The organism is Microcoleus sp. B3-D2, assembly GCF_036705345.1.
Lineage (GTDB): Bacteria > Cyanobacteriota > Cyanobacteriia > Cyanobacteriales > Microcoleaceae > Microcoleus.
On sequence record NZ_JAUBUG010000023.1, the window covers coordinates 1 to 57671 of the forward strand.

53 protein-coding genes and 1 tRNA gene (1 of these 54 running past the window's edge) are annotated in these 57671 nt (G+C 46.8%); 26 read left to right on the forward strand and 28 right to left on the reverse strand.

Annotation, left to right across the window (positions count from 1 at the left end):
* The first annotated feature begins 591 nt into the window (after window positions 1-591).
* Together QUB14_RS11125 and QUB14_RS11130 are read left to right on the forward strand one after the other, a co-directional pair.
* On the forward strand, window positions 592-966 hold the full coding sequence (locus tag QUB14_RS11125) for a hypothetical protein (protein ID WP_190661720.1): 375 nt from the start codon (window positions 592-594) through the stop codon (window positions 964-966).
* Between the two features lie 47 nt (window positions 967-1013).
* The gene (locus QUB14_RS11130) at window positions 1014-1748 is read left to right on the forward strand and encodes a hypothetical protein (protein WP_333217417.1); all 735 of its coding nucleotides are present in this window, start codon (window positions 1014-1016) and stop codon (window positions 1746-1748) included.
* A gap of 105 nt (window positions 1749-1853) precedes the next feature.
* On the opposite strand, the gene cobA is transcribed toward QUB14_RS11130, so the two are convergent.
* The 4 genes from cobA to QUB14_RS11150 all read right to left on the reverse strand — a co-directional run bounded on the left by cobA (window position 1854) and on the right by QUB14_RS11150 (window position 6050).
* Window positions 1854-2663: a uroporphyrinogen-III C-methyltransferase gene (cobA, locus tag QUB14_RS11135; protein WP_333217416.1), complete on the reverse strand. Its 810-nt coding sequence runs from the start codon at window positions 2661-2663 to the stop codon at window positions 1854-1856.
* A complete protein-coding gene (locus tag QUB14_RS11140) occupies window positions 2660-3403 on the reverse strand; it encodes a sirohydrochlorin chelatase (RefSeq protein WP_333217415.1) in 744 nt (247 codons plus the stop codon). Before QUB14_RS11140 ends, cobA begins: the two co-directional genes overlap by 4 nt.
* 240 nt (window positions 3404-3643) lie before the next feature.
* The gene (locus tag QUB14_RS11145) at window positions 3644-4327 is read right to left on the reverse strand and encodes a manganese catalase family protein (RefSeq protein WP_006635510.1); all 684 of its coding nucleotides are present in this window, start codon (window positions 4325-4327) and stop codon (window positions 3644-3646) included.
* A 190-nt stretch (window positions 4328-4517) separates the two neighbouring features.
* Window positions 4518-6050 (reverse strand): serine/threonine-protein kinase, encoded by a 1533-nt coding sequence (locus tag QUB14_RS11150; RefSeq protein WP_333217414.1) that lies wholly within the window; start codon window positions 6048-6050, stop codon window positions 4518-4520.
* A gap of 628 nt (window positions 6051-6678) precedes the next feature.
* Here QUB14_RS11150 and QUB14_RS11155 point away from each other — a divergent pair.
* The 3 genes from QUB14_RS11155 to QUB14_RS11165 all read left to right on the forward strand — a co-directional run bounded on the left by QUB14_RS11155 (window position 6679) and on the right by QUB14_RS11165 (window position 12113).
* Window positions 6679-6751, forward strand: a tRNA-His gene (locus QUB14_RS11155).
* A gap of 189 nt (window positions 6752-6940) precedes the next feature.
* Window positions 6941-11245, forward strand: a complete 4305-nt coding sequence (locus QUB14_RS11160) for an AAA domain-containing protein (protein ID WP_333217413.1) — start codon at window positions 6941-6943, stop codon at window positions 11243-11245.
* A complete protein-coding gene (locus QUB14_RS11165) occupies window positions 11223-12113 on the forward strand; it encodes a hypothetical protein (protein WP_333217412.1) in 891 nt (296 codons plus the stop codon). Before QUB14_RS11160 ends, QUB14_RS11165 begins: the two co-directional genes overlap by 23 nt.
* A gap of 258 nt (window positions 12114-12371) precedes the next feature.
* Here QUB14_RS11165 and QUB14_RS11170 read toward each other — a convergent pair whose 3' ends face one another.
* The 3 genes from QUB14_RS11170 to QUB14_RS11180 form a co-directional block, all read right to left on the reverse strand.
* Window positions 12372-12716, reverse strand: coding sequence for an S-layer homology domain-containing protein (locus tag QUB14_RS11170; protein ID WP_333217411.1), 345 nt, complete (start codon window positions 12714-12716; stop codon window positions 12372-12374).
* A 270-nt stretch (window positions 12717-12986) separates the two neighbouring features.
* Window positions 12987-13715: a DUF3747 domain-containing protein gene (locus tag QUB14_RS11175; protein ID WP_333217410.1), complete on the reverse strand. Its 729-nt coding sequence runs from the start codon at window positions 13713-13715 to the stop codon at window positions 12987-12989.
* A gap of 432 nt (window positions 13716-14147) precedes the next feature.
* Entirely contained in the window at window positions 14148-15140 is a 993-nt protein-coding gene (locus tag QUB14_RS11180; protein ID WP_190734335.1) for a ribose-phosphate pyrophosphokinase, read from the reverse strand.
* 609 nt (window positions 15141-15749) lie between these two features.
* On the opposite strand from QUB14_RS11180, the gene QUB14_RS11185 reads away from it, so the two are divergent.
* The 4 genes from QUB14_RS11185 to QUB14_RS11200 all read left to right on the forward strand — a co-directional run bounded on the left by QUB14_RS11185 (window position 15750) and on the right by QUB14_RS11200 (window position 20626).
* On the forward strand, window positions 15750-16208 hold the full coding sequence (locus QUB14_RS11185) for a GatB/YqeY domain-containing protein (protein WP_333217409.1): 459 nt from the start codon (window positions 15750-15752) through the stop codon (window positions 16206-16208).
* A gap of 451 nt (window positions 16209-16659) precedes the next feature.
* The gene (locus tag QUB14_RS11190) at window positions 16660-18390 is read left to right on the forward strand and encodes a serine/threonine-protein kinase (protein ID WP_333217408.1); all 1731 of its coding nucleotides are present in this window, start codon (window positions 16660-16662) and stop codon (window positions 18388-18390) included.
* A gap of 60 nt (window positions 18391-18450) precedes the next feature.
* Window positions 18451-19158, forward strand: coding sequence for a dethiobiotin synthase (bioD, locus tag QUB14_RS11195; protein WP_333217407.1), 708 nt, complete (start codon window positions 18451-18453; stop codon window positions 19156-19158).
* Window positions 19159-19411: 253 nt separating this feature from the next.
* Window positions 19412-20626, forward strand: a complete 1215-nt coding sequence (locus QUB14_RS11200; protein WP_333217406.1) for a M20 family metallopeptidase — start codon at window positions 19412-19414, stop codon at window positions 20624-20626.
* Window positions 20627-20974: 348 nt separating this feature from the next.
* On the opposite strand, the gene QUB14_RS11205 is transcribed toward QUB14_RS11200, so the two are convergent.
* Window positions 20975-21955 carry an aldo/keto reductase gene (locus QUB14_RS11205; RefSeq protein ID WP_333217405.1) on the reverse strand — a complete coding sequence of 327 codons (981 nt, stop codon included), beginning with the start codon at window positions 21953-21955 and terminating at the stop codon, window positions 20975-20977.
* Between the two features lie 448 nt (window positions 21956-22403).
* Entirely contained in the window at window positions 22404-23795 is a 1392-nt protein-coding gene (locus QUB14_RS11210) for a glycoside hydrolase family 10 protein (RefSeq protein WP_333217404.1), read from the reverse strand.
* Between the two features lie 229 nt (window positions 23796-24024).
* On the opposite strand from QUB14_RS11210, the gene QUB14_RS11215 reads away from it, so the two are divergent.
* The 3 genes from QUB14_RS11215 to QUB14_RS11225 all read left to right on the forward strand — a co-directional run bounded on the left by QUB14_RS11215 (window position 24025) and on the right by QUB14_RS11225 (window position 27015).
* On the forward strand, window positions 24025-25290 hold the full coding sequence (locus QUB14_RS11215) for an FAD-dependent oxidoreductase (RefSeq protein ID WP_333297195.1): 1266 nt from the start codon (window positions 24025-24027) through the stop codon (window positions 25288-25290).
* 117 nt (window positions 25291-25407) lie between these two features.
* Window positions 25408-26070 carry a DUF2834 domain-containing protein gene (locus QUB14_RS11220; RefSeq protein WP_190734315.1) on the forward strand — a complete coding sequence of 221 codons (663 nt, stop codon included), beginning with the start codon at window positions 25408-25410 and terminating at the stop codon, window positions 26068-26070.
* Between the two features lie 195 nt (window positions 26071-26265).
* The gene (locus QUB14_RS11225; protein WP_333217402.1) at window positions 26266-27015 is read left to right on the forward strand and encodes a gamma-glutamyl-gamma-aminobutyrate hydrolase family protein; all 750 of its coding nucleotides are present in this window, start codon (window positions 26266-26268) and stop codon (window positions 27013-27015) included.
* Window positions 27016-27022: 7 nt separating this feature from the next.
* Here QUB14_RS11225 and QUB14_RS11230 read toward each other — a convergent pair whose 3' ends face one another.
* The 8 genes from QUB14_RS11230 to QUB14_RS11265 form a co-directional block, all read right to left on the reverse strand.
* Window positions 27023-27211 (reverse strand): CPXCG motif-containing cysteine-rich protein, encoded by a 189-nt coding sequence (locus tag QUB14_RS11230; RefSeq protein ID WP_006635525.1) that lies wholly within the window; start codon window positions 27209-27211, stop codon window positions 27023-27025.
* Window positions 27195-27656: an SRPBCC family protein gene (locus tag QUB14_RS11235; RefSeq protein WP_333217401.1), complete on the reverse strand. Its 462-nt coding sequence runs from the start codon at window positions 27654-27656 to the stop codon at window positions 27195-27197. Before QUB14_RS11235 ends, QUB14_RS11230 begins: the two co-directional genes overlap by 17 nt.
* 12 nt (window positions 27657-27668) lie before the next feature.
* The gene (locus tag QUB14_RS11240; protein ID WP_333217400.1) at window positions 27669-28022 is read right to left on the reverse strand and encodes a transcriptional regulator; all 354 of its coding nucleotides are present in this window, start codon (window positions 28020-28022) and stop codon (window positions 27669-27671) included.
* Window positions 28023-28026: 4 nt separating this feature from the next.
* Complete coding sequence (locus QUB14_RS11245) at window positions 28027-28356, reverse strand: type II toxin-antitoxin system RelE/ParE family toxin (protein WP_172189571.1); 330 nt, start codon at window positions 28354-28356, stop codon at window positions 28027-28029.
* Between the two features lie 41 nt (window positions 28357-28397).
* Window positions 28398-28826, reverse strand: a complete 429-nt coding sequence (locus QUB14_RS11250; RefSeq protein WP_333217399.1) for a transcriptional regulator — start codon at window positions 28824-28826, stop codon at window positions 28398-28400.
* Between the two features lie 2 nt (window positions 28827-28828).
* A complete protein-coding gene (locus tag QUB14_RS11255) occupies window positions 28829-30472 on the reverse strand; it encodes a radical SAM protein (protein ID WP_333217398.1) in 1644 nt (547 codons plus the stop codon).
* 205 nt (window positions 30473-30677) lie between these two features.
* Complete coding sequence (gene lspA / locus QUB14_RS11260) at window positions 30678-31199, reverse strand: signal peptidase II (RefSeq protein WP_333217397.1); 522 nt, start codon at window positions 31197-31199, stop codon at window positions 30678-30680.
* Between the two features lie 266 nt (window positions 31200-31465).
* Window positions 31466-32044, reverse strand: coding sequence for a biotin transporter BioY (locus QUB14_RS11265; protein WP_333217396.1), 579 nt, complete (start codon window positions 32042-32044; stop codon window positions 31466-31468).
* Window positions 32045-32524: 480 nt separating this feature from the next.
* On the opposite strand from QUB14_RS11265, the gene pstS reads away from it, so the two are divergent.
* The 4 genes from pstS to pstB all read left to right on the forward strand — a co-directional run bounded on the left by pstS (window position 32525) and on the right by pstB (window position 36836).
* Complete coding sequence (gene pstS, locus QUB14_RS11270) at window positions 32525-33709, forward strand: phosphate ABC transporter substrate-binding protein PstS (protein WP_333217395.1); 1185 nt, start codon at window positions 32525-32527, stop codon at window positions 33707-33709.
* A 350-nt stretch (window positions 33710-34059) separates the two neighbouring features.
* Window positions 34060-35016: a phosphate ABC transporter permease subunit PstC gene (pstC, locus tag QUB14_RS11275; RefSeq protein WP_333217394.1), complete on the forward strand. Its 957-nt coding sequence runs from the start codon at window positions 34060-34062 to the stop codon at window positions 35014-35016.
* Between the two features lie 34 nt (window positions 35017-35050).
* The gene (gene pstA / locus QUB14_RS11280; RefSeq protein WP_333217393.1) at window positions 35051-35944 is read left to right on the forward strand and encodes a phosphate ABC transporter permease PstA; all 894 of its coding nucleotides are present in this window, start codon (window positions 35051-35053) and stop codon (window positions 35942-35944) included.
* 91 nt (window positions 35945-36035) lie between these two features.
* On the forward strand, window positions 36036-36836 hold the full coding sequence (pstB, locus tag QUB14_RS11285) for a phosphate ABC transporter ATP-binding protein PstB (protein WP_190657593.1): 801 nt from the start codon (window positions 36036-36038) through the stop codon (window positions 36834-36836).
* A gap of 231 nt (window positions 36837-37067) precedes the next feature.
* Here pstB and QUB14_RS11290 read toward each other — a convergent pair whose 3' ends face one another.
* On the reverse strand, window positions 37068-37238 hold the full coding sequence (locus tag QUB14_RS11290) for an NblA/ycf18 family protein (RefSeq protein ID WP_190734295.1): 171 nt from the start codon (window positions 37236-37238) through the stop codon (window positions 37068-37070).
* 229 nt (window positions 37239-37467) lie between these two features.
* On the opposite strand from QUB14_RS11290, the gene QUB14_RS11295 reads away from it, so the two are divergent.
* From QUB14_RS11295 to QUB14_RS11305, 3 genes are all read left to right on the forward strand, one after another.
* Window positions 37468-38064, forward strand: coding sequence for a phycobiliprotein lyase (locus tag QUB14_RS11295; RefSeq protein WP_333217392.1), 597 nt, complete (start codon window positions 37468-37470; stop codon window positions 38062-38064).
* Window positions 38065-38576: 512 nt separating this feature from the next.
* Entirely contained in the window at window positions 38577-39335 is a 759-nt protein-coding gene (locus tag QUB14_RS11300; protein WP_333217391.1) for a phycobilisome rod-core linker polypeptide, read from the forward strand.
* Window positions 39336-39478: 143 nt separating this feature from the next.
* Entirely contained in the window at window positions 39479-40327 is an 849-nt protein-coding gene (locus QUB14_RS11305) for an NERD domain-containing protein (protein WP_333217390.1), read from the forward strand.
* A 236-nt stretch (window positions 40328-40563) separates the two neighbouring features.
* On the opposite strand, the gene QUB14_RS11310 is transcribed toward QUB14_RS11305, so the two are convergent.
* The 3 genes from QUB14_RS11310 to QUB14_RS11320 all read right to left on the reverse strand — a co-directional run bounded on the left by QUB14_RS11310 (window position 40564) and on the right by QUB14_RS11320 (window position 43834).
* On the reverse strand, window positions 40564-41529 hold the full coding sequence (locus tag QUB14_RS11310) for an RluA family pseudouridine synthase (RefSeq protein WP_333217389.1): 966 nt from the start codon (window positions 41527-41529) through the stop codon (window positions 40564-40566).
* 138 nt (window positions 41530-41667) lie between these two features.
* On the reverse strand, window positions 41668-43116 hold the full coding sequence (locus tag QUB14_RS11315; RefSeq protein WP_333217388.1) for a RecQ family ATP-dependent DNA helicase: 1449 nt from the start codon (window positions 43114-43116) through the stop codon (window positions 41668-41670).
* Window positions 43117-43453: 337 nt separating this feature from the next.
* Entirely contained in the window at window positions 43454-43834 is a 381-nt protein-coding gene (locus QUB14_RS11320; RefSeq protein WP_333217387.1) for a hypothetical protein, read from the reverse strand.
* 33 nt (window positions 43835-43867) lie between these two features.
* Between QUB14_RS11320 and QUB14_RS11325 the strand changes: the two genes are divergently transcribed.
* Window positions 43868-44053 carry a hypothetical protein gene (locus QUB14_RS11325; protein WP_333217386.1) on the forward strand — a complete coding sequence of 62 codons (186 nt, stop codon included), beginning with the start codon at window positions 43868-43870 and terminating at the stop codon, window positions 44051-44053.
* Window positions 44054-44252: 199 nt separating this feature from the next.
* On the forward strand, window positions 44253-44873 hold the full coding sequence (locus QUB14_RS11330) for a M23 family metallopeptidase (protein ID WP_445251839.1): 621 nt from the start codon (window positions 44253-44255) through the stop codon (window positions 44871-44873).
* A 211-nt stretch (window positions 44874-45084) separates the two neighbouring features.
* On the opposite strand, the gene ftsH is transcribed toward QUB14_RS11330, so the two are convergent.
* Window positions 45085-47019 carry an ATP-dependent zinc metalloprotease FtsH gene (gene ftsH, locus QUB14_RS11335; protein WP_333217385.1) on the reverse strand — a complete coding sequence of 645 codons (1935 nt, stop codon included), beginning with the start codon at window positions 47017-47019 and terminating at the stop codon, window positions 45085-45087.
* 322 nt (window positions 47020-47341) lie between these two features.
* Between ftsH and QUB14_RS11340 the strand changes: the two genes are divergently transcribed.
* Window positions 47342-47887, forward strand: a complete 546-nt coding sequence (locus tag QUB14_RS11340; protein ID WP_333217418.1) for an NADPH-dependent FMN reductase — start codon at window positions 47342-47344, stop codon at window positions 47885-47887.
* Window positions 47888-48059: 172 nt separating this feature from the next.
* On the opposite strand, the gene QUB14_RS11345 is transcribed toward QUB14_RS11340, so the two are convergent.
* Complete coding sequence (locus QUB14_RS11345) at window positions 48060-48290, reverse strand: hypothetical protein (protein ID WP_333032858.1); 231 nt, start codon at window positions 48288-48290, stop codon at window positions 48060-48062.
* A gap of 132 nt (window positions 48291-48422) precedes the next feature.
* Here QUB14_RS11345 and psb32 point away from each other — a divergent pair, with 132 nt between their 5' ends.
* On the forward strand, window positions 48423-49145 hold the full coding sequence (gene psb32 / locus QUB14_RS11350) for a photosystem II repair protein Psb32 (protein ID WP_006635546.1): 723 nt from the start codon (window positions 48423-48425) through the stop codon (window positions 49143-49145).
* 59 nt (window positions 49146-49204) lie between these two features.
* Here psb32 and QUB14_RS11355 read toward each other — a convergent pair whose 3' ends face one another.
* Window positions 49205-49588 carry a DUF4346 domain-containing protein gene (locus tag QUB14_RS11355; RefSeq protein ID WP_190657611.1) on the reverse strand — a complete coding sequence of 128 codons (384 nt, stop codon included), beginning with the start codon at window positions 49586-49588 and terminating at the stop codon, window positions 49205-49207.
* A gap of 339 nt (window positions 49589-49927) precedes the next feature.
* Here QUB14_RS11355 and dcm point away from each other — a divergent pair, with 339 nt between their 5' ends.
* Complete coding sequence (gene dcm, locus QUB14_RS11360) at window positions 49928-50890, forward strand: DNA (cytosine-5-)-methyltransferase (protein ID WP_333217384.1); 963 nt, start codon at window positions 49928-49930, stop codon at window positions 50888-50890.
* Between the two features lie 57 nt (window positions 50891-50947).
* Here the strand turns inward: dcm and QUB14_RS11365 are convergent, their stop codons facing one another.
* The 4 genes from QUB14_RS11365 to QUB14_RS11380 form a co-directional block, all read right to left on the reverse strand.
* Window positions 50948-51331 carry a hypothetical protein gene (locus QUB14_RS11365; RefSeq protein ID WP_333217383.1) on the reverse strand — a complete coding sequence of 128 codons (384 nt, stop codon included), beginning with the start codon at window positions 51329-51331 and terminating at the stop codon, window positions 50948-50950.
* Window positions 51332-51530: 199 nt separating this feature from the next.
* The gene (locus tag QUB14_RS11370) at window positions 51531-51941 is read right to left on the reverse strand and encodes a hypothetical protein (RefSeq protein WP_333217382.1); all 411 of its coding nucleotides are present in this window, start codon (window positions 51939-51941) and stop codon (window positions 51531-51533) included.
* 290 nt (window positions 51942-52231) lie between these two features.
* The gene (locus QUB14_RS11375; protein WP_333217381.1) at window positions 52232-54040 is read right to left on the reverse strand and encodes an aspartate kinase; all 1809 of its coding nucleotides are present in this window, start codon (window positions 54038-54040) and stop codon (window positions 52232-52234) included.
* Window positions 54041-54333: 293 nt separating this feature from the next.
* Window positions 54334-55098 carry a Uma2 family endonuclease gene (locus QUB14_RS11380; protein WP_333217380.1) on the reverse strand — a complete coding sequence of 255 codons (765 nt, stop codon included), beginning with the start codon at window positions 55096-55098 and terminating at the stop codon, window positions 54334-54336.
* Window positions 55099-55209: 111 nt separating this feature from the next.
* Between QUB14_RS11380 and QUB14_RS11385 the strand changes: the two genes are divergently transcribed.
* Together QUB14_RS11385 and QUB14_RS11390 are read left to right on the forward strand one after the other, a co-directional pair.
* Window positions 55210-55869 (forward strand): HAD family hydrolase, encoded by a 660-nt coding sequence (locus QUB14_RS11385; RefSeq protein WP_333217379.1) that lies wholly within the window; start codon window positions 55210-55212, stop codon window positions 55867-55869.
* Between the two features lie 408 nt (window positions 55870-56277).
* Window positions 56278-57671: the 5' end (the start) of a PAS domain S-box protein gene (locus QUB14_RS11390; RefSeq protein ID WP_333217378.1), read on the forward strand. The gene runs 1948 nt beyond the window's last position; only the first 1394 of its 3342 coding nucleotides appear in the window; it begins with the start codon at window positions 56278-56280; its stop codon lies off the right edge, out of view.

Consider the following 57671-nt stretch of genomic DNA (forward strand, 5'->3'; position numbering starts at 1 on the left):
TTAATTAATCCGAAACATCTCAAAAACTGGTTTACTAATTGCTGCTACTGTACCTCATAACATCCGGAAGTGCTGTAGAGTAGGTGCGTAAGTTTTGAGTTTTTTTACCAGTCGCGGCCATGTCTGTAAAATAAGTGACACTCAAACGAGCTACCCCAAACGAGTGTCACTAGAAAAAGTTACTGGTAAAGCGTTTCCGTTAGCAGTTACGCCTAAGAAATAAATGCAAACAAGGGGTCACGTAATGCTAGACGGAGAAACAATGCCACACGAATTCGCGATCGCGAATTCGAGGGTGAAAGAAATTACGAATACCAAGGCCTGAAACCCGCATTGTATCCTCGGCGCTCTAAAACTGTCCCGAGTATTGATTTAGGTGTATGTAGACTCACCTACTTTAGGAGTTTCCCATGAAATTTAGTTCCCTGTCGATGACGATCGGCTGTTCGAGTCTAGTTGCTCTGGGGCTATCGCAATCCCCCTCAATCGCTGCAACTGTAACCGTGCACTTTCCTCGGATGCCGAGGAGCGGCCAAAACTTCGAGCACACCCACACTGTCAGACGTTCTACCAGCAATCCTCTCTTCTGATGTGGGTGCTCTCCAGAACTTATTTCAGGGGCCAACCCGTACCGAAATTGCTAATGCACCGGGTCTAGAGAGGGCGCTACCGCTGCTCCCGAGCAATGCCTGCAACGGTCAACCTCTACCTCCTGGAGCCATCAATGCAGGTCGCTTTATTATCAAACGCCAAATCAGAGGCAGTAACATTGCCTACAAAATTCGCATCTGCAAACCTTTTATTAGCGGTGGAGTTGGAACTACTGCGATTCTGGAAACCGCTATTAGAAAGACTCTTTGGGCAAATCTCAACTACGTCTCCCGCGTGAAAAACATTACCCAAATCGATATCGCTCAACCTAATAATCAGTGCCTTGGTGGTAGTGGAGCTACCTGCTGGCCGTAACATCTGCGCTCAAACCAAATTCATTTATCTAAATTAAGGAACATACTATGAAACCCATAATTTCTATTTTAGGCGTGATCGCAGCGATCGCCCTTTTGCCCCACATTGCCCAAGCCAGCGCCTACAAAACCAGCAGTCGCACCACTTTTATTAATATTAAAGAAATTCCTGGTGACAGTGGCTCTGCTATTGGCGGCGGCTACTACAGGACTTACGTAGGTGGCAGGCAATGGGGAGGGAACTTCCAGGCGACTAGCGTCACCAGCAGTGGTGGTATCAGAACCTATACTGGAACCTTCACCGACGAGCGTTTCGGGCCCGGTGCAACGCAACAATGTAAGGGCAACCTGAAACTACAACGTCCGGTTTCTAACTCCGGCCCGGCGCGCCTGACAGCCACTTGGACGATTACTGGTGGGGTCAACTGTCCCTCTCGGGTGGGTTCAATCTTCAAGCTCAATCTGACCGAAGCCGTCCCCGTCGCCAATAGCAGCGGCAATTTCCTGGCCAGCAATGCCAATACCATTGAATCTGAAACGGCAGGCAGCGCCACTTGGCCTAAGTGGGTTGTCACCGACCCAACGGGACTCAATTGTCGCGCCACTGCCCCTAGTGGCACTGTCGTTACGACCTTCCCCAACGGCAGCACCGTTGATGTCGGTTATCTGGGCCTCAACAGCTTCATCACCGCTGGGGGCGCTTCCTGGCTGCGGGTGCCCAGCAAAAACTGCTTCATCCGCGCCAACAGCCAATACATAAAGCCCAAGCTGATGCCCTTCTAACGAGCATCTAGCCACTTATTTGAATCTCTAATTTTTGCTTGGCTAGAGAGGGTGTAGGGGCAAACAAGGGCGATCGATCGCCCTTATTTGCTCCTATGTTTTCGCTTATTCTACAGTTTGATGAACAGGGCGACAGCCAGACAATATTGAGTGCAAATTTACAACATTTCCGATTACGGCGATCGCAGGTGCTGCAAATCCGACCGCCTCAACTTGCTCTACAATGGTACCCAAAGTTCCGATCAATTCTTCTTGTTCCGGCCGCGTTCCCCAGCGCACTAACGCTATGGGCGTTTCTGCACTCAATTCGGCTGCGGTCAACTGACCGATAATGTAAGGCAAATTGTGGATTCCCATGTATACTACAATGGTTTCGGAGCCGCGGGCGATCGCCTGCCAATTTACCTCCGGTCGATATTTTCCCGCTGATTCGTGACCGGTGACAAAGGTGACAGATGAACTGTACGATCGATGTGTTAAAGGAATTCCCGCATAAGCAGGGGCCGCAATCCCAGAAGTTACGCCGGGGACGACTTCTACTGACACTCCAGCTTTTACCAACTCTTCCATTTCTTCGCCGCCGCGACCGAAGATAAACGGATCGCCGCCTTTGAGACGAACTACGATCGCATTATCTCCAGCTTTTTCTATCATTAACTGAGTTGTTTCATCTTGCATTAACGAGTGACGGCCTTTGCGTTTTCCGGCATCAATTCGTTCTGCTTGGGGGTTGATTGCTGCCAAAATTTGAGGACTGACTAAAGCGTCGTAAATCACCACATCCGCGCACTCTAACAAAGCTTTTCCCTTCAAGGTCATCAAACCCGGATCTCCGGGTCCCGCACCTACTAAATACACTTTTCCTAAAGACATTTTTCTTTCTTCCTTTACCTCTTCTGTGCCTCGGCGGTTCATTTTTGAATTAAATCCCTAATTAAGTCTGCTAATTCTACACTTGGGCCTAGAGGATTTGCGAGATGAAGTTCCGCCGCAGGAAATTGCTGCTTTAGCTGTGCGACATTTTTGGCGATCGCATCTGTAATTCCTCCATTAAATAAGAAGTATGGCACAATCCCTATTTGCTGCTGTCCACCACGAACCAAACTCTCAATTTGCTCTTCCAAACTCGGCTTTACTGACCAATAAGCTGTCTGTGCGCCTAGTTTGCTGGCGATTTCCTCAACAATCGAGTTACCTCCGGGGCGACGGCTGCCGTGAGATAATAAAATCCATGTTGGCAATAGCAGATTGGGGAGAAAAGTCACCTCTTGCATCTGACTTTTTACCAATTGTGTTAAGCCTGCTTTCTGGGAACCTAAATGCGGGCGCAATTCAATTTTTAGCTTGTCACCAAAAGTTTTTTGGGCAAGTTCCACCTCTGCCGGTATGTCTTCGGCGACGTGAACTCCCGGCAATAAAAATACAGGTAGGATTTGCAATTCTGTCACTCCCAGCGACAGGGTACGTTCGCCAAAACTGCAAATTTGTTCGTGTAGCGGTGCGGGCCCGAGTTCTAAGGTGGCGGTTGCTACTGCGGGGAAGGAGTCAGGCAATTTTTGAGACAGCAGTTGAGCTAGGTTTTCCAAAGCTAGTTGGGGTCTGGGGTCGCGGCTGCCGTGAGAAACTAATAAATAGGTCGATGATCGCAATTTCAATATGGATTGGATGTTAATGTTCGATCGGGATTTCAAATAATTGTAACATCATGGGGCGCGTGACTTAAAAATTACTCAACACAAAAGTTCCATATTCTAGGGTGCGCGGCTTAAAAATTACTCAACACGGGGCTTAAAGTTTTTAAGCCGCACACCTTACAAAAGAAGGTGCACGGCTTAAAAATTACTTAACACTGGGCTTAAATCTTCACTCGCCACCCAGGTTACACAAATCTCAAATTAAGCTTTGGGAGCGGGATCGGCAATGTATTGGAAAGTAGGTTCCGAGTTCCAAGGCCCGCGTTCATCCTTGCCATTTGTGGACAAGTTAAAGTAGAGATCCACAGTGGAATCGGGGGGAATATTGCCGAACATCGGATCGGTGAGTTTGCCCACCGATTCCAAAGCTTTCATGAACATTTGAGTGTGAGAAATTTCGCGAGTCAGCAGAAACTGCAGCGTCTTTTTCGTTCCCATATCCGGTGCTAGTTTAATCAACTCTTCGTAGGTTTGGCGAGCTCCTCCTTCCGCAGCGATATTAGCACGCAAATCGCGCACTACCTCCCCGCCTTCGTTGATATAAGCTGCCGTCCAAGCTTGACCTTGGCTGTCTAACAAGTGTGGACCTACGCCGCGCACCGCAAACAAAGTGCTTTTGTAAGCTTCTGTTTGGTCAACGTTTTTGGTGTGCATTTCGATGAGTTGACCCACCATTTCTAAGTGGCTGAATTCTTCGAGCGCAATATCTTGAAGCATATCCTTAATCCCTGCATCTTCACAGTGGAATGACTGCACCCAGTATTGCAGAGCTGCTGTCAGTTCTCCGGTTGCTCCGCCAAACTGTTCTAGCAGCAATTGGGCAAAACGGGGGTTGGCTTCGTCTACAGTCACCGCAGCCATTAATTGTTTTTTGTGAAAAAACATGGATTGATACCTCTCTTTAATTCTGTTGTGTCTCAGGATCGCAGACTTTATCTGTGTTCGCCTTCAGAATCCATTGTGCGACAAGCGATCGCACGGAACCTCGGTCAATGGATACATCTCTCGCGATAAATTTCTCTGCTTTCAGGTAGAGTTTAAAGTTAAAATTTTAGCTAGTTAGTCGGTATAAATACTACAATTTACAAGCTGCATTATTGTCGCACTCGGTTAATTTTGCAGACAGGGCATCGAGATGCCGCAGCCACTGAATGCCACCAACCCAACTGCGAGAGGGGAGGTGTCCGATTGGTGCTTGCTGATTAAATTTAATCTGCCCTAAAGTAGTAGAATTGTAGGCTTGCCAGTTGACCCGATCGCAAAATCTGATATAGTCTCCCTTAACGCTTTCGTAAATTTGTTTTTGGACGCTGAAGCCAAACCGACCTTGACTGTAGTGCAGCCAAAGGCGATCGACTGTGTGCAAATCTTCGCAGGGTAGCTGGTAAATTTGGCTAATTTCTAGCTGAGTTTCCGGTGGCTGGGAAAGAGACTGACACATCAAGCCCCAAGTTTCGCGATCGGCTTCTTTCCACTTTTTGTTAGACAAAAAATCTCGCAGTTTGGTATAATCAACTCCCCGTGCAGAAATTAGAGTTGGCTCGATATTTGAAGTATTTGAAGTAACAGATAAGGAAAAATCTTCTGCACAATGGGCGACGGCATTAGTCGGTAAAATTGGAGAATCAGAAGTTTGTAGCGCGCTGATATCGGTTAAGTTGTCGCTATTACCGAGAGCAGGAGCGATCGGCTTTTTGGGCGAAAGCAAATTTTGATGACGAATTTCTAAAGCTGCTTGGATATCGTCCAAAACTTCCGCAGCACAACTGTACCGCTGATTGAGATGAGTTTGCAACAATTTATCTAAAATTTCACCTAACTCGTCGCTAATACTCGTGGCTTTGGGGAGAAACTCACGCCACCACCAGCGCTCGTTGTTGCAGTCGTACATATCCAAGGGAGGAACTTGCGTCATTAGGCGAATGCAAGTAACACCTAAACTGTAAAGGTCGCTAGCAGGAAATACTTTGCCGCGCATTTGTTCGGGAGCTACATAATCTTGACTGCCAATGAGCGTTGCTGGGCGAAGCATAGCTGAATCAGTCAGCAGTTTGGCAATGCCGAAATCGATCAATACGAGTTTGTTGTCTGACTGTCGGCGGATAATATTTTCGGGTTTGATGTCGCGGTGAATGACGCGCTTGCCATGGATAAATTGCAGCACTGGCAATAAGTCTTGCAGCAGTTGCCAAATTTGCTCTTCATCGTATACACTCTTGGCTAATTCTTGTTTAAGAGTCGATCCCCCTATAAACTCTTGAACTAAATAAATATGACCTTCTTGTTCAAAGCAGGCTAATAATGTAGGGATTTGCGGGTGTTTTCCGAGTTCGTCTAAACGGACGCCTTCTTGCCGAAATAATTCAACGGCTTTGTTAAAAATTTTGGGGTCGCGGTCGTAAAAATAAAATTGCTTGACTGCACAGCGGGGTAGAGATGGGATGTCTTCATCAATTGCTAGGAAAGTTTTACCAAATCCGCCTCTACCTAAAAGTTCAATCGGGCGATATCGCTGTCTCAGCAACAGGTTAAAGCCGCAGTTTAAGCAAAATTGTGCGGCGTTGGAGTTGTGAGGATTTTGACATTCAGGGTTCACACAGTAGCTCATATTGATTTTAGATTTTAGATTTTGGATTGCGGAGAAGAGTTTTTTTTACGAACCGCGAAGACGCGAAGCGAGGCGAAGGAAGAGGGAAGAGAGAAGAGAGAGAAGAGGGATGGTTGATAACTCATGCGGTGTGGGATAAGCTGTCCCGCTTCTTGTGTTGTATTTTTCGGGCGGGCGGGAAACCCCACAAGCATTTCATCTGAGATGTTGCACCATTCTCAATAAGGCTTTTAGGGGCGGGCTAGAAGAGCCCACCCTACAAGAAATTCATTCTTTGTGGAACAGGCATCTTGCCTGTTCTTGAGAAGGGTGCAAGATGTGAGTTTTATCAAACTGGACTGTAAAATTTAGATGCGCCTGGGCTGATAAGGCTATTTTAATGCGCTGGGCCGAATCGGAACGCTGCCAAAGCTACCGAACCCAAGCCGCATGACTGCTGGGGGCGAGATAATTGCCGATCGCACAAGCCGATCGCGCAGAGCGAAAATAGTGCTATAGTCTTACTGTGCTTGGAACTTGAGGCACAATCTATCTGTCCGGTTGAGGGACGCTCAGAAATATTTCAAAATATTTTTGCCTTACCCCTAGACTTGTGCTGAGATCTGATGCTATAGTTAAAACTGATACGGCGAGCGTAGCCAAGTGGTTAAGGCAGTGGTTTGTGGTACCACCATTCGTGGGTTCAAGTCCCATCGTTCGCCCTTTTGATTCTAAAGTGTTTAATACGATCGCCTTTCGCCTGTACGGTAATTTGCGATGGTCGTAGGGTGTGCAATGCACACCTTAATTTTTTTTGGGATGTAGCGGTTCTGTCGGTACAAGTTCCGATGTGCTAATCTTAAATCCAAGATAAAATCTAAAATCTAAAATCTAAAATCTAAAATCAAAATATGCCATCTTTAGTAACAGAAGATTGGGGATATAAATTTAGTGGCGATCGCACAATTAATAAGTTTATTCGGGATATAGAAGGAGAAGCGGCTTTAGGGAAATATTGCGATTGGGAATGTAGAGAGCGTGCGGAAATTTTGATGTCGGAGATAGCTGGCCAATCCCACAATCTTTTCTACGTCCGTCGCCAAAAGGTAAATGAGAGATTTTCTGAAGAAGAAATCTGGGAATTGCTGCTTGCTACGGATGGAGATGATTTTGAATTACCTCAATTGTTGCAAAAAGCCGATCGCACTTTGCGGTTGTTAGCAACTGTACGGTGTGAAGACGGAATCGGCGGTTTAAAACTGCTGGATGCTGGTTTGGTGGCGGTTCCCAGAGGGAGGAAAGATGGGTATGCTTTGCCGGTTCAGTTGCGACTTTTGGCTAACAGTCGATCGCCAATTCCTGTAAAGTCGATCGCCCGCGTCCAACAAATGCCATTTTGGGACGACAGACACATACCGACTACCGAACAGCTAAAAGTTTGGCACACTTTTTTAAATGTTGAAAAACGCATCGCGGAAGCGCGTCAATTTTGCGTGCCTTTCCGAGGGCACAATTACGGTTCCGGCTTCAAAATCGTCACTTTTGAAATCGATCGTAATTCCGCAACTCTTGACGGTTACGAGGAAAATTTCTTAGAAGTGGGCGACTTTCGCGAAAGGCTAAAAAAGGCGCGAAATGAAGAAATTATTCTGTTTGATTCGCCGCCAGGAAGCAGAAGCAGCCGCGATGGAGAGACATTGGGTAGCATCGCTGAAATTGACTTTGAACATGGTAAATTACGGATTAAGTTAGATGTTGATTTAGGAGTTCGCATGGCGGGCGGCAGATATCAACTGCCCAAACAAGGATTCTTATATTTTGAGGCGGCGGGCGATATCAGTCAGATCGAACGCAAGAAGAAAGCTTTAAAAATGCTGACAGATGGCCGCGCTCAAAATCCCTATTTGAGTGAGTTTTTATTCGACTCTTCTCAGGCGAGAATGCCCGAAAAAATGATTAAATTAGATCGGGAAAAATTATTAAATCGCAATGCTAATGACGACCAACTTGCCGCCGTAGAAACGGTGCTTTCGGCACGGGATTTAATTTTGATTCAAGGCCCGCCGGGAACTGGCAAAACGACTGTGATTGCGGAGATTTGCTATCAAATTGCCAGTCAGGGCGGCAAAACGCTCATTGCTTCGCAAGCAAATTTGGCTGTAGACAATGCTTTGAGTCGGTTAGTACACAATCCGGCGATTCGGGCTTTGCGGAAGGGAAAAGCTCATAAGGTGCAGGAAGAAGGGCAGCCGTTTTTAGAGGAAAATGCGATCGGCACTTGGCTGCAAAATACGGCGACTGACTGCGAAGAAAAGCTCTCGCAGCGCCTGACTAATGTCAAATCTTTGCGGCAGTTGGTGGCAGAATCAGAGCGATTTACCGCCTACTGTGCCGCAGAGAGAGAGTTTTTTAATGAACTCAAACACCTGCACGACAATCAAGCAAATATTGAGGAAAAGTGCAACCAGCAAGCAGCAGCTTATGAAGAGATTTTAACCAAAAAAAGCGATATTGAATCTCTAGTTAGCGGGCTAGGAAATTTGCTGGATGCGCCGAATGTTAACTGGGAATCTCCAGAAGTTGCCGAGTTTATGCCCCGACTAAAACCTTATTCAGAAGGCAATGTTTTAGTAGAAAACTTTATGGCAAATGTTCGCATTGCCACCAGCTATGCTACCCAAATCGGCTTCGATCGCCCTGCTTGCGGCGCGTTTGGGATTGCGGTTTGGCTGCAGGAAACTGTAGCAGCGCAAATATCGGAATTTAAGACGGCATTCGATCGCGCTGATGATGTTTGTCACGCTATGTCGGCGGTTGCGGAGTCGTTGCGTGTGTCGCGACAGATGTCTGAGGCTGTGAATCAACTCGAATTGGGCGATCGGCAAAATCAGACACACCGCCACAATCTCGAACAGAAAATCAAGAATTTGGAATTGCGAAAAGCGGAAATAGCAGCCGTTGTCGTCGCGGTTGCACAGTGGATCGAGACGGCAGATACGGGACTCTATGAAGTCGTGAAATCTTGCTGGGAAACGGGCGCAATGCTCACGGATGATATGGTAGAATTGCCCGCAGGATTGCTGAAAATTGCCCGATCGCTCAAATTGCCGATCGTGCCGCCCAAATGCAAAATCAATTTGCCCGATTTGGATCGGTTGCAAAAGGCGATATCCCACGAAGAAAGCGCAGGTTTTAAGGATCTACAAGGGCAACAGTTCCGGTTTAGCGAGTTTCTGCACCTAAATTTGAGTCAAACGCCGATCGTGCTCTCTGCGGGCGATCGTACACAGTGGCAACAACTAGCCAAAGACTTCGCCAGCTACTCCCAAGTCAGCCAAAGTCAGCGCAAATTTATCATCGAAAAAGCTCGCACTTTCTTAGGTAGCATTCAACAATTTTATAGTGAATCCTTGCACCCAAATCATGTCCAGGCTACCTTCGATCGCCTAGTCAAAGAATTGCTGCACAGTATCCTTGCAAATGCGCGTCAGTGCGTTGTTCCCCTAAAAACCGAAACCGAACAGCAGCTTATCAAACAGCAACAGTTATTAGATAAAATCGGTCAAACCTTGAACCAGCAGCAAATATCCGCCGCTAAACTTCAGGTAGAAACAGCGCAGCAAGAGGCGAACTTAAAAATTAGCCAAGTTACTAATTTGTTGCAAGCAATTGTCCAACAGCCCAACGCCCCTGAAAAGTTGCGGATTTTAGCTGAACAATATCTCGCCCAAAAATCCAATATTTGGGAGCAACCGCAGCAGTTTATCAAGCAAGTTGAGGCTTGGAAAGCAAGCACGATTCAGCTTGAAAAATCCATTGCCGATCTAGACCCTTTTGGGGTTTTGGAGACCATCAAAAACACTCTTGACGAGCATTTATCTCCGCTACAAACTGCGGCTGCAACTTCGCAGCAGCAACTCGCCGAACTTCAAACCGAATTGAGCGAAATTACCGCTCAACTGCAACAGCAGCAACCGACAGCAGCATTACTTGTTGAGAGAAATTGGTGGGAGTCAGCATGGCAAACTATCCCGACTCAATATCAGCCAGAAGTTCCGAATACAGGATTATTCACCGTAGCTTTTTTAAACAAAATTAAGCGTTTATTCAAAACTTGGCAGCGGAAACTAGAACAAGAAGAAACAGCACTAAATCGTTCTCAAAACTTTGTGACAGATTGGATTCAAAAACTTCGCAATCCCTCAGAAAAAGACCGCAACGATTTAAAGCAAATTTATATTGACAATGCCAACGTGATCGGCATTACTTGCGTGCAGGCTGCTAGCTTCGATTTTACTAAAAACTTTCCCAGCTTTGATGCAGTCATCATTGACGAAGTTAGCAAATGCACTCCCCCAGAGTTATTAATTCCCGCTTTGAAAGGCAGAAAGTTAGTATTAGTGGGCGATCACAGGCAATTGCCGCCGATGTTTAATCAAAGTACGATCGACGATATTGCCGAAGACATCGGCTGTACCGGAGACGAACTTAGCTTTATCAAAGAATCTTTGTTCAAAGTTTTGTTTGAAAATGCCAACGACAGCATCAAAAAAATGCTGACAACTCAGTATCGAATGCACCCGCAAATCATGGGCGCAATCAATCAGTTTTACCAGCAAAAACTCAACTGTGGCATTCAGGAAGCAGACACCAAGCGCGCCCACAACCTCGCAGGTAGAATCATTCAAGAAAATAATCACATTCTGTGGGTGAAAACGCCCATCGGACAAGGATTTGAAGAAGAAAAACAGGGTACTTCCCGGTTGAATGTCAAGGAGATTGATGCGATCGAGCGTTTGTGCGAACAAATGCAGACAGCTTGGCAGCCCAAAGTTGCCGACGGTGAACCACCGAAAGAAATCGGAATTATCACTTTTTATGCTGCTCAATTAAATGCAATTAAAGACAGAATCGAAGGCGAAAGATTCCCTGCTTTGAGCATCCGCACTGGTACAGTTGACATATTTCAAGGCATGGAAAGACCTGTAATTATTGTCAGCACCGTGTGCAATAATGTTAGGGGCGATATTGGATTTGCTAAGGAACCGGAACGGGTGAATGTGGCATTTTCCCGCGCTCAAGAATTGTTAGTAGTTGTCGGCTGCCACGATTTATTTACCCAACAAACAGGTACAGTGGGAAAAATGTATCAGGAAGTTTCAAAAACAGTGCGTCACTGCGGAGGTTTTGTAGATGTTTCTAGCGTCCTCAACTAAACCCATAGACTCGAATTTAAGTTCGCTAGCCGAACAGATGGAGCAACAAAATCCGGGTTTGTCAGTGTTGGCGGCGCGTCAATTCCGCTTTGCAATCCGCCAAACTCCGCTGGAGGTGGCGGTTAGCGAACCGCGCGAGTTTAACGTGTTGGAAGAGTTCATTTTGCGGGCGGGTGTTGAGTTTGAACCTGCGCCAACTTTGAAGGAATTGGCGGATTTGCTGGGGTTGGACGAGATTTTTGTGAAGACTACGGCGGCGACTCTGGTTAGTTTGGAAAGCTTGGAGGTGGCGGAAAATGGGCAAATTGCGATCGCCCCGCAAGGTAGAGATTTTTTCGAGAAAGGTGCAGTTAGTCGATCGCAAATTCAATCAATTTATGCCATTTCCGATCCTTTAAATCAAACTCTTACCTTTAAATTCGATGCTTTAGCCGCAGAATCGGTCAACTTACCAGATTTAGCAGATTTAGTATCCCTCGAACATAAAATTAGCGACCTTGCGAATTTAAGTCTAGCAGAAATCCAGCCGTTAATTCAAGATTCCGGCTTAGGAATTCACGCCCCACAAAACGGCAAAATTGTCTCTGCTTGCGATGTCGTCGGCGACGATTTAGAGATTTGGCAAACAGTCTCGATTTTTGTGTTGCTAGATGCGATCGAAAATAAAACTACTATTCAAGTCAGACAGGGAAAACAAATATTAGAAACAGCATCAAACTTGCTAAACGAACTTGAATCGCAACAAAAACTTTCCTTAAATGACTTGTTTAAAGTAACCCCAGACATCGCACAGCAAGAATCCGAGACCATCCCCGTCCAGAAAACTCCTAAAAAGCCCTCTAAGAAGCAACGGAAGGAAACGATATGATAAGGACTAAAGCCCTGATTACGGACTGGTTTGTAGTAAGGACTAAAGTCCTGATTAACTGATATCTTGCACCATTCTCAATTACTTGTTTAGGAACGGGCAAGATGCCCGTTCCACAATACAATCAAGTTTTGTGGAACGGGCATCTTGCCCGTTCTTGACAAGAGTACAACATATAACTATTAACCAAAAAATGAGGTAATTGTGCAATATACTCAGATTCCCAACTTCTGGAAGAAGTCGGGGCTCTAATTCGCCCTACTGAGCCTTAACGCATTTCAGCATCCGCCAAGTAGCCGCCGCCGCGTAATTCCGCTTTGCAGAATCATGGAAAGCAAACCGATCGCCAATTTCGTTAAGAGCAGAAGCAACAGAACAATAAGAAGACATTTGAGCAAAAATAGCAGCAGCCCAATACTTCTGAGTGCCTGAAAAAGTTTTAGACGGTTCTTGAGCAACTAAATCCCGGTTCATTCCCCGGGCAGAGAAACCAAATTCCGCCGCTCGACGGAGCACCGCCATCAATTCAGCGCGAGTGACGGACTGCGTAGGTTTAAAAGTTCCATCTTGATAACCGCTAACTATCTTGTTTTCCCGCGCCAATAGAACTTTTCAGGCACTCCACCGGACAATATCAACATCGCTATAGGGACGGATAGAAACATTGCTAGGAAATGTGATATAGCATCTTGTATTCCTTTCCAGGATTCCAATACTAAAGATACCAATTGCTCTCTGGTAAAAGCAAGTTGCGGTCGAAAGGTATTATGTTGAGAAAACCGGGCTACAAACCCAAAGCCCACAGCTTCTTTAATTTCGGAAGCGTAGATATCATTGGTAGCTATCTCCGAATTGTAGAAAAGCCAGTATTGCCTACGGTATTGGTATTTCCTGCGGTATTGGCTGCGGTATTGGTATTTCCTGCGGTAATGGCTGCGGTGATGGCTGCGGTATTGGCTGCTGCGGTATTGGTATTGGTATTGGCTGCGGTATTGGCTGCGGTATTGGCTGCGGTATTGCTTCGGTATTGCCTCCGGTATTGCCAATTTCTCCCGGTGCGGATTGATTGGTAGTGAAATAAAAGTGGCCTAATGTGCGGCCTTGGTAAGCTCTTTTACTCAAGCGCCAAGCAGGATCGAGACTGATTTTCATGAAGTCGTTAACATCGCCGTTTGTGCGACCGATAACCACCGATTTACCTTGGTAATCTACGGGAGTTCCAATTAGTAGAACATTGCCATCAACAGTTTCCAAAGTTAGGGTGTATTTTAATGCTAAATCGGTGCCTGCCATGCGAATTGAAAAGCCGTTGCTGTCAGTTGCGCGGCCACAAATACCGGTGAAATCAAAACTAACTAATAATGGATCGACTTTCACGGGATTAGAGCCACTTTCGCTCCAGCATTTTCGCGCGTCAGAGACTTGTTCTAGAATTAGCAATTGGTAGCCGCCGGAAGGGCGGGGTTGGGCGATGACAATTACTCGGTCTTGGTTAATTTCGGTTTCGTCAAAAGTAAATGCTTTAGCCGAACCGATCGCCCCGAGTGTTAAAATTGCTGAACCTGCCAGTGCGGCCACTGTTCGTACAAGTGAATGTTTCATGATTTTTCCCTATGGGCTCCTGATTGTGACGAGACTTATCTAGAATATAAAAAATTCGCCCTCTTCCAACAACAAGATAGAATTTTACCATCTCTTGTTCCGGTGGTACCAAGTGCGATCGATCGCCGATCGTCACATTGGTTCGTAGTGAGAGCTAAAGTCTGAGCCAATTTTTATGAGGACTTTAGTCCTCACTACAAAGTTATAACCGTTATTTTACCGAGAAACTTGATAAGCTGTCGGGCATCTAAATTGTATTCTCCGGGCGGGCGGGACGCCCACTCCACAAGAATTTGATGGGACTTGACAGTAAAATTTAGATGCGCCTGGCCTTATTACTTGCGGGAAACGATCGCACTATTCACAAAAAAACGGTGCGTTACACTTGGTTAACGCACCCTAAAACAAACATTCAAAAAGCGCCTTTCCTGTCTAGCGGAACATACTGCTAACAGAACTATCTTCGTGAATCCGCCAAATAGTTTCTCCGAGCAAATTGGCTACCGAAAGCACCGTCAACTGCTTAAAACGGTTCTCTTCCGGCACAGGAATTGTATTCGTAACAATTACCTCTTCCAAAATCCCGCTAGACAAACGCTCGATCGCCGGAGGCGAAAACACCGCATGAGTAGCACAAGCATAAACCTGCCTCGCACCCTCGCGGCGCAACAATCTGGCGCCCTCAGAAATCGTGCCGGCAGTATCGATCATGTCGTCCACCAACACAGCAGTTTTGCCCCTGACATCACCGATAAGATTCATCACTTCTGCCACGTTGTGAGCTTGGCGGCGCTTGTCAATAATTGCCAGGGGAGCATCGCCAAGCTTTTTGGCAAAAGCTCTCGCCCTAGCGACTCCGCCAACATCCGGCGAAACCACAACAATATCCGTCAATTGCTTGCTCGCCAGATAATCCAATAGGACCGGCGAACCGTAAACGTGATCGAAAGGAATGTCAAAATAACCTTGAATCTGAGCTGAGTGCAAATCCATCGCCAAAATGCGACCGGCCCCAGCTTCCGTAATCAAATTAGCCACTAATTTTGCAGTAATCGACTCTCTTCCGGCCGTTTTGCGGTCAGCCCTAGCATATCCGTAATAGGGGATGACGGCAGTAATTTGTCTGGCCGAAGCGCGGCGACAAGCATCGATCATAATTAACAATTCCATGAGGCGATCGTTTACCGGACAGCAAGTTGGCTGAATCAAGTAAACATCGCAACCCCGAATTGATTCTTGAATTTGAACGTAGAGTTCCCCATCAGCAAACCGCTTGCGAACCATCGGCCCCAAATCGATCCCCAGATAGCGAGCCACCTCTTGGGCGAGAGGAACATTAGCAGAACCGGAGAACAGCCGCAGACGGTCATGAGCGGAAACCGGCGGCTCGGGAAGCGGAAGCGGTAAAGTAGCAGAACGGATCACAGCAGGCCTCTTGCAGGACGTTTATTCCATCGCTATCTTACCATCTGAAACTAGAAATATTCAGCCAATTTTTTAAGAGATTTAACATTCGGGGCGGCCACAAGTGTGAAGTTAGGCGAATTGAATAGGACTTGCAGAAATATGTCCAACAAATCCGGTTTCTACCCCACATTCGGCTCCCTTAACGGTCACAATCGGTTTTTACTTATTTTTATCCAGCAATAAAACTATGAATTATACTTGAGTACCGTACATTAACGGATTACAAACTTTTTAAAGGCATAATTTATTACTGTAAAGATAGAGTTTTCTGCGTAATTATGCTGTGTGACACCCCCACGGCGTGGAATGTGGGTTCTAGCGAACTCTGTACTGGCAGAAGTACGATCGCACTTGTGTCCCTGCGTCTAAAAGTTCTGGCGTGAGTCAATTTGGGGCGGAGGCTGGAAGTCTAGCCGCCCAAAATTCAGTCGAAGGCCGAAGGCATCCGGGTTCAATGCGATAAAAATGCCACCAACAGGCAATAAACTTGAAAAATACTGTAAAAAAAGTTAAGAATCGGAAGCATACTCCAGATTTTTGATATCGGGCAAAGCAAGGTAGAAATCGATGAGCTTAAGAGAACGCATTGACGAAGAAATCAAAGCAGCCATGAAGTCCAAGGACAAAGTTCGCTTGGAAACAGTTCGCGGCATCAAGAAATTTATTCTCGAAAAAGAAGTCAGCCTTCGTCCCTCCGGCCAAGAGACGCTGACAGAAGCTCAAGAAATGGAAATTTTGATGCAAATAGCCAAACAGCGCCGGGATTCGATCGAACAATACCGCAAAGGTGGCCGCGAAGATTTAGTGGCACAAGAGGAGGCGGAGTTGGCAATTGTTGAAGAGTATTTGCCGGCGCAGATGTCAGACGAAGAGGTGAGTCAAGTCGTTGACGAAGTGATTGCTTCGGTTGGCGCTACTTCTGCAAAAGATATGGGCAAGGTGATGGGCAAGGCAATGCAGCAGCTTAAGGGCAAAGCAGACGGTAACAGAATTCAAGACATGGTGAAAGCAAAGCTTAACAGTTGACAGTTGACAGTTGACAGTTGACAGTTGACAGTTCGCAGTTGGCAGTTGACAGTTGACAGTTGACAGTAGTCATTAGTCAGTAGTCAGTAGACATCTCTCATAAATAATCTCAAGCTTTATAGAGATGTATGGCCTAGACCGAGGGGCGACAACTTATTAGGGCTAAGGCCAAAAAACCCGGTTTCTACGAAAAATCGTGCATTTCTCCCTTGAGATATTGACGCAGAAACCGGGTTTTCGATCGGATATGCGGGTTGCAAGCTGTGTATTTTCGTGAAAAAACCCGGTTTCTGACCATCCTGGCGTCCAAGAATGTCAAAAAAATGTAAAATACTAACTTTGGTCGGGACTGGGGACTACAGATAGTGAAGTATGCTCAAGAGCATTAAAGACATAGCATTACTAAGTCTGTGAGCGATCGTCTATTTTTTAACAGTTTCTACTTAAACTTATGCAGCCACCTATTGCTATTGGAACTCTCCTACAAAACCGCTACCGCTTGGTGAATATTTTAGGTCAAGGAGGATTTGGCCGGACTTATTTAGTAGAAGATTTGGGACGGTTTCAAGAACGCTGCGCCCTGAAGGAATTGATCCCAGTGCAAAGCGGGCCTTACGTTTTGGAAAAATCGAAGGAATTGTTTCAAAGAGAGGCGGCAATACTTTACCAAATAGCGCACCCGCAAATTCCCCAGTTTCGGGCAATATTTGAAGAGAACCAGCGTTTGTTTTTAGTGCAGGATTACGTGGAAGGGATGACTTACCGCGAACTGCTGCTCGATCGAACTTCAAATGGTCGCAGCTTCACGGAAGCCGAAGTCTTGGTATTTATCCGGCAAATGCTGCCGGTACTGGCTCACATCCACGCCCGCGGCATCATCCACCGCGACATCTCCCCAGAAAATATAATTCGGCGGGAAAACGACCAAATGCCGGTGCTGATTGACTTTGGAGTGGTGAAGGAACTCGCCACCAAAGTCCAGTCTCCCGAAGGAACAGCCCACGCGACAACTGTCGGTAAAATCGGCTACGCGCCGATGGAACAGTTGCACAGCGGGCGAGTAACTGCCAGCAGCGACCTCTACGCTTTAGCCGTAACGGCGATCGTCCTGCTGACAGGCAAAGAACCGCAGGAATTGCTCGATCAAAAAACGCTGCAGTGGAATTGGCAGCAGCAAGTGCAGGTGAGCACAGGTTTGGCTTTGGTGCTGAATCGGATGTTGAATCGGTCTCCGGGCGATCGATATCAATCTGTCAGCGAAGTCGCCCAAGCACTCGACGCCCAAACTAATCCTAAGCCTAGCCAGCCAACTGTACCGCCCGCGCCGCCAGCAGTGGTGCCGACAAACCCTTCGCTAATAGCAACGGTGGCCGTGGGCAGGCCGCCGGAGCCAGCCGCCCCGAGTTCCCCCCCGCCAAACCAGCCAGCCGCCCGGAGTTCCCGCCCGCAAAACCAGCCAGACCCGTTAAGTGAGCCAGCAGGCGACACTTTTTGGGACAATCCCATCGCTGCGATCGGACTGCTGGCGGGCTTAGTAATCTTGACTGGCTTCGGTTCCTGGGCTTTAGTCGGCTCATTTCTCAACAATTCGCGCCCCAAACCCACTCCGACACCGCCAGCACTCACAAACCCGACGCCGACACTAACTCCGATACCAAACCCGCTACCTTTGCCAACCCCAACCCCGCAACCTTTGCCGGAACCAAGCCCAGAACCTTTGCCAGAACCAAGCCCAGAACCTTTGCCGGAACCGAGCCCAGAACCTTTGCCGGAACCGAGCCCAGAACCTTTGCCCGAACCCAGTCCAGAACCTTTGCCCGAACCCAGTCCAGAACCTTTGCCGGAACCCAGCCCAGAACCAAGCCCAGCGCCAACTCCGACACCAAAACCGACGCCCGCGCCGGCTCCAGCGCCCAAACCGACGCCCAAACCGACGCCCGCACCAACTCCCGCACCCAAACCGACGCCCAAACCGTCGCCAACACCAGCACCAACACCCGCGCCAACACCAGCACCAACACCGGAACCGGCCCCAACACCCGCACCATCGCCGGAACCGGCCCCAACACCCGCACCGTCACCGGAACCGGCCCCAACTCCTGCACCGGAACCGGAACCGGAACCGGAACCCGCGCCGGAACCGGAACCAGCACCAACACCCGCACCATCGCCAGAACTCTAAACTTCTGGCAAAATTCCCCTAGACTGATGTTGAGGCCAATTACTTGTTAGCTATTTGCCAATGAACTCGCTGCTAATTGCTGGAACTGATACCGACGCGGGCAAAACTGTTTTGACCAGCGCTCTGGCTGCTTATTGGCAAATGTATTTTCCCCATCGCAGTTTGGGAATTATGAAGCTGTTGCAAACGGGAACGGGCGATCGCGAACTCTACACCCGTTTGTTTTCCCTCGACCAATCCCCCGAAGAACTCAATCCAGTGCACTTTGATGCCCCTCTAGCACCGCCGATTGCCGCCGAACGGGAGGGGAGACGTATCGAACTCGAAAAGGTCTGGACGGCTTGGCAAAGCCTCTCGCAGCGCAAGGATTTTGTGTTGGTGGAATCTTTGGGAGGGCTGGGATCGCCTGTAACGCGGGAACTGACGGTGGCCGATATTGCCAGGGATTGGCGGCTGAGAGGGGTTTTGGTAGTACCTGTGAGGTTGGGGGCGATCGGGCAAGCTGTGGCGAATGTTGCTCTCGCCAGACACACTGGTTTTAAGCTGAGAGGAATTGTGCTCAATTGCGTTAAAGCTTATTCTGAACAAGAAATGGCCGATCTAGCGCCCGTTGATTTGATCCAGTCGCTGACTCAAATACCTGTGTTGGGTATTTTGCCGCATTTAGATGACCCGACTGACCTTGCTAAATTAGCTAAAATTGCTTCAGATTTAGATTTAGAGCGGTTACTGCCAGGGGTTAATTTAGTTGCTCAGACTTCTAAATAACCCTATTCTAAACACCTCTCTTTCTCATTCTTATCTTCCTCTGCGTACTCTGCGCCCTCTGCGGTTCATAAAAAATCTCCTGCCCAACTGGGATAGGATTGAAGAAGATTTTATTTTAACCACAAAGACCGCAGAGACCGCAGAGAAAGAGCACAGAGAGTTTCACAACTTATTCGGGGTCGCTATAATTAGTGATTACCATTTATTAAGTGATTAAATCTAAAAGCTAATCAAAAAAAAAGGAGAATAAAACATGGTTTCTACTTTACCGAATTTAACCTCTGTCGATTTATCTCAATTGCGGCTGGAGATTAGAAATTTGCAGCCTCAGCTAGTCGAATGGCGTCGCCTTTTGCACCAAAAGCCGGAGTTGAGTTTTGATGAAAATTTAACGGCGCAGTTTGTCTCGCAAAAGTTGCAGGAATGGGGCATAGATCATGAAACTAATATTGCTAAAACTGGTATTGTCGCAACTATAGACAGCGGCAAACCGGGACGGGTTTTGGCAATTCGCGCGGATATGGATGCTTTGCCTATTCAAGAAGAAAATGAGGTGGATTATCGATCGCAGCATGATGGAATTATGCACGCTTGCGGCCACGACGGTCACACTGCGATCGCCCTCGGTACTGTTTGTTATCTCGCAAAGCACAAACACAGCTTTTCGGGTAAAGTAAAATTTATTTTTCAGCCCGCCGAAGAAGGCCCAGGGGGCGCAAAACCGATGATTGAAGCGGGAGTTTTAAAGAATCCTGATGTTGATGCGATCGTCGGCTTGCATTTGTGGAACAATCTACCTTTGGGTACTGTAGGCGTCCGCAGCGGCGCTTTGATGGCGGCTGTCGAAGTTTTTGACTGCACGATTTTTGGCAAAGGTGGACACGGCGCAATGCCACATCAGACTGTGGACTCGATCGTAGTTACAGCCCAAATTGTCAGCGCTTTGCAGGCAATCGTCGCGCGGAACATTGACCCGATCGACTCAGCGGTAGTAACTGTCGGCAACTTCCACGCAGGCCACACCCACAACGTCATTGCCGACACCGCTCAAATCGGTGGCACGGTGCGCTATTTCAACCCAGCATATCAAGGTTATTTTGCCAAGCGAATCGAGCAATTAATTGCCGGAATTTGTCAGAGTCACGGGGCAAATTACCAATTAGATTATTGTTCGCTTTATCCGCCAGTTATTAATGATTCGAGAATAGCTGAATTGGTGCGCGGCGTGGCAGAATCTGTTGTCGAAACTCCTGCGGGAATCGTTCCCGAATGCCAAACAATGGGCGGCGAGGATATGTCGTTCTTTTTGCAAGAAGTGCCAGGTTGCTATTTCTTTTTGGGCTCAGCAAATCCAGAGAAAAACTTAGCTTACCCGCACCATCACCCGCGCTTTGATTTTGATGAAACTGCGTTGGGGATGGGTGTAGAAATGTTTGTGCGGTGTGTCGAAAATTTTTGTGCGGTGTAAATCAGGCTTTCAGGGGCGGGCTAGAAGCCTACCCCACAAGAAAATTTAGTTTTTCTAGAACAAGCAAATTCATGTCTTGTGGAACAGGCATCTTGCCTGTTCCTGAGAATGGTACAACATCTCACATCTTGCACCATTCTCGATAAGCCTTTTATGGGCGGGCTAGAAGCCCACCCCACAAGAAAATTTAGTTTTTGTGGAACAAGCAAATTCATGTCTTGTGGAACAGGCATCTTGCCTGTTCATGAGAATGATACGGGCAGGCAGGATGCCCACCCCACAAGCAAATTCATGTCTTGTGGAACAGGCATCTTGCCTGTTCCTGAGAATGGTACAACATCTGAGATATTACCGAGTTTGAAAGATATTCTGCACCATTTTCTTATCTACACTCGCCGCTGCCTTATCCAATTCGGCAATCTCCCCGGAGTCTAACTCCCAGCCCAAAGCACCAATATTATCCCTCGCCTGTTCCACAGATTTAGCCCCCGGAATCGGAATAGTTTCTTTGCAGATGCACCACTTAATTGCTATCTGCGAAACAGTCTTGTTTCTGAATGCCGCTATTTCTCGCAAACACTCCAAAAGCGATCGCATTCCCGGAAGTAGCTGCTTGCACGCCAAACCTCGGATACCTTTAGGAAGAGAGCCATTTTCCGAGTATTTACCCGTCAGCAAACCCAAGGCTAGAGGACTGTAAGCAATCAATTTTATCCCCAATTCATCGCAAACATCTTTCAATCCGAGTTCTGTCACCGGATAGGTAGAAAGTAGCGAATATTGCACTTGTAAAGTAACAATAGGAATTTGGCGATCGCTAAATTTCCGATGCACCCATTTCAGCCGTTTCGGCCCGTAATTAGACAAGCCCACTCCCTTGACCAATCCTTGCTCATAAAGGTCAGCCAGACCATCCAAAAGAGCCCCCTCTTGCCAAGGAGCGTAATTGGCGGTAGACCAGTGCATTTGCACCAAATCTACATTTTTTCCGAGGCGCGCAGCAGAGGCTTTGCAAGCCGATATCATTGATTGTCGCGTCAGCCTCCAAGGATAAGCAGCCAGTTTGGTCGCAATACAAATACTGTCTTTATTTGCACCTTGATATTGTTGAGAAAACTGCCCCAAAAGCTGCTCGCTGCGTCCGTTTAATTTCCCTGTTCCGTAAGAGTCACCGGTATCGAATAAAGTGACGCCGTTACTAACACAAAGATTGAAAACTGCTTGCAATTCGTCGTCCATACTTTCATTGTAGCCCCAGAGCAATCGGTTGCCCCAGGCCCAAGTGCCGCAGCCGATTTTTGGAAGTAAAATTTTTTGGTTAGTTGGCATTTTTTTGATGCTAGTTGTTGGTAATACGGATATTTTATAGGAACATAACTCGGTATCCCCTACCCCCCAGTAGAGCTGTTTTATTCTGTTACGGGCCGCCAGGGAATCAAGTCCCTGTCTAATAGCATAAGTCGGTTAAAACCGACTCAAATAGTAATCTCAATTTTGAAAATTAGAGTTACACATATAAGCTAATCCGCATTTAAATGGCACGGTCAAATAAGTTTTAACTCTTGTGGGATGGGCAGGAAAGCCCGCCCTCAACATACAATTTAAATGTACAACAGCTTATTCTGCGCTAACTCTATACAAAAACAGCTTTAATAAAATTGCTACAGTCGTCTTTAGACGACTTCAGCTATGAGACAGGGGTTTAAACCCCTGTTGGACTGTCGGGCTAATGGCACACCCTACAAAATTACCAATGACTGAGGACTCTTTAATTCTTTTACGTGGTTGGCGAGGGGGAAGGTGCCGTGTTTTTAATAGGTTGCTCTGGCTTAGCTTTCGGGTCTGGTTTGGGTGGCGCCGGCGGAGGGAAAGTCGCCGCGCGTCTGGGTATTTGTAGCGCTGTTCGGAATGCGGAAGACGGGAAGAAAGCACTAAATTGAGAAAGTCGATGGGCGAGGGGTTCTGGTGCATATTCCCACAAGCTTTCGTAGTAGAAGAAAGCGACGCCTAAGCCGTATCCTTGGACTGCTTGCACCTGAGATTTAATTTGGTGAATCGGTACTGGGTTATTTCTCAAACCTGTCATAATCCCAACTCCGGTGGGAATTTTTTGCTGTGCTTCTTGCATTTCTGGACGGTTAATCTTGTCCACAAATGATTCTAGATTGGGACGGTAGACTTGCACGATTAGCTCGTCGGCAATATCCAAACGCACCCAAGCCAGCCAATCTTGTAGGTGATGTTTATAAGCAAAATCGTAGTAATTGGGAGAAATTGAGAAAATTGCCTGGGGTTTTACTGCTTTGACGGCTTGATTTAGCTGCGACATAAAAGCGGTAATTTTATTGGCTCGCCATTGCACCCATGCTGGATTTTGAAAATCTTTGGGGGGAGCTTTTTTTGTTTCTTTGGTATACAAAGCAACTGTGTAGTCATCGTAGCCAAATTCCGCCGGCAAACTCATGTGATCGTCAAATTGTATGCCGTCTGCGTTATATTGAGTGGTGATTTCTAGTACGAGTTCGGTAATGAATTGCTGCACTTCTGGATGAAAGGGATTAAGCCAAACAACTTCGCCGCCGGCGTCGTTTGAGGTTTGGCTGCCGTCCTGTTTTTGTGTCAGCCACTCGGGATGAAGTGTGGCTAATTCTGAGGTGGGAGGAGCCATGAAACCAAACTCAAACCAAGGAATTACTAACAGGCCTTGGCGGTGAGCTTTATCAATTAAATCGGCGATCATATCTTGTCCGTCTAACCCTCTGTAAACAAAGGGTTGAATGTCTCTTTGCTGCGCTACATAGCTGGGATACATTGCATAGCCAGAATTCCAGACTACAGGATAAATTGTGTTGAAATTTAACCGCTTTAATTGGCTGACAGCATCTCCTAGTTTGCGACGATCTCTGAGGATGTCTTTGTCGTTTGTCGTCATCCAAACGCCACGAATTTCCTGGCGGGGTTGCTGGGCGATCGCCGGAATCAAGTTGTTCGCCAGCAATACTATAATGAATGAGAGGGCAAACAGAAGCGGGAAAAGAGTTTTAATCGATCGCTGCCAACTGCGCGGAATGATGCGTAATGTCATAGTTTTGAATGGTGAGTTAGCTATTGAAACACACCCCGGCATAATTTGGTGATAAAATTTGCTCGCTCTACAGTCTACAGCCATTTGCGCTGAATGTGGAATCTATTAAGTGCAATGGGTGGATTGATGTGCTCCGATCGCAACTGAGCTAAGTATAATCTCTGAGACAGAGGCTAAGTGACAGCATTCTGTCTAACTGCTAAGAAATCATTCCTTACGCAGTGCAAGCTCTCCTTACCGGAGAGTGCGGCCCAAGGAGTGCGAGTGCTGTACAATATTGGTGCTGGAACATTTCGATCGAACATCTGTAATTGTGAAAGATTTAGTCTTAATTGGTGGCGGTCACAGTCATGCTATTGTATTAAAAATGTTCGGTTTCAAACCGCTGCCTGGAGTGCGTTTAACTTTGATTAGCGACGTGCTGCACGCGCCTTATTCCGGGATGCTGCCGGGGCACGTTGCCGGGTTTTACGATTATGATGAATGTCACATCGATTTGCGATCGCTCGCTGAATTTGCCGGGTGTCAAATATTAATCGATCGGGCGATCGCGATCGACCTTAACAAAAATTTAGTTATTTGTCAAACTCGCCCTCCGGTTAATTTTGACTTGCTTTCTGTGGATATCGGCAGCACTCCTGCGAGTTTATCTGTACCGGGTGCTGCAGAATATGCAATCGCAGCTAAACCCGTACCGGAGTTTTTAGCTAGCTGGAATCAGTTAATTTCCCAAAGGCAAAACCATCCCCAAAAACCGTTGCGGATCGCCATTGTCGGTGGGGGTGCAGGCGGCGTAGAATTAGCATTAAATATGCAATCTCGATTGGGGAAGGAAGAAGGGTTCGGCAACGGATTGTGTAACGGATTTAACGGATGGATATTAAGGTACAGCGAAAGACTTAAGAGAGAAAAGGGAAGGGGGAAGAAAGAAGAAGAATTAGAAATTCATTTGTTTCACAGCGGTGCTGAATTGATGCAGGGACATAATCAGCGGGTGCGCCGACGCCTTCAACAAATTCTCATCAGTCGCGGCATTCAATTGCATTTAAAGGAAAAAGTCTGTGCTGTAAAAAAGATTAAGAGGGAAACCACTCTTCAATTCCCTACCGATTACCAAATTTCCTGTAAATCAGGTTTAGAATTAGAGTGCGATCGCATTTTTTGGGTGACACAAGCATCGGCAGCCCATTGGATCGGAGAATCCGGTTTAGCAGCAGATTCAAACGGCTTTATCCAAGTCAACGATTGCCTGCAATCAGTCTCTCACCCCAACGTATTTGCGGCTGGAGATATCGCTGCGATGGTTAATTATCCCCGTCCCAAAGCAGGCGTGTTTGCCGTGCGTCAGGGCAAACCGCTGTTTGAAAATTTGCAGCAGTTTTTATTGGAAAAACCGCTGAAACCCTTTGCACCGCAGAAACAATATTTAGGGTTAATTGGTACTGGGAATAAAAGGGCGATCGCATCTCGCGGTAACTTCATGTGGGAATCACGGTTGTTGTGGTATTGGAAAGATTGGATCGATCGCCAATTTATGCAAAAATTTAGCAATCGGCCCAAAACCCGCAATACCAAATAATAATACATTCAGATATTCTCCTCTCGTCCTCTGCGTCCTCTGCTGTAAACAAAAAAAGTCTTATTCAAAAACCCTTTAAGCTTGCTATAGTAATATTAGAAGTAAAGAAAACTAACTATGTTCCGAAAAATTGGATTTTGGCTGATTTGGATTGCATTTCTCACCTACGCCTTTGTATTTGCACCACCCGACAGCCCAGAAAAAACCATCACACTAATTACCAATATTTCCACAGGCAAAATAGCAGACATCAACCCTTTAATTGTAGCGTTATTCAACATCATGGGAGTCTGGCCGCTCATCTACAGTTGCGTCTTATTTGCTGACGGCAGGGGGCAGAAAATACCTGCATGGCTATTTGCCACTTTATCCTTTGGCGTCGGCGCCGTTGCCTTGCTGCCTTATTTAGCCCTGCGCGAACCGAATCCTGAATTTCCCGGTCATAAAAATATCTTTTTAAAGATATTAGACTCCCGCTTTACGGGAATTTTCTTAACATTAGCTGCTGCTGCTTTAGTTGCCTTTGGCTTGACAAAAGGCGATTGGTCTGATTTTATTGGACAGTGGCAAACCAACCGTTTTATCCACGTAATGAGTTTAGATTTTTGTATGCTTTGCCTGCTATTTCCTGCCTTATTGGCAGACGACATGGCGCGCCGAGGAATGCAGAATGTCGCAGCATTTTGGGCAGTGACATTAGTGCCGCTGTTCGGGCCACTGGCTTATCTGTGCACGCGCAAACCGCTGCCGGAAACTAATACTGAAACTGTTACAAATTAGACAGCAGCGCAGGGAATGCTCAGTTTAATCTAGGAATCACAAGAAATCCGGCAAGAAACAGGCAAGATGCCTGTTTCACAATAAGTAAGTAAGTTTTATTGTGGGGTGGGCTTCTAGCCCCCCCATGAAACACTGATTACAAATAGTGCCAAATCTGAGTATTAATCTAAATAATTATCTCCCAGTCTCTAGCAAATGAAAAAATTTCCTATCGTTGGCATCACAACATACAACCGCTGTTCAGCAGGCGAATATCGCTTAAATGGAGCTTATATTGATGCAGTTCAGGCTGCTGGTGGCATTCCGATTTTGCTGCCGCCCAATCAATTAGATCCGGCTAGTATTTTTGATGCAGTAGACGGTTTGATTTTTTCGGGGGGCGGAGATATTAACCCCGAACTTTATGGCGGTTATGTCGATCGCACTGTTTACTCGGTTAATGCAGAACGCGACAATTTTGAATTAAGCTTAGCAAAGCTAGCTTTGAAGGCTGACATACCTGTGTTGGGGATTTGCCGGGGAATGCAAATGTTGAACGTAGCCAGCGGCGGCAGTTTGGTGATTCACGTACCGGATGCTTACGGAGACGAGGTTAATCACGGATCGGGAATTCCCCCGCGTGCGATCGAGCATACCATTGAAATTGAGCCAACCAGTCGGCTAGCAAAAATTATGGGAAAAACGTCAACAACAGTTGTTTCCTGGCATCATCAAGCTGTGCGGAAGGTAACCTCCGATTGGCGAATTGTAGCCGATGCACCTGACACTTTGGTAGAAGCAATGGAGCACTGCTATCACCCTTGGATGATAGCAATTCAATGGCACCCGGAAATGTCGCCAAACTGTTCGTTCAACTCTCGAATTTTTAAGGCTTTCGTAGAAGCAGCAGCTTCAAAATTTATGAATTCTACCAAGTCTACATCAAATGCAATTCATACATTTTGATAGTCACTTATTCTTGATAGTCAGTATCTATTTCAATATCCAGGGTATCTTCATCTATTCTGACATACAGAACATTTGGGCGACAGCAAACCTGACAATCTTCGATATATGATTGCTCCATACCACCGCTGATATCAACAAAAGTTGTACTCGGTTCGCCGCAGAAAGCACAGTAATATTCAGCCGTTGTTTGCATTTTTTTCGCACTCTCTTTTTGTGACTTCGTGGCGGTAGCGAAACATATCTGTTAACCGCATTTCCACCCACCAACCTAACAGCAAATCCACAATCGGGCCGCCCGGTATCGAAAATGCGATCGCATCTGTCAATCTAGTCTTGCCATTTTCTGAGGTAAACTCGTGTCGGTGAACCCAACGTGCCATCGGCCCCTCAGTTTGTTCGTCAACAAACAAGCGATATTGTTCGCACTCAGTGTGAGTCGCCACCCATTTTACAGGAATCGGCCCCAATAACAGCCGAAATTCTGATACAGCACCCACATCGAGTCCCCCTTCGCGGCGAATGATTTTCACTGGTTGCCAAGGCGGAGTCAAAAGTTGCAGAATGTCGGGCTTTTCGTGAAAGTTCCAGACTGCTTCAACGGTGGCATTAATCAGCGACGAATATTTAAAATTGGGCATTGTATCGTTTGGCTAGACAGTTAAGTGCGATCGCGTTTCAGCATTTGCAATATTATCCTCTGTATCAGTACAAACAGCAACAGTTAGTTTCAATCCCAAAGCATTCAGCCAATTTCCCAGATTATAAATCGCATCACTTCCTTGCTGCGACAGCAATTCATCCAGTTTTTTTAAGTGCAATTCATATTGTTCTGGAGTCATTTTTGGTTGAGCTAGAGCTTCTGCTACATCGCTGAGAGCTCGTTTTAGCAGTTCAGGTTCCGGCTCTTCTTCCTCTAATGTCGCCGTTATATAGGCTGCTGCTAGTTCGGGCTTTTTTCTGAGAGATTCAATCAAAAATGGATGATAAGGTAGGCTTTTAGGCATTGTCTTAACTCCTATAATCTGTCCAGTATTCTTTAGCTTGGCGAATATCTCTGTCTTGAGTGCTTTTATCGCCTCCGCAGATGAGAATCACAATTGTCATTCCTATTTGTCCAAAATAGATTCGGTAGCCAGGCCCATAATTGATTTTGAGTTCGCATACGCCTTCCCCCACGGAGCGATAGTCTCCTAAATTACCATCAGCAATTCGGTTAAGCCTAGATATAATCTTGGCTTGAGCATTGATATCTCTCAGCGAATCAAACCACTGATCGAAAGGCACTTTGTTATCTGGCGTAGTATAACGCTGAATTTCTTTCGGTTGGACTTCGGGCATAATTATATTATAGTGCGTCACTCATCCCAGTATCCTGGCAATTAATTATACTCAAGAAATGCCAGAGGGGAAAGATAGAAAAACTTAGCTAACTTTTGAATTTGACTCGCCGTCAGTTCCCGCTTTCCATCCATCATCTCAGATACCCAAGACTCTGATTCAAAAATATTAACCAAATCTTTTTCTTGAATATTGTCTTCAACCATCAGTGCTTTCAGTAGTGCGATACCTTTCAAGACTGGCATTGGCTCATGTTTTTGTTCGCAATCATAAACAAGAGTACCCAACACGTTTAAGTAATCCCGAGCGTCCTGCGTCAGATTGCTCCGACTCACAATAGAATCAATCCGATTTTTGGTAGCGATTGACTCAGCTTCGCACGTAATTGGACAGGGTGGAAAAGTTGTGATGATCTCAATATAGTAGCTACTAGGAGTTTTCAAACCAGTCGTTATTTTTTCAGTTCTCATTTTTAATAAACCGGAATTAGTGAATTTTCACATCCTTTTGTATGACTCATCGCCTCAGCCAAATGCTTCTTCAAAGTCGCCTCCGGTAGCGGCCCTTTTAAATGACTCCAAGGCAAAACCTGATCCAATTCCCACTCTTGAAAAACATAAAAATCCATCTCCGGCAACTGTCCCCGCAACTCCTTAAACGCCCGCCGATAGCTGCCCAAAGTATCGCCGTAATGCCGCACTAATTCCAACAGCCGAGACAACCGCCGATCGCCCTTTGACAACAAACCCTGAATCACCGACCAATTATAGCTTTCAGGTCTAAATTCTAAACCTAACTTCCGCAATTCTTTATCTAAAAATTTCAGCCTCTTCTCGGCATCTTTATTCACTCCAAACCACTGAAAAGGAGTGTGAGATTTCGGGACAAAAGTGCTACATCCCAGAGTCAACCGCAAACCGGGAACAGCTTTTCTAATCGCCCGCATCATCGCCACCGTCTCCTCTAAATCCTCCATTTCTTCGCCGGGAATTCCCGCCATCCCGTAAAGTTTAATTCCCTTTAAACCTCCAGCTTTAGCATTGATAGCAGCTTGAATAATTTCGTCATTTGTGAGTTTTTTGTTAACGATTTTGCGGAGGCGATCGCTCCCGCTTTCCACCGCAATCGTCACAGATTTGCTGTCTCGGTTGGTCAATATTTCTGCCAATTTAACTGTCACAGTATTCGTCCTTACCGAAGAAAGACTCAACCGCACGCCGTCGTATTTTGGATGATTCAAATGATCCAGCAACGCTTCAAATTCCGGGTGCTGAGTGACCGAAGCACCCAACAAACCCAAACGATTAGTCACAGCTAAACCCCGATCGATCGCCGGAATCAGCGAACCCTCGAAACTCGCAGTTCTAAACGGCAAAGTCAGATAACTTGCCAAACAAAAACGGCACATTTCTGGACAACTCCGAACCACTTCCACCATGTAAATATTTTCCCAAGCCGCTTTTTCTGTCACCACAGTGGAAGCAGATAAAGTATTGCCGCGATAAGTCTGTTTTTCAACCATACTGGGAATTCCCGAATCGACAGGCTGAATCGATTTAATACCCTCAGCCGCATCCAGATAAGTTACGTCGTACAAACTGGGGACGTAAACTCCCGGAACTTGGGCTAAATGCCGCAATTTAGTTAATCTGTCGGCTTTGCGGACTTCTTTACAAGCATCAATAAAATTGTCAATGAGATGTTCGCCATCCCCCAGCAAAATCACATCAAAAAAATCGGCAAAAGGTTCGGGATTAGCAGTAAAAACCGGGCCACCGCCGAATACTATCGGATGATTATCAGTTCGTTTTGACGCCCAAATCGGAATTTCTAGAGATTCCAATAAATTAAGAATATTTACATAGTCTAGTTCCCAAGAAAGCGAAAATCCCAGTAATTCGGGATTTCGGGGAAGTTGTTCCCGGATATCAGTAAATAAACGGCCCACTTCAATATCCGATCGCACAGCCAAAGTTGCCCACACTATCTGATAGCCGAGACTGGTAATACCCACCGTGTACTCGTTGGGAAAAGCAAAAATAGTCGGGATAGCATCAGCATCGGGCGTTGCTGGGGCAAATAGTAAGCGTTCTTGAGCAAAGGGATTAGGAGTCACGGGCAAATTTAGTTTTAACAATAGGTCTGTTCTTATCTCATTTTAAGCCATTACCAAAGTCATTGTAGGGTGCCTCAGGGTTGAATGTGGCGACCACAAACTAAGAATCTCCCCCCTGACGCACCCTACCGTTAGTTAGCTGTTACATCCGTGACATCCCTATAATGCCAATCCGTTGGCGAACTTCCTTCTTGCTTCTTCAAAGTTACTCTGAAATAGAATTGCGATCGTCCTGAGTTCTCGGAGTAGTCGGAGTAGGCGGTGTACTGTTAAAAGTTGCAATCAGCAAACAGATAATCCCAGCATTAATAAACACATCTGCCAGATTAAATACCGGGAACCGAATGATCCGAAAATCGATAAAATCTACAACGTGACCCGAAACAAATCGATCGATCCCATTCCCCAGTGCTCCCCCCAAAATCAAACCGTAGCCAGCTTGTTCCCAGCGGTTAATTCGCGGCCCGAACCAAGCCAGCACCATCAATCCCACACTAACGCCCAAAGACAGCCAGCGCAACCACATCGCCCCGCCATTGCTGAACATACTAAAAGCGGCACCAGTATTAACAACATAAGTGAAGTGAAACACCCCAGGTAACAGCGGCTGCGTCTGCGGAGGAAGTGTCAAGTCAAAATTTTGTACCACCCAAAACTTAGTCAGGTGGTCTAAAACTAAACTGATAACCGCAGCAATCCAGAACAAGGGATTTCTTTTAAAACGCATGAATTAAGCAATAGAAAATGGGGCATCGGGCATGAGAGAATTTACTCCAATCTCACTTGTCATCGCGAGCAGAATGCAGTGCAGCAAAGCAATCCGAGCCGCAGCGAGATGACTCTCCCGTTTCGCAATGTATAGTATAACCTTATTTTGCACAATTACCCGTTACCTCTTCCTTCTTCCTTCTTCCTTCTTCCTTCTTCCTTCTTCCTGACATCCGTTTCATCCGTCGAGCGAATCCGTTGCCGAACTTCCTTCATCCTTCGCAATTAATAAAACATCAACCGGCGCAAAGTAAATGACAGCACTGCGATCGCACAAACTACCGCCAATTGTCCCGGCAGGGGATAAACCGAATATTTAAGAATCTCATCGAATAAAGGTGTTTTTTTTGCCGGAGGCAGCCAGTAAGTAAAAATTAGATAAATTAAGCCGATCGCGTGAACAGTGAACAAACCGCACAAACAGCTAAAAGCCATAGATTCCAGCCGCGAAGCGACCTTAAAAGCCACCCAGCCGCACACCCAAGCACCAGGCACAAAACCCAGCAAATACCCAAAACGCGCTTGTGTGAGATAGCCGATGCCGCCGCCTTCAGAAAAAACTGGCCACCCCGTTAATCCTAATGCCAAATAAGCAATTTGCGAGAGAGCTGCTGCATTTTTCCCCCCCATGCAGCCTACTAGCAAAACGGCTCCAATTTGAAAGGTAACACCTAAAGAGTACGCCTGAAGTCCTCGATCGTCCCACAACCCAATCGGAATTGTGACAGATGCAGGCAAAAAATTGCCTGCTATCGTCAGGAGCAAACCAATAACAGCCCAGATTAGTTCAATAGGAGCAGGCATTATAGCAGAAGAAAGAAGGAAGACCGAAGTTGCAATCGACCGTTTATGTTTGTGCAATTAAGAACGTCCTAACCGTCAGGGCGGTTGCTATATCATCAAACAGCATTCGTCAAAATGTATTTGTCAGATGCAAGCTTCAATGCCCGCAGCTTTCAAATTATTAATACTAGCACTACTGTCAAAACAACCACCATTGTATGGTTTTCTGGTTCTCAAGCCTGGATCTTGTGATAATTTAATCGGGACTTTTTCGCGATCCTCTTCGAGGGCTTCGCTAACGGGCGATCGAATGCTGGTTTCCGTACCACTTTATCTTGCCCTTATCATATACAATCACACTTGTCAAGCTCATAAATAACATTAATAATATTAATTAATATTAAATGGCGATTAAGTGTAAAGATTCTTAACCTAACCTTTACTTTTGCGCGCTATGCTGATGCGGGACACCCATATAACGATCGCAGATTTTTTATACCTATGCTTTTTCGTCTCAACTTGATTAATCCAAAGCGTCTGACTACAGCAATTACCGTAATGGCGATCGCCCTCAGTGTAGCAGCTTGCCGCAGTGACAGCCAAAACGCGAGCAGCAGCCCCAGCCCCGGCGACACCGCAGCATCACCCGGCGCTTCCCCCGTTGCAGCCACAGGCACAGCGGAAAACACCAAACTCGCCCTAGCCTCAGACGTAGCCATCACCGCAGCCGGCGCCTCATTCCCCGCCCCTCTGTACCAGCGTTGGTTTCAAGACTTCAACAAAATCAACCCCAAAGTACAAATTAACTATCAATCAGTAGGCAGCGGCGCCGGAGTCGAACAATTTACCAAAGGCACAGTAGACTTTGGGGCCAGCGACACCGGCATGAAAGACGACGAAATCGCCAAGGTTCCAGCGGACAAAGGCGTGATCTTGCTGCCCATGACAGCCGGCAGCATCGTCATCGGCTACAACCTGCCAGACTTAACCGAACCGCTGAAACTGCCACGGGATGTTTACGCAGATATCTTCGCCGGTAAAATTACCAACTGGAACGATCCCAGAATTGCAGCCGCCAACCCGACCGCTAAATTGCCAGACCAAGCCATCACCATCGTCCACCGTTCCGACGGTAGCGGTACCACCGCCGTCTTCACCAAACACCTGAGTGCCATCAGCCCCGACTGGAAAAGTGCAGTAGGCGACGGCAAAACAGTAGAGTGGCCCGTAGGCGTAGGCGCAAAAGGCAACGAAGGCGTCACAGCCCAAATTCTGCAAACCGTCGGCAGCCTCGGCTACATAGAATACGGCTATGCCAAAAACAACAATGTCAAATTTGCATCTTTGGAAAACAAAGCAGGCAGCTTTGTCGCACCTACCGACGAATCAGCTTCTCAAGCTTTAGCAACTGTGCCGATGCCGGAAAACCTGCGAGCATTTATCGAAGACCCCGAAGGCGCTCAATCCTATCCAATAGTCACCTACACTTGGATGCTGGTCCCCAAAACAGTTACTGACCCCAACAAAGCCAAAACCATCGAGGCAATGGTTGAATACGGCTTAACTGAAGGTCAAAAAGTTAGTTCCGAATTGGGCTACGTTCCTCTGCCCCAAAGCGTTAAAGAAAAAGTAGCAGCGGCCGCGGACGGCATCAGCCCAGACTACAAGATTGAGGTTGCCAAATAGTAACTGTTGACTGTTGACTGTTGACTGTTGACTGTTGTCAGAGGGAAAAAAGCCCTTCGGCATTGTGCGTGCGGGTAAAAATCAGGAAGAACGAAGAGAGATATTTCTGTGGGGCGGGTTTTACCAGAAATATTTGTTAAAAAGTCAGGGGATTAATAAATCCGCCCCTCTTCTATGTAACAATCGGTGCATCTGTGTAGGGGTGGGTTTTACCAGAAATACTTGTTGAAAAGTCAGGGAATTAATAAACCCGCCCCTCTTTGATTTTATTGATGGTCTTTCTTTCTGCTTCCTTCTAGCTTTTTCCGAAACAGGCTATTTTCGGCTACTATATATTTGGTTTTTTTTCTATGATTTCAGATAATCACAGCGCTCAATCAGAGAGCCGATCGCGCTCTGGAGCAGAAAAGTCCTTAGATCGAGGCTTTATCTGGCTCACGCGGATTTTGGGCATAGGAGTAGGTGTAATTTTGCTGGCAATCGCGCTCACCGTTGCTTACAGGGCTTTACCTGCGATTCAACAGTACGGTTTGGGCTTTCTGTTTGGCAGTAGCTGGAATCCGGTTAAAGAAGAGTACGGTGCGCTGCCGATGATTTACGGGACGATCGTCAGTTCGGCGATCGCGCTCCTAATTGCTGTACCATTAGGAGTAGGGACTGCAATCTTCTTGAGTGAAGATTTTTTGCCGCTGCCAGTGCGTACAGCTTTGGTTTTTTTAGTAGAACTTTTAGCTGCCATTCCCAGCGTAGTCTACGGTTTGTGGGGAATTGCTGTATTGATTCCCATTATTAGCACTGTCGGAAAGTTTCTCAACGGTAACTTCGGATGGCTGCCGATTTTTAGCACTCCGCCAGTCGGCCCGGGAATGTTGCCAGCCGGAGTTATTTTGGGAATCATGACTCTGCCCATTATTACTGCTATCTCCCGCGACTCTTTGGCAAGTCTCCCGCCCGATTTGCGGCAAGCATCTCTCGGTTTGGGAGCTACTCGCTGGACAACCATTTTTAGAGTGCTCGTACCAGCGGCTTTTTCCGGCATTGTGGGCGGAATTATGCTCGGGCTCGGTCGCGCGATGGGAGAAACAATGGCCGCAACTCTGTTAATTGGCAATTCCAATCAGTTAAGTGCTTCTGTGCTAGCTCCTGCAAATACTATTGCTTCTTTGATGGCAAATCAATTTGCCGAAGCTTCGGGATTGCAAGTGGCCGCTCTGATGTACACGGGGCTAATTCTGTTTATTCTGACGCTGATTGTTAATATTTTGGCAGAGTGGATTGTTTCTCGAGTAAGAGCGAAGTACAACTAGAAGTTGGCCGCAATTTCCTACATAGTTTTAGTTTATGTCAAATAGCGTCTCCGATGAGAATCCTTTGGTATCGAAAACAGGAAGTTTGAAGAAGGTTAAAAACAGCCCGCAAGCGCTGTTTAGTCTGGGGATGACTGTACTGGCTGGAGCTAGTCTGGCACTCACTCTGCTGCCTTTGTTTGCAGTGCTTTACTACGTCACCGTACAAGGTTTCAATCGCCTGAATTTAGACTTGTTTACCAAGCTGCCACCACCGCCCGGACTATCGGGAGGCGGTATTGCTAATGCAATTCTCGGTACATTGATGACGGTAGGAATTGCTTCTTTAATTGCTGTGCCTTTTGGTGTATTGGCAGCCGTTTATTTGTCGGAATTCAGCAGCGGTCAAGTTGCTCGCTGGGTGCGCTTTGCTACTAATGTACTCAGCGGCGTTCCTTCGATTATTGCCGGGGTATTTGCCTACGGTTTGTTCGTGGTAAATATGGGAGGTTTTTCGGCAATTGCAGGGGGTGCGGCGCTGGCAGTGCTGATGTTGCCCACGATTGTGCGGACTACTGACGAAGCTCTACAAATCGTCCCGCAAGATATTAGATGGGCGTCGGTTGGTGTGGGTGCTTCTAATTATCAGACGGTTTTGCAGGTGGTTTTGCCTGCGGCAATTCCGGCTATTTTAACGGGCGTGACGCTGGCAATTGCTCGCGCTGCTGGAGAAACTGCTCCTTTGATTTTCACGGCGTTGAATTCGCCTTTTTGGCCGGCAGGATTTGATAAGCCAACTCCGAGTCTTTCGGTTTTGGTGTACAACTTTGCAACGGTTCCTTTTAAGGCACAGAAAGAATTGGCTTGGGCTGCATCTTTGATTTTGGTGTTTATGGTTTTATTGACGAGTATTCTTTCTCGCTGGGCTACTCACAAAAAAGTGTATTGAAGGGTGAGTTTTAAAAAGGCATTTATCCACTTATGGTTAAGGCCGAATGTAACCCAGGTTTTGAGTAAAATTTGAGAGGATTGTTACCTGTATGATGATGGATTTAGACAAGCAAGCGGAAACAGTTTTACGGACAGAAAATATCAATATTTTTTACGGCGGTTTTCACGCGGTTAAAAATGTTTCAATGGAGATTCCTAAAAATCGCATTACTGCCTTGATTGGGCCGTCGGGCTGCGGTAAAAGTACAATTCTGCGATGTTTTAACCGCCTCAACGATTTAGTTAGCGGTTTTCGTTTAGAGGGTAGAATTGATTACCAGGGTCAAAATCTTTACGATCCTGATATTGATGCTGTGGAGGTGCGCCGCAAGATTGGGATGGTGTTTCAAAAGCCGAATCCTTTCCCCAAGTCGATTTATGACAACATTGCTTACGGTGCGAGGGTCAACAATTATAAGGGGGATATGGATGAGCTGGTGGAAAAATCGCTCAGCCAAGCTTATTTGTGGGATGAGGTGAAGGATAAGTTAAAGCAAAGCGGTTTTTCTCTTTCGGGTGGCCAGCAGCAGCGTTTGTGTATTGCTAGGGCGATCGCGATTAATCCTGATGTAGTGTTAATGGATGAACCTTGCGCTTCTCTTGACCCGATTTCTACGATTAAGATTGAGGAGTTGATGCGGGAACTCAAGGAAAAATATACGATTGTGATCGTTACTCACAATATGCAGCAGGCTTCTCGGGTTTCTGACCTGACTGCTTTTTTCAATGCTAAACTTTCTGACGATGGGAAGCGGTTTGGCTATCTTGTGGAGTGTGACAAGACTGAGGTAATCTTCCAAAGTCCGAAAGAAGAGTCTACTTTGGATTATGTGAGTGGCCGTTTTGGTTGATTCCGCGACAGGTTTTAAGCTATCGCTACACAAACAAAGTCCCTTTCTAAGAGATTAAAAATATTTAATTTGCTGAGTCTGGTAGCGACAAAAAAAACCCCGTAAAGCTTTTGTGAATTTAGAATCCCGCTTTCTTGGAGAAAGCGGGATTTTGGATTTTATGATTAAAAGCTCGATCGTACTTTTTGCAGATACAAGCCACTGATTTTTGTGAAGAAATGCTCGAAGAGTTCACATATTCTTCATCCAATGCTTGAACAGGTTTTCTTTTACCATGTTTTGCCGCATAACTTCGAGCAAATATTCCTGAGCTTGGTCTTGGCTTAACCTTTTGACTTCTTCGCGTAGCACTTGCAGTTTGAACTGCTGTTCCATGCTGAGGCTGGTTGTAGGCATATCCATAAAATCGCTCCTCCAGTTTGCTGAGATTGATGCGAAATTGATCGGAATGACGTTTCGCAGGATTTTTTGTGTCTCCTACATTGTAAACTATCATAACTTTCCCTTGACAATATGTCCAAAGTAGACATTTTGAGACTAATTTGTGTAGCAAAAGTACATCTAAGTGGGGGGAGCTTTATCATAAAAAGGCGTAAAGACAGGGAAGCCTAAGCCAAAGGAGCTAGTTCGTATGGATGCCATGGAGTTTTTTCAAAGCAGTGCTGGGGAGTGGCGTTCTCAGCGCAGCACTCACCATCTCGCTTTTCGTCAAGCGGAGATTGGGGATTCAAATATTCAGGTAACAGCCCTGGCAGCAGATGACGCGCGAGTGGCGGAGATTTGCAAGATGCACGAAGTCGATCCGAGCCGGGCTGCTGGGGGGGCCTTTGTAACCTGGCACGGCTCGATGGCGTGGGATAAGGATGATGAGAATCATAAAGGGTCTACGGTGTTCGCGATCGTCCCCGATCCTGAAAATCCCCGGCAGGGTTTGATGTTGCGGGAACGGGGCTATGCGGAAATTGTGCCGGTGGCTGGCCGTTTTGAGATGGATGACGAGGATGGGCTGCTGCTGATTACGGAATACGAGACGATGAGTTCGATCGAGCGTTTCTGGTTTCCTAATCCGAACGTGCGGATGCGGACGAGTACCGTAAAGCGCTTTGGCGGTTTCAGCACATCGACTTTTTGTACCGAAATTCGGGTGCAACCAGACTCGGATGCAACATCAGAAGCAGCAGCAGCTCAAGTACCCGCCAGCGAGTTTTATTCGGCTCTGGGCTGGTAATTTGTAAGCTCGTTCCCCAGCTCTTAAGCTCGTTCCCCCAGCTTTGCCTGGGAATGCTTGGCGGGAGCCGTTTGCCTCCTGTTTGACGAGCCAGAGCCTCGCCGAGCGACGTTCCTGCCCGCTTCCGGGGAACGAGCCTTCTTTCTGCATAACTTCCCTCTCCCCTGTTCCTTCTTCCTTAGAACTCTTGCAAAAATACAAAGCACCCCACCCCAACCCTCCCCTTAGCAAGGGGAGGGGGCAAGATTATTCTTGTTTCCCCCCTTAATAAGGGGGGACTTGCGGGGGGTGAATTTGACTTGTGCAAGAACTCTCTTCTTCCCTCTTCCTTCTTCCCTCTTCCTTCTTCCTTCCCGAAAGTCAACAAATGTTACAGATTGTTGCAAAAATTCAGGAAAATCAGATTTAGATTGCGGGAATCCCCTAATCTGTATGTTGGTTAGTTGTATCCGTTATGCTGGCAGCTCACGGTGTCAACTATTTCTGAAATTTGAGATAACGGAGATTTTAACGTGGCGCTACCTTTATTAAGCTACGCCCCCAAGAGCCAAAACCAGCGCGTTGCTGGTTTTGAAGTGGGGAGCGACGAGCAGCCGAGAATTTTCACAACTGAAAATGTGCTCTCGCCTGGAGACATGGACAATTTGATTTGGGCTGGATATCGCCAGATTTACAGCGAACACCAAATCCTCAAGAGCAACCGCCAAAAGTCTTTGGAGTCGCAACTCAAGTTCGGCCAAATTACTGTGCGGGACTTTATTCGCGGTTTGGCGACTTCTTCTCCTTTCCTAGAGCGGAATTACCAAACTAACAGCAACTATCGGTTTGTGGAAATGTGCGTGCAGCGCATTTTGGGCCGGGATGTTTACAGCGAGCGCGAAAAGATTGCTTGGTCGATCGTAGTAGCCAATAAGGGGCCTCAAGGCTTTATTGACGAGTTGGTCAATAGCGAAGAGTACCTCGAAAAGTTCGGCTATGACACAATACCTTACCAGCAGCGCCGAATTTTGCCTCAGCGAGTTGGAGGGGACACTCCTTTCAATTTGAAGACGCCCCGCTACAGCGAATACCACCGTTCGCAGCTTGGCTTCCCGCAAATCATCTGGCAGACAAGTGTCCGCCGTTTTGTTCCTCAAGAACAGCAGCCGAAGGCTGGCGATCCGTCGAACTATTTGGGTATGGCGCGCAATATGCCCATTCCTACTACTCCGCCGCCGCGCGTGCCTCTGGCTAATATCAATATCGACTCGATGGTTCCCCGTCGCCGGTAATTGATGCTGCCCTGATGCAATTATTTGTGTCGGGCGATCGACTGAATCGATCGGCTTTTAGGCTGAGAGAGTTTTGAGTCTTGAGTTTTGAGGTTTGAGTTTTTTACTAAACTTGGAATCCAAAACTCGGGACTCATAATTTTTTGTCATTAGGAAGAAGGAAGAAGGAAGAAGGAAGAAGGAAGAAGGAAGAGGGAAGAGGGAAGAGGGAAGAGGGAAGAAGGAAGAGGGAAGAAGGAAGAAGGAAGAAGGAAGAGGGAAGAAAAATAATTCGACCTTTTCTCATTGTCAACTCTAAGTGCATAGGTGCATTTATGCAGCCGCAATATAACGAAGATGCTGGAAAACCATTGCGCCGCCATGCTAAACAGCTTCGTACCAAAGCCTTATACAGGTACGGTGCCGCGACAGGGCTAGTGTTGTTGCCACTGCTGGTATACGCGGTAGCACCTTTTGCTCCTTTATTTTTGGTCGCAGCTATTGTGATAGGGGCATTAATCGCCCTTCCGTTCATTGAGGACGGCAAAACGTTTTGGAAGTCGTCTCAGAGATTTGACCAAGGGGCCTGTGGTGAAGAAAAGATTCAGCAAGTTTTGGAGTCCCTAATCCAATCTGGATGGATAGCTGAGTACAATTTAAGATTGCCGGCAGTAGGCGATATCGATGTGTGGCTGCGATCGCCTAAAGGAGTCAATTTTATCCTTGATGTGAAGTCTCACTCAACCGTAGTTCTGTTGGATGGGGATGTGCTCAAGCGTCTATCTTACGGGAAATTGAGAGATTTTGAGAAAGACTTTCTGGCACAGATTGCCAAAGAAGTCACGGCTATCAAAAAAGCTAAGAAGTTAACCAAGGTCACTCCAGTAGTGGTATTTAGCGATGCCAAGGTGAGTTTTAGCAACACAAAGAAGATTAGGGGTGCTTACGTCATGGAACTGGGCAATCTGGTGTCAGGGTTGCAAGAACTCGATCGCTCCTATAAAAGTAGATAAGATTGGGAGAAATGAGACAAACCGCTACCTTGATATGTTTGACATCAACAAATTTGCACAGACCAGTAACATCCCAGACTTGCACTAGCATCTAAGTGATACTTGTGCTATTAAAAAAAGTTAAGGTAGAAACAATATCCTGGAGGGAATGTTGAACAAAGCAATCAAGGTAGATAAAATTCTCAACGCCTGATGGCGACTTGCCCTAAAAGCTTTGGTGACTGCTATACCAATTATCAAATATTAGCCCGCAACCGCAATATTTTTAGCAGGGTGTTGAATTGATCGGGCAAAGGTGCGATCGCCTCTATTAATTCTCCTGTTACGGGATGCTGCAATGTCAGCCGCCATGCGTGGAGGGCTTGTCCTGTTAAATTGACGCCGATAGAACGGTTGGAACTGTACATCGGGTCGCCGACAATGGGATGTTTTATTTCGGCTGTATGCACGCGAATTTGATGAGTGCGGCCGGTTTCTAATTGATAGTGCATTAAGCAATAGTTGCCGATTCTTTCTTTGATTGTCCAGTGAGTAACTGCGGGGCGACCGCCTTTTTCTACTGGTACTACCGCCATTTTTTTGCGGTCTGTGGGATGCCGCCCGATGGGTAGGTCTATTGTGCCTGTTTCGGTGTTGGGAGCGCCGTAAACTATGCCTAAATATTCGCGGCGGGCGGTTTTGGTTTTGAGTTGGGCTTGCAGGTGTTGGTGGGCAATGTCGGTTTTGGCGATCGCGATCGCACCTGTTGTATCTTTGTCTAATCTGTGCACGATTCCCGGCCGCTGAACTCCGCCTATTTCTGCTAGGGGACAGTGGGCTAAGAGGGCGTTGACTAATGTACCGTCTGCGTGTCCGGCGGCTGGGTGGACGACTAATCCGGCGGGTTTGTTGATGATAATTAGGCTGTCATCTTCGTAGAGAATGTCGAGGGGAATTGCTTCGGGCTGCAAGGAAGTGGGCTGGGCTTCGGGTAAAGTGAGGTGGATGCGATCGCCCGCTTTTACTGATATTTTTTTCGAGGTGCAGGTTTCGTCGTTGACTTTGACATTGCCTTGTGATATGAGGCTTTGGATTCGCGATCGGGATAAGTCTGGTATTTGGTTTGACAGCCAAATATCTAATCGCTGATTGACATTACTGCGATCGAATTCCTCTGTATTTTCTACTGTGTAAATCTGTGCCGCAGTGTCTGTTTCTATCATTTACTTTCTTTGGTAATCAGTAATCGCTAATTTAAAATCGATCGATTTGTATGCAGTACATATCCTGTAGGGGCGGGTTTCACCCATAATAATTGCCTAAAACCAATAATCTCGTAAACCCGCCCCCACGAACTGGTTTCACCGACAATTATCGCAGTGGCCGCACTGCATAGATTTCGCCTCATTTGCAAACCCAAAAGCTTGTAGCAAAAATTGCCACCTGCAGTGCCGATGTTTCAAATATTTTACCATTTCCTCAGCGGCGGTAAAATTTGATTTTTCCGCTTTTTGCTGTGGGGATTTGTCCATCGCATAATTAAAAGGATCTTGCCATGTTAATTGTCCGCTGCTGTGCAAGATTGAAAGGGCGATCGCACTTTCTGGAAATTCGCGGGAAACTGCTTCTATATCGCCTTTAACTGGCAGTTTTTTGGCTAATTGCTGAGCTTCTCGGTATTGCGATCGCAATTTATCTTGAAAAAATTCCTTTCTTTGTTTATCTTCAGGATAAAGCAAACCCGTAGGTTCGCTAATCAATGTCAGGGCGATCGCCGATTTGCCGTCGCGTCCGCCTCTACCAATTTCCTGAATGTATTCCGATAATAGCAAAGGTGCTTGAAAGTGAACCACCCACCGGACATCTGGCTTGTTAATTCCCATCCCGAATGCTGAAGTACAAGTCACGAATTTAAGCTCGTTGTTCAGCCAAGCTGTTTCTATTTTTCGTCGTGATTCTGGACTCAAACCTGCATGATATGCTGCTGTTTCATAACCTGCTGCGTCCAACAAATCCGCCAACTCTTCGCTATCTTTTCTAGTGCGGACATAGACTAAACCTGCTTGTTTTTGTCGCTCTTTGATAAAATTTAATAATTGCTGCTTGCGTCCTCTCGGCGTCCAGACAGTCTGCACTTGCAGGTGCAGGTTAGAACGGTACGGACTTAGCAGAAAGGCTTCGGGTTTTTGCAGTTGCAAGACATTTTTGATTGTCTGCTGTGCTTCCGGGTTTGCGGTAGCGGTGAAAGCGGCGATCGCAATTTTACTGTTTGATGGTTTAGCTTTCAACAAAGCTGGCCGCACTGTTCCCAAACGGCGGTAAGCTGGTCGAAAAGTATCACCCCATTGTACTAAGCAGTGAGCTTCATCTAATATTAAACCGTTGATTTGGATGTGCGGCTGACTGATAATTTCCCAAACAGGTTTGCTGAGTAATGTTTCGGGAGACAGGTACAGCAATCTTAATTTGTTTTGTTGCAGCGACTGCATAGTTTGTCGGCGCTGCGCTGTTGGCAATTGACTGTGGAGGAGGGAAGCGGGAAGATTGCGATCGCGCAATTCTTGCACTTGATTTTCCATCAGTGCGACTAACGGCGAAACTACCAACGTTAAGCCTGTTTGTAACAAAGCTGGCAGTTGAAAGCAGATTGATTTGCCACCACCTGTCGGCATAATTATTATTGTATCTTTTCCGGCTAATAAACTGCCGACGATTTCTCCTTGGGGTGGTCGAAAGTCGTCGTATCCCCAGATTTTTTGGAAGGCGGCGCGGGCTTGATTTAATAATGTTGGTTCTGGTTGGTATTTCATTTTATTTATCCCCAAATCCGACGTAAGGTGAGCAGTGCGTGCCCTACATAATTAGTGAATCTGAAGCCGTAGGGTGCGTCAGCAACAATACGATCTGTATTTAGCGAAGATTGTACAACTGACGCACCCTACAATAACTATTCTTAAAATTATCTGCGTTTATCTGTGTTTATCTGCCTTACATCTGCGCTTGACCGGCCCTATCAAAGATTTATGTAATTGCTCGTCTATTTTAGATTTTGAGTTTTGGATTTGAGACGATCGTCCATTCTAGAACCCTGCGAATCCCCGAATATCTTCAGCAATCCAAAATCCAAAATCCAAAATCTAAAATCCCCTAAGATTGAGCGTCTCGGCGGCCGAGTTCGTAAACGCCGCCGCCAATACAGGCGATCGTACCCATAGATACCGCCCAACCAGTACCCAGAGAAAATTCTACGCCCCAATTGCACAATCCGCCCACAATCAAAAAGGGCACAATGCTCAACAGCGAAGCGTAAAAGGCATTTTGGGCTTCTCTCGCTTGGCGGGTTCTTTCAAACTCGGCTTCCGAGGTGTAGAGGGATCTCTCGGCAAAATTCATCCAGCGGTTGAGTTGCAGGATTACCCATTCTGTCAGGGGCGACAGCCCCCAGTACAGGGCCAAAGACCACAAGGACGCACCGGCGATCGCAGTTGCGTCTATGGCAAAACTAAAGGGAAAAATTTCAGTAAGCATTGCTTGATGTTTGTGATGAATTTGAGATTTTGGATGTTATCCAAAATCTCCGAACTTAACTATAGTGTCAAGCAAAAGCTCGATCGAATTCAACCGCAGCAGCAATTCCTCGGCCAATTTTTTTTTATCACCCCTGGGCATTTTCCCGGAAGCCTTGACACGGGTTTTGGATGGAGTAAGATACACGTTGTTATTAAACTGATTCGCGATCGCGGGTAGAGCTCAAAGCCAATCTTGCAGCGAATTGGCATAACTTACCATCTTGCACCTCAGAAACGGGCTCTCCGGCCCACCCCACAAAGAATGATTTTTTTGTGGGGTGGGCCGGAAAGCCCGCCCCTGAAAGCTTTATTGACATTGGTGCAAGATGTGAGCCTAACAGACAACGCACACTCGCACACACATTTAACTTTGAGCCGTGAAAAAAATCCTGCAAAACTCTAGAGGCCCGCTGACGGCAAAACGCTTTTTTCGTCTCAGACAGATGCTGCTGCTGGCACTTTCGATCGGCATTGTTTTGATCGGCCCTTATTTACAGCAGCAGGTGGTCAAAGCTCAGTCAGGCTTACCAAACAGAGTAGCGACGGGTAATTTGTGGCAAGAAGCTTCTTTTCCAGTCGAAAACTTTGAAACATACACTTCCGCCTTCGGCCCCCGTGGCGGGGATTTTCATTACGGTTTGGACTTGGCCGCCCCGGAAGGCAGCTATATCCGCAATTGGTGGGGCGGGCAAATTGTGGAAGTTTGGGAAGATGGCCGGTGCGGCACTGGTATGGTGGTGCGATCGGGAAATTGGGAACACATCTACTGTCACCTCAGAGGCCGAGTGCTAACAGCTAACGGCGGGCGTTATTATACCGATAGCGAAGGTACCGTGCAAATTTGGCAGGGTCAAACAGTGCCTGCGGGTGCGAGAATTGCCAGAGTTGGGATGACGGGCCGCACGAGTGGGCCTCACTTGCACTGGGGATTGAAGTACGGCGGCCGCTGGGTAGACCCGGCTTTGGTACTTCGGGAAATGTACGCGCAACAATCTTAAACAGTTGACTGTTGACTGTTGACTGTTGACTGTTATTGCGAATAATATATTGTCCGGTTAAACACTTGTCATTGCGACCGTAGAAAAGCAATCGCAGAAACATTGCGATTGCTTCGTTTCACTCCCTGCGGACATATCGTAAGTGATTAGGCGGACATGATATAACTAATGACCACTGCCAACTGCCAACTGCCAACTGCTAACTGACTCTTTATGTTGGTGCCAACTCTTTTTTGGTCAACTGGGTGTACCGCTCGACAATTTGGCGGAATTCGTCGCCGTCGATCGTTTCTTCATCCAACAGCGCTTCTACAAGTTTGTCTACCAAAGCCCGATTTTCGCGGATAATCCGGCGAGCTTCTTCGTAGCACTCACAGGCAATTTCCCGGACTTGGCGATCGATCTTGATTGCCATGTCTTCGGAATACTCGGATCGCGAATTCCAATTCTGGCCCAAAAACACCTCATTGTTCGGACTCTCCAAAGCCACAGGCCCCAAATCCGACATTCCATAAAGCGTTACCATCTCCCTCGCGAGACTGCTAACTTTTCTGAGATCGCTACCGGCACCGGTGTCGATTTCAGCATCGCCATAAATTTCGGCCTCCGCCGCTCGTCCCCCCAAAGCTACTTTAATTCGGTTTAACAGCAAAGCCCGACTCCTTAAACCTTCGCTGTCGAGCATTTCGTCGTCGAGTACAAAGCTAGTAAAGCCTTCGATGCCGCCAGAACGGGGAATAATCGTTACTTTTTCCACCGGGTCAGCATTTTTGAGCATTGTCGCGACTAGGGCGTGTCCAACTTCGTGGTATGCTGTCATCCACTTTTTCTTGCTGTCCAGCAGCGGGTTGAGGGTAAGCCCGATCGTAATCCGGTCGATCGCGTCGTGAACTTCTAGGTTAGTAATCGTATCTTTGCGACGCCTCGCTGTGAGAATAGCTGCTTCGTTGAGCAAGTTTGCCAAGTCGGCGCCGGAAAAGCCGGGAGTGCGGCGGGCGATCGTGTCTAGGGCAACTTCTGGGTCGAGTTTTTTGTTGCGCGCGTGAACTTGCAAAATCCCCAAACGCCCTTTATAACTGGGTAAATCTACCGTTACTTGCCGATCGAACCTGCCGGGCCGCAGCAGGGCGGTATCGAGAACGTCGGGGCGGTTAGTAGCTGCAATCACAATCACGCCGCTGTTACCCTCAAAGCCGTCCATTTCTGTCAGCAACTGGTTGAGAGTTTGCTCGCGTTCGTCGTTGCCACCGCCGATACCAGCGCCGCGCTGCCTTCCTACGGCGTCTATTTCGTCAATGAAGACGATGCAGGGAGCATTTTCTTTAGCTTTGCGGAACAAGTCGCGGACGCGGGAGGCGCCAACTCCGACAAACATTTCGACAAATTCGGAACCGGAGATGCTGAAGAAGGGGACGGCTGCTTCGCCTGCGATGGCTTTTGCCAGCATTGTTTTGCCGGTTCCTGGAGGCCCGATTAACAGAACTCCTCTGGGAATTTTGGCGCCGATGGCGTTGAAGCGTTCGGGTTTTTTGAGGAAGGTTACGACTTCTTGCAGTTCTTCTTTAGCTTCTTCGATGCCTGCTACGTCGTCGAACATCACGCCGGTTTTGGCTTCCATTTGGAAACGGGCTCTGGATTTGCCGAAGTTCATGGCATTTCCTTGAGATTGGGTCGATCGGCGCAGGATTGCCATCAGCACTGCCAACACTGCAAAAATCACTAGCAAGTTTACTACTAAACTGACGGCGGCGGTGTTGTCGGCTGTTTGTTTGACTTCAAAGTCAATCTTTTTGGCGCGGATTTGAGAGTACAGTTCTCGGTTGTTGTAGTCGAACAGACTAACTGATTGGGTTTGATCGCTTTTTTGATTTTTTAGCCTAACCTTGGCAGTTTTTTGAGTTTCGTCTACTTCGATTTTACTGACTTGCCCTTTTTCTATGTTGTCGATCAGTTGGCTGTAACTCATGGTGTTTGGCGCGCTGTCGGCAAACACCGGGGTCGAGAGCAATATTCCTTGAGAAATCACCAAACTGCCCAGGATGCGCCAAAGATTCCGTCCTGGAATTGATTTTTTAGGATTCTGGCTCGACTTGTCTTTGTTTACAGCTAGATGCCCCAGCCATGCGTGTTTCCAAGAATTTTTCATATTGCTTTGCCCAATGTTGAAGACTGCCAAGATTGACCGCTTTTAGTTTGCTACGTTCATTTATTTTAACAAGATGGCGGGTGTTGGATGGGTTTATCTCTCGCGGGCATCTTAAGAGGGCCCTCAAAATAGCGGTTTGTAAACGATCCGAGTCTGTTTTCCCTTACCGGGCGAGCACTCACCCCTCCTACCCATAACCTTGTGTTCTTCCTTCTATTTTCTACATCGGAAACTTTACTTGACAGTTGCCGATCGAACTTGCTATGTTAATCATACTCGTAATGAGTACGCTTTAGTAAGTCAGTTTTTGTTTTTAAGCTTTATGGTAAAAATTGTCGGCATTGGTGGAAGTTTGCGGGCTGGTTCATACAGCCAGTTAGCGTTGAATGTGGCAGCAGAACGGGCGCAAGCCCTGGGCGCGGAAATTGAAATATTCGATTTGCGATCGCTCAATCTGCCATTCTGCAATGGTGAGAATGATTATATCGATTACCCCGATGTGGAAAAGCTGCAGAATGCGGTTAAGCAAGCCGACGCTTTGATTTTGGCAACGCCGGAGTATCACGGTAGCATCAGCGGTGCTCTCAAGAATGCCCTGGATTTGATGAGTTTTGAGCATTTGGACGGGAAAGTTGCGGGTGGGATTAGCGTTTTGGGAGGGCAAGTTAACAACAACGCACTCAACGATTTGCGCGTGATTTTGAGATGGGTGCACGCTTGGGTAATTCCCGAACAAATTGCGATCGGACAAGCTTGGAAAGCTTTTAGTCCTGATGGTAAATTGTTGGATGAAAAACTGTCTGAAAGGTTCGACGAATTTACTCGGAGTTTAGTTGAAAATACGCGGAAATTGCGAGGAATTTCGTAATTGTCTTTCAGGAAAAATGCACTCTTGGACGCAACTGGCATATTATTCGGATGCGTCCGTTGCAATAATTGCTCGATTTGAAAAGGTTTTCTCTATCTGACGCACCCTACAAGCTGTAATGTAAACAGTAAACAGTCAACAGTCAACAGTCAACAGTCAACAGTCAACTGAGTCAAAATGGCATATCGATCATGTCTCCGAAAGGATGGGGTACGTCGCTCGGCATTCTTCCGGGTTTTGACTCATATTTGTCTATCCACTTTTTGGCCAATTCCAAAGCTTCCTCCTCAGTCTTGGCATTTTGGACGGCGACGTGGCGGTTGCCGCGACTATCCCAAACCTCGACGTAGAAGACTTTCTGGGATTGAATAATCCAACCTTTATAAGTGTCTGCTGGTTCCATAGTTAGAATCCTAAAATAATCTGGCGGGGAGTTCCACTGGCGAGCTAATTGTAAATATTGCCCTGCATAAAATGAATTTTACGGGGGTTTCTATAGTATTTTTGGAAAAAAGTCAGTTTTACGGTTAACCTCATGACCCGACTCCTGAAGCAATTATTTAACTGGAGAAAATATCTCCAACCTTTGGCGGCGACGATCGCGATCGCCCTAATCGCATCCCAGATGGCGGTATTGCCGGCATTGGCGACTGGCGTTTACGAAATGCCGGTGTTGTCGGCGGGCGATCGAACTTGGGTGTTCGACAAAGGCGACGTGCTCAGCCGCAGCAGCGAAAGCAATATCAGCAGCGTGCTCGACAACCTGGAAAACAAAACAGGGAAACAAGTCCGATTTGTCACCATCCACCGCTTAGACTACGGCGAAACGACTGCCACTTTCACCGACCAACTGTTTGAACAGTGGTTTCCCGAAAAAGAAGACCAGACTAATCAAATTTTACTCGTTCTCGACACTGTTACCAACAGCGCGGCAATTCGGACGGGGGAAGGGGTGAAATCCCTGCTACCCGATGAAATTGCCCAGAGTGTAGCTGGGGAAACCGTGCAAGTGCCCCTGCGGGAAGCCAATAAATACAACGAGGCATTTGCGGCTGCAAGTACGCGCATTGCAACTGTTTTGTCGGGCGAACCCGATCCGGGTCCTCCTGAAGTTGTTGACAACATTCAAGTTGAAGGCACGTTTAAAAAAGCTGAAGAAACAGACCAAGGCAATGCCACAGTTGTTGTGGTTGTGCTGTTGGTGTTGGCGACAGTGATTCCGATGGTGACTTATTTCTGGTATCAAGGTTTTTCGTGATCGGGTGCTGATAAATTCGATCGGTTGGCGTTTTGTCAAGAAATTAAGGCAGGGCTGCACTAATCTTGAACGTATTCTCGATCGCTCAACAATGCGATTTCTGCCCGTAAAAATTCCCGTCCCAGATAAGCCGCGTGATCTAACATTGTCACCGGACAGGGGCGGGTTTCTTCTAGGATTTTGACACAAAGTTCTTTGGCGGTTCGGCCGGTAAAAAGTGTGGACTGAGTGCGTTCTACTTTGCCACGGGCGGGGATGGGTTTGCCAGTTTCGGGATCGACGGCGAGGCCTCGATCGTCGATGATGTTGGTGAAATGTTTGGCACAAATTAAGCTGGTTTCGCGATCGAGATAGATGATGAAGTAGCCGCCTGGATCGAGGTCGATGTGGCGTTTGGATAGCTTGTCATCAATTGCGGTGAGGTTTTCCAAGGTTTGACTCATGGTTGGTGAAAGAAAGTAAACAATAGCTGTATTTTTTGCTGCTATTTCTAGTTTAGTCGGCTGCGGGACAAGTTTGGGACATTGGTTGGTTGAATGCGGGGGGAAATTTCGGGCGATCGACAATTCCTGCAATTTGCCGATCGCTCCTATGCTACAGTCGATCGGACTGGACAGATAAATTGATGAGTGAACTTAAGACGCGATCGCTCTTAGAGCCCCGACTTTTTCAAGAAGTCGGGGTTCTGGGTATTGTGTTTTTTTAGTCGTTGCTCACTTATATATGATGCCAAATCAGTTATTATTGTATATAGAATTTGTTGGTATTCAAGCTGAGCCCAAATGAAATTTATAGATTTGTTTTCAGGAATAGGAGGTTTCAGACAAGGGTTTGAAAAAATTGGCTTTAAATGCGTTTTTTCCTGCGAAATTAACAGCAAATGCCGACAAGTTTACGCCGAAAATTTCGGTGAGGTTCCTTTTCCAGATATTAGTAAAATTAATCCCACCGATTTAGCAGACTTTGATATTTTAGTCGCAGGCTTTCCGTGCCAACCTTTTAGCATCTGTGGCAAAAAGTTGGGTTTTGAAGATACTAGAGGCACGCTATTTTTCGAGATTTGTAAAATCATCAAAATTAAGCAGCCTAAAGTTATCGTTCTCGAAAATGTCAAGCACTTAATCCATCACGATAAGGGAAATACCTTAAAAGTAATTATTGCCAGTCTTGAAGATTTGGGATACAGCGTGAATTACAAAATGCTGAATGCTAAAGACTTTGGAATTCCTCAACATCGTGAAAGAATATTTATTATTGCAACTCAAGGTAAACCCTTCAATTTTTCTCGGCTTAAAACCCAGTTTACTCCAAAACTCAGGGAATTTCTAGACGATACAGGGGATTTTGAAATATTGGACAAATCCGAGTATACTTTAATTGAGTCTCCGAGAAAGCAAGATTCGGGACTTTTGTTTGTAGGTTACAGAAATAAAGGTACTTGGAAAACTGGCGTGAGGCCAAATACAGAACATTTATCGAGGGTTCACAGACAGCCTAATCGCATTTATTCGGTAGATGGAGTGCATCCGACAATTCCTTCGCAAGAAACATCGGGCAGGTTTTTTATCTACATTCCTGAGCAAGATATGGTGAGAAAGTTGACGCTGAAGGAATGTTACCGTCTTATGGGTTTTCCTGAAGATTTTAAGAGTTATCCGAGTGCGGGGGAAAGTTACAAGCAAATTGGGAATTCGGTTTGTGTACCTGTGGTGGAGGCGATCGCCAAAGAAATACTGGGCGGTTGAAACCGCCCAGTATTCTCAGGGGTTTTTAACCCGGATTTGAGCGGACAACTTGCTAAGCTATGTTTGCGAAGGTTGCCATACGATGCTCGATCGCTGTGCTAACAAATCGGCCAATCTTTCAGCTCTGTTTCGATCATCTTTCACCTGAGGTAAACCGACAATCTGAGCGTGGGATGCTGAATCAGGTACTGCATCTAAACCTAATTCACGAATTTGTCCTACTTGCAGACTAGCCACTCCGTAACAATTGTTGAAATTTGCTGCACATTGTTCGGGGGAACAAACACTGGCAATTGTCACCGATAAACCCGGTTCATTCGCTCGCAGTAAATAAGCGGAAAATACAACTAAGTTTGCTTCGTCAATCCATTGACGACGGAGTAAAGCTCTATAGACAATAGCACTGTCAGGTAAAGAATTGAATTGATATTTCGTACTCATAAGTCGTTATTTATAACATATCATTCGGAGAGCAGAGGGGATAAACTCTGTCTACGAATAATAGATATTATAGCACGTTTTAAGACTTATAAGAGTGTTTTACAAGAAAGATAGGACTTACCTGGTATTTTACTTGCCACTGTAATGAATCATTAGATATTTATGACTACATCTGATTCCCTGCGAGAATATTTATCGGTCATACCTTATTAAACCACTCTAGCCAATGGGCTAAGGTGGCTGCTGAAGTAATATCTTCCGAGTCATACTCCTCACTCTTTTGATGATAAATGTAAGCTTTCTCATCAGCATTATGCGGGCAGAACAAGCGTACTCTCCGATCGGCCTTTACATTTTGCCAAGCAAGTCTGATACTACCTAGATCGTCTGTACCAGTGGATGCTTTAGGAAAATTATCACCCAAAATATCATAGGCTTCTACAATCAATTTCATCGCTGTCCTGAAAGCATATTCAGTCGGTCTCAAAATTCCGTACTCATCCTCTTCTTCTAAATCTAAAAGCTCGATCAGACGTTCAACAGTGATTCGGAAATTCAATAAACCGCTATTGCTACTGCTATCAGTAATCTGTTCCTTAGCTACAGTCATAAGATTCCATCCCTTTTAGCCGATCGCCAATTTCATTTTAACACAGCCTCATGCTGTGCAATTTGCACTCAAAACTTTGATAGTTGACTGTCGATCGATATTTCCAATGACACAGCAGTGCCGTGTCCAAATCCGAATATATTTGTAGGGATACAGCAATGCTGTGTCCGCGATATTTGCAAGGACACGGCACTGCCGTATCCCTACCGAAAACTCTAATTAATGAAATTTTTAAGCTTGTAGTTGGGATTCAGAGTCTGCCGGCGCTGAAGCGCAACTACAAACCTCGATTAGGCGGGAACTTGAATTTTTTCGGTGCCGGCAAGTTCAAAGGCTGCGTGAATTGCTTTCAAAGCAGTTACTCCTTGTCCTTCATCCACAACGCAGCTAATTTTAATCTCGGAAGTGGCAATCATTTGAATGTTGATTTGCTGGCGGGAAAGCGCTTCAAACATCTTTGCCGCTACTCCCGGATGCGCTACCATCCCGGAACCGACAACGCTAACTTTGGCAATTTGTGTATCGACTGCTACTTCGCCCCATCCGAATTCTGGGGCGGCTTTTTCGAGGGCGTTTTTAGCAGCTTCGGCGTCAATTTGTGCTACGGTAAATGCAATGTCGCGAGTTAATATGCCGTCGATATTGTGGCAGCGCTGCGACTGAATGATCGTGTCTACGCTGATATTTTCCTCGGCTAAAAGTCCGAACAGTTTTGCTGCTACTCCGGGTCGATCGGGCAATTGGCGAATTGCTAGACGCGCTTGATTGAGATCCAACGCAACGGCGCGGACTGCGGGCGGTTTGTGGGATGATGAATGCAGCCCAATAGGGGAGTTGGCGACATCAAATGCTTTGCAGAGTTCGGCAACGGCCCGATCGCAATCTTCGGCATCGATCGCACAACTAACTTTCACCTCGGATGTAGAAATCATTTGAATGTTAATTCCCGCATCCGCTAAAGTCTTAAACATCTGCGCCGCTACCCTCGGACGACCGATCATTCCCGCGCCCGCAATGCTAACTTTAGCTATTGGCCGCTCTTCTGCTTTCACTTCCGGTTCTCCCAATTCGGGGCGAGAATTCTTGCCGAGGGCGGGGATAATTGCATCTGCAACGGCGGTGGCTTGTTGCAGAGATTTTCGCGTCACTGTGAACGCAATATCGTTAGTATTTCCTTCATGAATTGACTGGATAATTAAGTCTACATCGAGGTTTTGCTGCGCGATCGCACCAAACAACCGCGCTGCTACGCCAGGGCGATCGGGCAAACGCAGTAGCGACACCCCTGCCTGATCTAAGTCAAATTCCACCGCATCGACCGCTGTTGCGAGCTCCAAACCCTCCAAAGGCCGAAGTTTCGGGGGTGGGGACACTACCCGCGTACCGGGGGCGTCACTCCAGCTAGAAAGCACTACCAGCGGCACGCCGTAATTCTTGGCAATTTCTACCGCGCGCGGGTGGAGGACTTTTGCGCCCAAACTCGCCAATTCCAGCATTTCGTCGCAAGTGATTTCGTCCATCAATTGCGCGTCGGCAACCAAGCGCGGATCTGTAGTCAGAATTCCGGGAACGTCGGTATAAATTTCGCACCTGTCTGCCCGCAGCGCTGCTGCGAGGGCAACTGCTGTCGTGTCGGAACCGCCACGGCCCAAGGTGGTAATTTCCAATTCTCCGGCATCGGCGATACCTTGGAACCCCGCAACCACAACGACTTTACCGCTTTTTAACTGGCTTTCAAGCCGATTCGGGTCGATTCGCAAAATCCGGGCGCGGGTGTGGGCGGCTTCGGTGACAATGCCGACTTGGGCGCCGGTGAGGGAAATTGCGGGCTGTCCCATTTCCTGCAATGCCATGCTCAAAAGTGCTATCGAGACTTGTTCCCCAGTGGAGAGCAACATATCCATTTCCCGCTTGTTGGGATTTGCGGAAATTTCCTTGGCGAGTTTAACTAAACCGTCGGTGGTTTTGCCCATCGCCGAAAGTACGACAACCAGAGAGTTGCCGAGCTGTGCTGTTTTTACAACTCGTCGGGCTACCTCCAAAATGCGATCGACTGTGCCAACCGAGGTTCCGCCATATTTCTGAACAATTAGTGCCATAGGACTTACACAAAAAGTGATGCAATACTTAAGTTAATATACGCAAATTTTTGATAATAACCGATGAATGTTTATATCGTTTCTGAGGAGGCTGCTAGGCGATCGGGTTTTTACAGCACATCATATTCCTAGGGACACTGAATTGCCGTGTCCCTACCGGCATCTGCGACTTATGGGAATTAAGATTTTTGATGGAAGAATTGAAGAATTGCCAAGGACTTATGAAGAACCCAACCCCGATAATCATCACTGATCCCCAATCTAAAATCTAAAATCTAAAATCTAAAATCGAATTACCGTCCTTCTAACTCTCGCAAACGCGCTTCTAAAGCTTGAATTCGCAGCTCAGCTTCTATGCGCCTTTGTCCTTCTCGTTCTGCCACTAATTGGGCTTGTTCTGCCCGTTCCTCGGCGGCCGGCAGCAAATTCCCAGAGGCATCCCACCAGCGCAGCCAAGGCAATTCTACACCCTGATAAACCCCTTGCCAAATACCTAATTCCACTCCTATTTGTGCGATCGGGTAATGTCCGCGCTCATTTTGTGGAACTAACTCGAACCGATCTTCTACCAAATGATACACTTCAACTTGTGCCTTTTTGACTTCATAAATGCCGTAAAAAGCAGGTCGAATTATCCGTTCGTAAATCCAGAATTTGCCCTGGCGAGGAGTCCTATCTCTTTCTTCACTGCCATCACCAGAAACAAATTCAAGTACAATCCGAGGCGGCATTAATTCCTGCCACATTACATAGGAGCGACGAAGATTTCCGTCAAGAGTTGGCGGCACGTCGGGCACGTAAAACCAATCAGGTGCTTCGGCTCCTCTTTCTGGCGGTTCCGGGTGCCGGGCCACTCGCCAGTAAATACCGGAATCTTGACCGATGCAGTATTGTCCGTCGGGATGAATTTGGTCTAAAATCGGTCGGATTGATGTTGTTAACAGGATGCTTTGAGGATGTTCTTGGAAGTTTTTTACAAAAGTACCGTCGGAGTCGGGTAATTGAGTGTGGTCAGGGAAATCTGTTGCTATAATTTCTGGTTGTTCGGTGACACTCATGTTGACCTCTTGAATGTTTAAAGATGATACTTATAATTTGTGACTTAGAGATTAATAATGCTATTATATCATTGGAAACCTCCGGTTGCTCTATTGAAAATTTTCAGAAATATGAGTAAGTACAAGTTAATTATTTTTGACTTCGACGGCACCTTAGCAATTACTCACAAAGCTATTGTATTTTGCTTTACAAAAACTTTTGAAACTTTCAATATTACCCCGCCCGCTGCTGATACTATTATAGGTACGATCGGCATCAATTTACCAAATACTTTTAAAATCCTGCATCCGGCGATCGAGGAAAGCGCAATTCCTGAATGGGTGGAAACTTACCGCTCTTATTATCGGACGGAAGGTGAAAAGCAGGTAGAGTTATTTACCGGGACAAAGCAAGTCTTGCAGTTGGCGCGCAAGTCGGGATTGAGCTTGGGAGTTTTTAGCAACAAACACGTTAGTTTGGTAAATTCGTTACTGCAAAAATTGAAAATTCACAGTTTTTTTGATTTGATTTTAGGTGACAACGGAGAAATGATTATGAAACCCGAGGCGGCGGTTTTTCACTCAATTATTAAACCGCTGTTCCCGGACTTGGATAACAGTCAAATTTTAATGGTTGGCGATACAGCGATTGATTTGCTGTTTGCTAAAAATGCTGGGATAGATGTTTGTTGGGCGGCTTACGGATATGGCGATCGCGCTCAGTGTCTCGCCCTAGAACCGACTTTCGCGCTCGACGATATTTCAGAACTTGCTGTGTTCGTTCAACATTAATTTTTCCGGTTTTTTTATTGGATATTTGGAATCGTTTAAATCCTATATCTTTTATTCCAAATATTTCAATAGAGACTCCGGGCATCAGATTTTGATTCACTCAAAAAAATAAATGCCCGAACTTGTAAGCTACCTAAACCCTGCCAAGCAAACCATACCAAAGATAGAGTGATCCCGGGAACAGCTATTATAAATTAACAAGTAGGATTCCTTTGAAGGTAGAAGGCACAAGGCAGAAGCAAAGAGGAAAAAAACGAGGGAAGCCAGATTTTTTTTAGGTAGAATTTACCGCCAAAATTCTGCATAATAGCCTTCTACCTTCTGCCTGTGGAAAACAGGCAATTCTGTTAAAGTCTAGGGTGTGCAGCCAGTCGAGATCTCTACAATAAACTCAATTTATAGAAAATCATGCAGATAGATATAAGCATTCCTTCTGAAACGCTATCGCCGACTCGTACTGGCGGCACACCGAATTTAATAGAAGAAGTATTTCGGCTGTACGATCGCGCCCTGGCAGCTACCAGCAACGGCATCGCGATCGCGGACGCTACCCGGCCGGACAAGCCTATAGTCTACTGCAACGGGGCTTTCGAGCGGATTACAGGTTACGATCGCACCGAAATAATCGGGAAGAACTGCCGCTTCCTGCAAGGCCCGGATACCGATCGCGCAGCCGTCGATCAAATCCGTGTGGCCCTGAAAGAACAGCATGACTGCAAAGTAGTTCTGAAAAACTATCGCAAAGACGGCACCGCCTTCTGGAACGAACTCAGCATCTCGCCGGTGCGCGACAGCAGCGGGCTCGTTACCCACTTCATCGGCGTCCAATCTGATATCACCGATCGCTTCCAAGCAGAAGAAGCCCTCAAACAAGCCGAGGCAAAATACCGCAGCATCTTTGAAAACGCCACCGAAGGCATATTTCAAACCGCCCCAGACGGGCGCTACCTCAGCGCCAACCAGGCACTCGCCCGAATGTACGGCTACGATTCGCCCTCAGAACTGATCGCAAGATGTTCGGCAAAAAACCTTTACGCCGATCGCGGCCGCCGCGCTTCCTTCATTGCAGAAATTACCAAAAATGGCTCCCTGAAAGAGTTTGAGTCCTGCGTCCGCCGCAAAGACGGCAGCACTACCTGGATCTCGGAAAACGTGCGCGAAGTCCGCGACGAAAGCGGCGAACTCCTTTACTACGAAGGAACCGTCGCCGAAATCGCCGCCCGCAAAGAAGCCGAAGCAGCGCTGCGAAATCAAGAATACTGGCTGAAAACCGCGATTAACGCCGTCCCCGACGCGATCAACCTCACAGACAGCGAGGGGCGCTGGCTGATTGCCAACGACTGCGCCCTCCAACTTTTGGGCTGGGAAACCGCAGACTACCAGGGTAAAACTACTGCCGAACTCGCTGCCGCCGCCGATCCGAGAGTCAGAGAAATCCTGCTAACTTGGCAGGAAACCGACGAAACCACCTGGCAAGCAGGCACTCTTACCTCCAGCAGCCAAATTGTCCCCTTGCCCACAGGCGGCAGCAATTTGTTTGAAGTGCGGAAAGTGCCGCTGTTCAACCCCGACGGTTCGCGCAAAGGTTTGGCCGTGGCGGGGCGGGACATCACGCAGGAAGTGGCAGCGGACGCAGCTTTGCGAGACAGCGAACAGCGGTTTCGGGCAATTTTTGAACGCGCTGGGATCGGCATGGTAGTCGCTACCCTCGAAGGTGTTGCGATCGCCACTAACCCGGCATTTCAAGCTATGCTGGGGATCTCGGAAGCTCAACTGCGAGGTGTCGGCCTCGACGACTACGC

Bases quoted from the DNA above. Each gene is read 5' to 3' on its own strand.
- QUB14_RS11130 (WP_333217417.1), top strand. From the start codon at position 1,014: ATGAAACCCATAATTTCTATTTTAGGCGTGATCGCAGCGATCGCCCTT.
- cobA (WP_333217416.1), bottom strand. From the start codon at position 2,663: ATGAACCGCCGAGGCACAGAAGAGGTAAAGGAAGAAAGAAAAATGTCT.
- QUB14_RS11145 (WP_006635510.1), bottom strand. From the start codon at position 4,327: ATGTTTTTTCACAAAAAACAATTAATGGCTGCGGTGACTGTAGACGAA.
- QUB14_RS11150 (WP_333217414.1), bottom strand. From the start codon at position 6,050: ATGAGCTACTGTGTGAACCCTGAATGTCAAAATCCTCACAACTCCAAC.
- QUB14_RS11160 (WP_333217413.1), top strand. From the start codon at position 6,941: ATGCCATCTTTAGTAACAGAAGATTGGGGATATAAATTTAGTGGCGAT.
- QUB14_RS11165 (WP_333217412.1), top strand. From the start codon at position 11,223: ATGTTTCTAGCGTCCTCAACTAAACCCATAGACTCGAATTTAAGTTCG.
- QUB14_RS11175 (WP_333217410.1), bottom strand. From the start codon at position 13,715: ATGAAACATTCACTTGTACGAACAGTGGCCGCACTGGCAGGTTCAGCA.
- QUB14_RS11185 (WP_333217409.1), top strand. From the start codon at position 15,750: ATGAGCTTAAGAGAACGCATTGACGAAGAAATCAAAGCAGCCATGAAG.
- QUB14_RS11190 (WP_333217408.1), top strand. From the start codon at position 16,660: ATGCAGCCACCTATTGCTATTGGAACTCTCCTACAAAACCGCTACCGC.
- bioD (WP_333217407.1), top strand. From the start codon at position 18,451: ATGAACTCGCTGCTAATTGCTGGAACTGATACCGACGCGGGCAAAACT.
- QUB14_RS11200 (WP_333217406.1), top strand. From the start codon at position 19,412: ATGGTTTCTACTTTACCGAATTTAACCTCTGTCGATTTATCTCAATTG.
- QUB14_RS11205 (WP_333217405.1), bottom strand. From the start codon at position 21,955: ATGCCAACTAACCAAAAAATTTTACTTCCAAAAATCGGCTGCGGCACT.
- QUB14_RS11210 (WP_333217404.1), bottom strand. From the start codon at position 23,795: ATGGCTGTAGACTGTAGAGCGAGCAAATTTTATCACCAAATTATGCCG.
- QUB14_RS11220 (WP_190734315.1), top strand. From the start codon at position 25,408: ATGTTCCGAAAAATTGGATTTTGGCTGATTTGGATTGCATTTCTCACC.
- QUB14_RS11225 (WP_333217402.1), top strand. From the start codon at position 26,266: ATGAAAAAATTTCCTATCGTTGGCATCACAACATACAACCGCTGTTCA.
- QUB14_RS11230 (WP_006635525.1), bottom strand. From the start codon at position 27,211: ATGCAAACAACGGCTGAATATTACTGTGCTTTCTGCGGCGAACCGAGT.
- QUB14_RS11235 (WP_333217401.1), bottom strand. From the start codon at position 27,656: ATGCCCAATTTTAAATATTCGTCGCTGATTAATGCCACCGTTGAAGCA.
- QUB14_RS11240 (WP_333217400.1), bottom strand. From the start codon at position 28,022: ATGCCTAAAAGCCTACCTTATCATCCATTTTTGATTGAATCTCTCAGA.
- QUB14_RS11245 (WP_172189571.1), bottom strand. From the start codon at position 28,356: ATGCCCGAAGTCCAACCGAAAGAAATTCAGCGTTATACTACGCCAGAT.
- QUB14_RS11250 (WP_333217399.1), bottom strand. From the start codon at position 28,826: ATGAGAACTGAAAAAATAACGACTGGTTTGAAAACTCCTAGTAGCTAC.
- lspA (WP_333217397.1), bottom strand. From the start codon at position 31,199: ATGCGTTTTAAAAGAAATCCCTTGTTCTGGATTGCTGCGGTTATCAGT.
- QUB14_RS11265 (WP_333217396.1), bottom strand. From the start codon at position 32,044: ATGCCTGCTCCTATTGAACTAATCTGGGCTGTTATTGGTTTGCTCCTG.
- pstS (WP_333217395.1), top strand. From the start codon at position 32,525: ATGCTTTTTCGTCTCAACTTGATTAATCCAAAGCGTCTGACTACAGCA.
- pstC (WP_333217394.1), top strand. From the start codon at position 34,060: ATGATTTCAGATAATCACAGCGCTCAATCAGAGAGCCGATCGCGCTCT.
- pstA (WP_333217393.1), top strand. From the start codon at position 35,051: ATGTCAAATAGCGTCTCCGATGAGAATCCTTTGGTATCGAAAACAGGA.
- pstB (WP_190657593.1), top strand. From the start codon at position 36,036: ATGATGATGGATTTAGACAAGCAAGCGGAAACAGTTTTACGGACAGAA.
- QUB14_RS11290 (WP_190734295.1), bottom strand. From the start codon at position 37,238: ATGGATATGCCTACAACCAGCCTCAGCATGGAACAGCAGTTCAAACTG.
- QUB14_RS11295 (WP_333217392.1), top strand. From the start codon at position 37,468: ATGGATGCCATGGAGTTTTTTCAAAGCAGTGCTGGGGAGTGGCGTTCT.
- QUB14_RS11310 (WP_333217389.1), bottom strand. From the start codon at position 41,529: ATGATAGAAACAGACACTGCGGCACAGATTTACACAGTAGAAAATACA.
- QUB14_RS11315 (WP_333217388.1), bottom strand. From the start codon at position 43,116: ATGAAATACCAACCAGAACCAACATTATTAAATCAAGCCCGCGCCGCC.
- QUB14_RS11320 (WP_333217387.1), bottom strand. From the start codon at position 43,834: ATGCTTACTGAAATTTTTCCCTTTAGTTTTGCCATAGACGCAACTGCG.
- QUB14_RS11325 (WP_333217386.1), top strand. From the start codon at position 43,868: ATGTTATCCAAAATCTCCGAACTTAACTATAGTGTCAAGCAAAAGCTC.
- ftsH (WP_333217385.1), bottom strand. From the start codon at position 47,019: ATGAAAAATTCTTGGAAACACGCATGGCTGGGGCATCTAGCTGTAAAC.
- QUB14_RS11340 (WP_333217418.1), top strand. From the start codon at position 47,342: ATGGTAAAAATTGTCGGCATTGGTGGAAGTTTGCGGGCTGGTTCATAC.
- QUB14_RS11345 (WP_333032858.1), bottom strand. From the start codon at position 48,290: ATGGAACCAGCAGACACTTATAAAGGTTGGATTATTCAATCCCAGAAA.
- psb32 (WP_006635546.1), top strand. From the start codon at position 48,423: ATGACCCGACTCCTGAAGCAATTATTTAACTGGAGAAAATATCTCCAA.
- QUB14_RS11355 (WP_190657611.1), bottom strand. From the start codon at position 49,588: ATGAGTCAAACCTTGGAAAACCTCACCGCAATTGATGACAAGCTATCC.
- dcm (WP_333217384.1), top strand. From the start codon at position 49,928: ATGAAATTTATAGATTTGTTTTCAGGAATAGGAGGTTTCAGACAAGGG.
- QUB14_RS11365 (WP_333217383.1), bottom strand. From the start codon at position 51,331: ATGAGTACGAAATATCAATTCAATTCTTTACCTGACAGTGCTATTGTC.
- QUB14_RS11370 (WP_333217382.1), bottom strand. From the start codon at position 51,941: ATGACTGTAGCTAAGGAACAGATTACTGATAGCAGTAGCAATAGCGGT.
- QUB14_RS11375 (WP_333217381.1), bottom strand. From the start codon at position 54,040: ATGGCACTAATTGTTCAGAAATATGGCGGAACCTCGGTTGGCACAGTC.
- QUB14_RS11380 (WP_333217380.1), bottom strand. From the start codon at position 55,098: ATGAGTGTCACCGAACAACCAGAAATTATAGCAACAGATTTCCCTGAC.
- QUB14_RS11385 (WP_333217379.1), top strand. From the start codon at position 55,210: ATGAGTAAGTACAAGTTAATTATTTTTGACTTCGACGGCACCTTAGCA.